Raw genomic sequence first — 56319 nt, 5'->3', positions numbered from 1 at the left:
GATGGCGCTGGAGGCGATCCGCGAGATCGTCGGCTTCGGCGAGGGGCTGGTGGGACGGCTCTTGATGCTGGACGCGCGCACGATGCGCTTCGAGACCCTGCGCTATGGGCGCGATCCCGCCAATCCGCTGAATGGTGATGGACCTGTCATTGCGGACTTGAGCGCGCATCGGAAGTGACGGCCGCTTGAGTCGAGAGGCGCGCCACAAATTCACTGTCGTCCCGGACAAGCCCGGCGACGCAACGCGTCGTCGGGCGCCGATCCGGGACCATACTCCGTGTATGCAATGAGGCGCACGGAACGGGTCATCTGCCTGTTCCAGACATCACGCGGTATGGGTCCCCGCGTTCGCGGGGACGACACCGAGTTTGTTGCGCGACCTGGACTCGCATGACGCTCAGCCCGGCTGACCGCGCTCGCTGTCCATATGCACCAACTGCGCCTCCGGATAGCGCTCTCCGGCGGCGACACCAATCGGGAAGGCCTTGTCCAGCGCGGCGAGTTGGACCTCGGTGAGCTTGACGCAGAGCGCGCCGAGCGCCTCGTCGAGACGGTCGCGGCGGCGGGCGCCGACCAGCGGGACGATGTCGTTGCCCTGCGCGGCCACCCAGGCGATCGCGACTTGCGCCGGCGTGGCGCCGACCTCGCCTGCCAGGCTGCGCAGCGTGTCGACCAGGCTGAGATTGCGATCGAGATTGTCGCCACTGAAGCGCGGCGAATGGCCACGGAAATCAGCGGCGTTGGCGCGGTCCTTCGACCAGTGCCCGCTGATCAGCCCGCGCGACAGCACGCCATAGGCGGTGATGCCGATGCCGAGTTCGCGGCAAGTTTGCAGAATGTCGCTCTCGATGCCGCGCGAGATCAGCGAATATTCGATTTGCAGATCCGAGATCGGGTGCACCTTGTGCGCCCGGCGAATCGTCTCTGAACCGACCTCCGACAACCCGATATGCCTGATGTAGCCGGCCTGTTTCAGCTCGGCCATCGCGCCGATCGTCTCCTCGATCGGCACCTTGGGATCGAGCCGCGCCGGGCGGTAGATGTCGATGGCGTCGACGCCGAGCCGCTGCAGCGAATAGGACAGGAAGGTTCTGACAGCTTCGGGCCGGCTGTCATAGCCGAGCCAGCTCTTGTCGGGGCCGCGCAGGGCGCCGAACTTCACGGAGATCTGCACGTTGCGCGGACCGGCGGACGCCAGCGCCTCGCGGATCAGCATCTCGTTGTGGCCCATCCCGTAGAAGTCGCCGGTATCGAGCAGCGTGATGCCGGCGTCGAGCGCGGCGTGGATGGTGGCGATGCTCTCGGACCGGTCGGTGGGGCCGTAGAAGTCCGACATGCCCATGCAGCCTAATCCGATGACCGAAACGTCGGGGCCGGTCGAGCCGAGTTGGCGGGTTTGCATGATCAATCTCCTCTTGCTGGCGCAGGCGGCCTGCTGGCCCGCCCGGACAACGCGGATATCGGCGCATTTCCTCGGTTCGATAAGCTGGACAATTTCGAATGGACTGTTCAACATATCGAACAATGAGCGAGCCGGACCTCCGTGATCTTCAAGCCTTCGCTGCCGTGGCTCGCAGCGGCAATTTCCGCCGGGCTGCGCGCGAGCAGGGCCTCGCGGCATCCAGCCTCAGCCAGCGGCTCAAGGAGCTGGAGCAGCGGCTCGGCGTCCGGCTGCTCAACCGGACCACGCGAAGCGTCGGCCTGACGCAGGCCGGCGAGGCGCTGCTGGCACGGCTCGAGCCGGCGCTGTCCGAGATCGAAGCGGCGATCCATCAGGTGCGCGGCCAGCAGCAGGTCGCGGCGGGGCGCCTGCGCATCAATGCGCCACCGCCCGCGGTCGATCTGGTGCTGGCGCCGATGGTCGCGCCGTTCCTTCAGGCCTATCCGTTGATCGAGCTCGAGATCGTCGCCGACAGCGGCTTCGTCGACATCGTGCAGGCCGGGTTCGATGCCGGCGTGCGCTATGGAGAGCACCTGGCGCAGGACATGATCGCCGTGCCGCTGGGCGAAACGCAGCGCTACGCCATCGTCGCCTCACCGCACTATGTGGCGCAGCATGGCCGTCCCGCGCATCCGCGCGACCTGCTGCAGCATGGCTGCATTCGCACGCGCTTCTCGTCCGGTGCGATGCTGGATTGGGAGTTCGAGAAGGACGGGCAGGTGATCAGGATCGCGCCGCCGGCTCGGCTGATCGCGGTCCAGCTCGGTCTGGCCTTCCGTGCCGCCTGCGACGGGGTCGGCTATTGGGCGACATTCGAGGGACATGTGCGCGATGCGTTGGCGGCTGGCCGCCTCGTCAGCGTGCTGGACGACTGGTGCCCGCCGTTCCCCGGACCATATCTGTATTATCCGAGCCGCCGGCAACCGCCGCCGGCGCTGGCGGCGTTCGTCGCGTTCGTCGGGGAGTGGCGGAAGCGCGCGGGCGCCCCGCACCAGCTGCCGTCCCGGCCTTGAGCCGAGACCCATAACCACCAGCGTGAACGAGACGATGACGACCAGCGATGTCCCACGCGGACATTACGCGGTACGGGTCCCTGCGTTCGCAGCGACGACGCTGATTATGGGGTCGAGTGACCGGCCTACAACATGCTCGGCAGCACGCGGTCCGGCGGGCGGTGGTTGTCGAGGAAGGTCTTGATGTTGATGATGACCTTCTCGCCCATCTCGACGCGGCCTTCGATGGTGGCCGAGCCCATGTGCGGCAGCAGCGTCACCTTGCCGGCCTTGGCGAGCCGGACCAGGCGCGGATTGACCGCGGGCTCGTGCTCGAACACGTCGAGACCGGCGCCGGCGATATCGCCGGCCTCGATCAGCCGCGTCAGCGTCTCCTCGTCGATCACCTCGCCGCGCGCGGTATTGACGATGTAGGCGTCCTTGCGGATCAGCTTCAGCCGCCGTGCCGACAGCAGATGGAACGTCGCCGGCGTGTGCGGGCAGTTGACCGAGATGATGTCCATCCGCGCCAGCATCTGGTCGAGGCTCTCCCAGTAGGTAGCGCCGAGCTCGTCGGCGATCACGGGAGCGACCGGGCGGCGGTTGTGATAGTGGATCTGCAGGCCGAAGGCGCGGGCGCGCCGCGCCACGGCCTGGCCGATGCGCCCCATGCCGATGATACCGAGACGCTTGCCGCCGATGCGGTGGCCGAGCATCCAGGTCGGCGACCAGCCCGCCCAGTTCTTGCCCTCGGTGAGGATCGAGGCGCCCTCGATCAGCCGCCGCGGCACGGCGAGGATCAGCGCCATGGTCATGTCGGCGGTGTCCTCGGTGAGGACCTTCGGCGTGTTGGTGACGGTGATGCCGCGCGCTACCGCCGCCGCGACGTCGATGTTGTCGACGCCGTTGCCGAAGTTGGCGATCATGCGCAGCTTGCAATCGGGCTGATTGAGAATGTCGGCGCTGATGTGGTCGGTGACGGTCGGAACCAGCACCTCGGCGGTGCGCACGGCGTCGGCGAGCTGTTCCTGGCTCAACGGCTCGTCGTCGAGATTGAGCCTGGCGTCGAACAGCTCGCGCATGCGCGTCTCGACCGAGTCCGGCAGCTTGCGTGTCACCACGACGAGGGGCTTTTTCCTACCTGACATGTGCTGCTCTCATGAGATCCTTCAGACCTCATTAACCGGGTTCGCCGAAACTACCGTCGTCGCCTGAGAGCGGCGCTTCCCTGGACTGGTCGTGTCGGATCTCGCAGGTGGGCCGATCCGTCCCTGACAGGGCTTCGCGAGCGATTCTCAGGCGCTTCCTGGCCGCTTGTGTTCGGTCCTGTCTAGCAGAAGGCCCGGCCAAGACAAGAAGCCAACGGCAGGTCGGGACTGGCGCTTTCGGCAAGCCCTCTCCGAGCACGAAGGGGGGCAGCCGGGCGGTTCGATGGGGATCGGGCGAAGGATCGCAACGCAATCCGCTTTGATCGGAGCGCGGGTCGATCCTTTCGAGGGAGAGTGAGTTGAGTAAATTGACGTTGTGGCGTTTCGGTGCTGTCGTGGTGCTGCTGGTCTGTCTGTTCGACGTTGCCGTCGGCAGGGGCGGCGTTGCGGCGAAGGACTCCGTTCTCACCACCAGCGGCCTGCCGGTGCCGCGCTATGTCAGCCTGAAGTCGGATCATGTGAACGTTCGCGCCGGTCCGACCAAGGACAACGACGTGGCCTGGGTCTATACGCGCTCCGGCCTGCCGGTCGAGATCACCGCGGAATATGAGAACTGGCGCCGCGTGCGCGATTCCGAAGGCTCGGAGGGGTGGGTCTATCACTCGTTGCTGTCGGGGCGCCGCACGGCGGTGGTCACGATGAAGAACAAGGACGATCTCGCCCCGATCTACGAGAGCGCCGACGCGACCAGCGCGGTCACAGCGCGGCTGCAGGCCGGCGTTGTCGCGCAGGTGAAGAAATGCGGCAATGGCTGGTGCCGCGTGCTCGGCAATGGTTTCGAAGGCTGGATCCAGCAGCAGCGGCTGTGGGGCGTCTACGCCGACGAGCAGGTCAATTGAAGGCCCAGGTCAGCGCAATGCGCTGACCTCCATCCTGACGCGCTCCCGACACAAAAATGCCCGCAGCGGGTGCGGGCATGGTGCTTCGATGAAGACCTTCCGGAGGCTCAGCGCTTCTTGCGCAGCCGGACGACCATGTCGATCCGGGCGATCTCGTAACCTTCGGGCGCCTCCGGCAGCTTCGACAGCGCCAGATGCTGGTCCGGGATGTCGACCAGCTCGTGGTTGTTCTCAAGATAGAAGTGATGATGGGCGGTGACGTTGGTGTCAAAATACGTCTTCGTGCCGTCAACGCTGACCTGGCGCAGCAGGCCGGCGTCGGTCAGCTGGTTCAGCGTATTATAGACCGTGGCGAGCGAGACCGGAACCTTGGCCAGCGTCGCTTCCTCATAGAGCATTTCGGCGGTCAGATGCCGCGCGCCCTTGCCGAACAGCAGCCAGCCAAGGGCCATGCGCTGGCGGGTCGGGCGCAGCCCGGCCGCCTGCAGCATCTCGTTGACGTCGTGCCATGGGCAGCCATTGAGTGCTGGCTGCCGGCCGTTCCCGAGATCCGGGTTGCCGCGGTCATGACCACTCATCGAGGCGTTGTTGCTGACATCCACTTCAAGCACCGCACAATCTCGCTCTCATCCACAACCGATATAGGAAGAAACCCATTCAGATGCAAGCTTATCGCAACTAACGTATCTAGAACGCTCCTAAACTGCATTTGCCGCCCGGTTCGGGCGCCGGCCCTGGTGCTGCGTCGATTTACCTGGATACGCGCATTGACGCCGCAATCCTCTATGTTAGAGAGCGCCCGGACCCGATTTGCCCTGCCATGGTGAGCGCCGGCGGCCGTGATGGCCATGTGCGCGAATCCAGGCGTCGTTAAGCCCGCCGCTGACAGCGGTCATGTTCGCCAAGTGCGATGGCCCAGCCTTCGTGCCGACGCGATGACCGGCCAGCGCGGCGCGGAAGGGGGCGGCGCGCGGGAAGGGTCCATGTCGCGCGGCACAAATTCCACCGGGGATCGTTGAGAAAGGCCACCAAGCATGCTGGATCGGCGCAGCGCATATGAGTACGAGGACCTGCTGGCCTGCGGCCGCGGGGAGCTGTTCGGCCCCGGCAATGCACAACTGCCGCTGCCGCCGATGCTGATGTTCGACCGGATCGTCGAGATCTCCGAGACCGGCGGCGAGTTCGGCAAGGGTGTCGTCCGCGCCGAGCTCGACGTGAAGCCGGATCTCTGGTTCTTCGGCTGCCATTTCAAGAATGATCCGGTGATGCCAGGCTGTCTCGGCCTCGATGCGATGTGGCAGATGGTCGGCTTCTACCTCGGCTGGACCGGCGGCGCAGGGCGCGGCCGTGCGCTGGGCCTCGGCGATCTCAAGTTTTCCGGCCAGGTGCTGCCGACCGCCCGCAAGGTTGTGTACAACGTCGACATCAAGCGCGTGATGCGCTCAAAGCTGGTGCTCGGTATTGCCGACGGGTGGCTTTCGATGGATGGCGAGATTATCTATCGCGCCAAGGACCTGAAGGTCGGCCTGTTCAAGCAGGGCGCCGCGCCGACTTGAACCGGCAGGCTGCGACCACAGACAGTGCAGCAGGCACGGCTGCAACACAACACACGAGCAAGGTGAGGCGGACATCATGAGGCGGGTTGTCATCACGGGCATGGGCATCGTCTCATCGATCGGCAACAACACCCAGGAGGTGCTCGCCAGCCTGTACGAGGCGAAGTCCGGTATCTCCCGCGCCGAGAAATATGCCGAGCTTGGTTTTCGTTCGCAGGTGCAAGGTGCGCCGACGCTGAATCCCGCCGACGTGGTCGACCGCCGCGCCATGCGCTTCCTCGGCGAGGGGGCGGCGTGGAATCATGTCGCCATGGAGCAGGCCATCCTCGATTCCGGGCTGGAGCCGACCGACGTCTCCAACGTCAGAACCGGCATCATCATGGGCTCTGGCGGGCCATCGACGCGCACGCTGGTGGAAGCGGCCGACATCACCCGCACCAAGGGCCCGAAGCGCGTCGGTCCGTTCGCCGTGCCGAAGGCAATGTCGTCGACGGCCTCGGCGACGTTGGCGACCTGGTTCAAGATCAAGGGCGTCAACTACTCGATCTCCTCGGCCTGTGCGACGTCCAATCATTGCATCGGCAATTCCTACGAGATGATCCAGTACGGCAAGCAGGACGTGATGTTCGCCGGCGGCTGCGAAGAGCTCGACTGGACGCTGTCGGTGCTGTTCGACGCGATGGGTGCGATGTCGTCGAAGCACAACGACACGCCTGCGACCGCGTCGCGGCCCTATGACGTCACGCGCGACGGCTTCGTGATCGCCGGCGGCGCCGGCGTCCTCGTGCTGGAAGAGCTCGAGCATGCCAAGGCGCGCGGCGCCAAGATCTACGGCGAGATCGTCGGCTACGGCGCGACGTCCGACGGCTACGACATGGTGGCGCCGTCGGGCGAGGGCGCTGAGCGCTGCATGCAGCTCGCGCTGTCGACCGTGAAGACCAAGATCGACTACATCAATCCGCATGCGACCTCGACGCCCGCCGGCGATCCGCCGGAGATCGAGGCGATCCGCAAGGTGTTCGGCCGCGGCGAGAAATGTCCGCCAATCTCGGCGACCAAGGCGCTGACCGGCCACTCGCTCGGCGCCACCGGCGTCCAGGAAGCGATCTATTCGCTGCTGATGATGAAGAACGGCTTCATCTGCGAGAGCGCCAACATCACCGAGCTCGATCCCGCCTTCGCCGACATGCCGATCGTGCGCAAGCGCATCGACAACGCCAAGCTCGGCACCGTGCTGTCGAACTCGTTCGGCTTCGGCGGCACCAACGCGACGCTGGTGTTCAAGCAGCTCGACGCCTAAGATTTCCAACAGCACTGGTTTCGTCGGCATCATGGCCGGGCAGCAGCGCGAAGCTCATTCTTCGCACCGATGTCCGGCCATTGGCGTCTCGAAGGCGGAACGATCATCCTGGCTGGGTCGATCCCGGCATGACGAAGGAGAGACATCATGCAGGGACTGATGGCAGGCAAGCGCGGCCTGGTCATGGGCATCGCCAACGACCATTCGATCGCCTGGGGCATCGCCAAGACGCTGGCTGCGCATGGCGCCGAGATGGCCTTCACCTATCAGGGCGACGCGCTCGGCAAGCGCGTCCGTCCGCTCGCCGACGAGCTCGGCGTCAAGCACGTGTTGCCTTGCGACGTCGAGGACATCGCCAGCGTCGACGGCGTGTTCACCACATTGCGCGAGGCCTGGGGCGGGCTCGACTTCGTCGTCCATGCGGTCGCCTTCTCCGACAAGAACGAGCTCAAGGGCCGCTACGCCGACACCTCGCGCGAGAATTTTGCGCGCACGATGCTGATCTCCTGCTTCTCCTTCACCGAGATCGCCAAGCGCGCCGCCGAGCTGATGCCGGAAAGCGGCGGCAGCATGATCACCTTGACCTTCGACGGCTCCAACCGCGTGATGCCGAACTACAACGTGATGGGTGTCGCCAAGGCCGCGTTGGAAGCCTCGGTGCGCTATCTCGCCGCCGACTACGGCCGCCGCAGCATCCGTGTCAACGCGATCTCGGCCGGCCCGGTGCGCACGCTGGCGGGCTCGGGCATCGGCGATGCCCGCTTCATGTTCGCCTTCCAGCAGAAGCACTCGCCGCTCGGTCGCGGCGTGACCCTGGAGGAGCTTGGCGGCTCGGCGCTCTATCTGCTGTCGGAGCTGTCCGGCGGCGTCACCGGCGAGATCCACTACGTCGATTCCGGCTACAACGTGATCTCGATGCCGCGCCCCGAGGATCTCAAGGCGGACTGACCTCCGCGCGCATCGGCGGTATCAGGGGAACGCGAGACTCCGTCCCCCGATCGACCCAAATTTTCCCAGTTGAAGACAATGTTCCTGAACGGCTAATCAGGAAGCATTGGCGCAACTCGTGTTGGTTGTTGCGACGACGCTGCGATGCATCATGACCGGTGCATCGGCCGCGGCCGTCAGCCAGCCGCTCGCGCCGGCAGCAAGACAAGTCGTGGGGGCGATTGATGCTGCGTTCGAAGGCCCGTGTCATCGCTCTCTGCGCGATGACCGGCATTGCGCTTGTGGCAGGGGGCGTCGGGCCGGCGCAGGCGCAATCGAGCGTCTGGGACTCCACGATCTCCAACACCAGCTGGTATGTGCCGACGGCGCAGCTGCTCGCCTACATGTCGCCGAAGACGGGCTTCTCCAATCCGGTCCCGATCGGTGACCAGACGTTGTGGACCTTGGGCACCGCGAGCAACGGCGCCTTCACCGGCACCAGCGTCGCGCAGCTCAGGATCGGGCTGGCGCTGCTGACGGACACCTCGACCATCCAGGGCTTCGTCACCACCAGCGGCCAGATCACCATGCTGTTCACGCCGACCGGCGGCGGCACTGCGACCGTCGGACTCGGCTATATGCGCAACGTCAACGGCGTGACCAGCATGGAAATGCAGATGATCACCGGCGACAGCCTGCTGGTGACGCATTGGGCCTACATGCTGCCCTATGATCCCGCGACCTTCACGCCGCCGCCGTCGGCACCGGTGCCGGCCAACTCCGTGCCGCAATGGGCGTGGACCGCCGGCACGCCTTGGCGGATCGTCAGTCCGACGTTGTTCGGCACGCAGGCGCCGGGCCGTTTCGTCATCACCAACTATCAGAACGGCTATTTCTGGGGTGCGGGCGTCGCACCGCCCGGCAGCGCCGCGGCAGGCTTCACGCTGCTCGGCTCGGTGACTCCCGAGGGCAGCGTGCTGTTCAACACCCTCTCGCGCGGCACCCTGACCAGCCTCTATGGCACGGCGAGCGGCAACGCCGCGGGCGCGCAGATGCTGGTGTCGACCTACGACCTTACCGGGAATTTGACTGGAGGACTGGCGACGATGTCGCTGATCCGGCCTTATGCGGATACGCTGCGGTCTGCGGGCGGCCGCGTCGGACTGGAGGCGGCTGACGTGCTGTACCGGCTGTCGATGACGTCGGCCGGCTGGACCGGATCGATGGTCTCAGGCTTTGCCGCACTCGACAATCTCGACGGCCCTTCTCTCGGCGCTGCCGTGAAGCAGACATTGCCGGTGTTGACCGGGGCGGCCTCGCAGGCGACCCATGTCAGCCAGCAGGCGTTCCGGCAGACGATGACCAACAGGCTCGACGATGTCGGCAGCATCGGCTGGGCCGCTGGTCGCAATGTCTGGATGCAGCCTCTCGGTAGCACCGCGCAGCAGACGGGACGCGATGGCGTTCCCGGCTATGACGCCTCCGGCGGCGGTCTGGCGTTCGGCGCCGACGTCGCAGTCTCGTCCCGCGCCATCATTGGCGGCGTTCTCGGTTATTCTCATCACACGATCACCGGAAGCGACGCGGCCGTGCCGAACCGCCTCGGTCTCGCCTCCTATCAGCTCGGGCTCTATGGAGCCTACGCCATCACCCGTGATGTCCTCTTCGACTATCAGCTCGATGGCGGATCGACCGATAACGGCGAAAACCGGTCGCTGAGCTTCATGGGCGCATCCGCCGGCGGCAGCTATCGCTCCTACAGCGGCCATGCCGGCGCAGGCATCAAGACGCGCATTCCGCTGCAGGACGGATTCGCGCTCGTTCCAGCACTGCGCCTGGACTACGGCACGGTTCGCAGCAATTCCTACGGCGAGAACGGTGCCGGCGGCTTCAGCCTCAACGTCGATCCTCAGATTTATCAGGAGCTCGTGACGACGGCGCAGCTGAAAGCGGTCTACGCGCCCACCAGGCAGATTCGTCTGACCAGCGATATAGGCGTCGGCTACAACACGCTGAATCAGCCATTGCAGATCCGCGCGACGTTCTCGGGCGGCGGCGAGAGCTTCGTCACCCACGGCCTCGGCCTGTCGCCATGGATCTATTCGGCGGGCCTTGGTCTTGTGGCCGCCGGCAACGACCGGCTCGACCTCAGCATCCGCTATGGCATCAACGCGACATCGTCCGGTCTCGTCCAGCAGTCGGGCCACGCGGTGCTGAAGATCAGGCTGTGACGCGCCGAGCTCGTCGTTCTATTCGCGCCCGAAATAGGCCGGCAAGCGCTGGTCGAGCCGGAATTTGAGCATCGAACGCGCCATGTCGCGCAGCACATTGTTGTTCGCAGCCTCCGGCGGCGAAGCGGGGAATGCGGAGTTGTCGACGTCCCCGGCGTGAGACGGCGGTCCGACGCCGGACGTCAGCCGTGAGAGCAGCGATCTGGAGCTCGTGGCAGGCTCGCGCGTCTCGAACGTCGCGCCGTCATAGAGCTGGATATCGATCATGGTGAAGACGTGGCTGATCCGGCCGAATCCCTCGCCCCGGTTGATGACACCGACGCCGGTAACCTCGTCGTTTGTCGAGGGTTCGCTGTCGGTCCGGCGGGTGATCACGAGGTAGCGAGCGCACCCTGCCGTGCCGGCCACCTTCCTGACGATGGGCGTGAGCTTTCCGTTCTCGGCCTTGACCGGTGGCGACTGATAGAATGGATCGAATGCGCCCTTGGGGACGCTGATGCGGCGGATCCCGCTATCACCCGCGGCTGCCTTCACGCGCGCGTAGACGATGTCGTCGAAACCCCAGGACACCGGCACTTCGGCGTACTCGTTGCCCAGGCGGGTCATGCCGTTCTTCTGCACCGTGAAGACATCGCCGAGCGCGGCGATCACCCCGACCTCGCACGGTCCGCCCTCGCGAAGGGCCGTCGTCGGCTTGGCTGCCTTGGCAGCGGTGCCCGCGGTCTTTGGCGCTGTTTTGGCATTCAGCGGCGCCGGCGCCGATTGCGCCAGGGCATTGGTGCATGACCAGATCACGGCCATGAACAGCGGCGCCAGTCGGCGAGAGATTGTCACTGGGAGAGCTCGTCGCATAAGGGAGAGGATTGGGCCAATGAAGCTCGTTCGAACCGTGTGAACGCGGGCGACGGCATCATTCGATCTTCAGATAGCTCGGCAGGTCGCGATCGAGCTTCGCCGCGACCAGAGTACGCAGCCGCTCGCGCAGGGCGGTGCTGGAGGCCGCAGCCGCGAGAGGCTCGGGGAAGTCGGCATTGTTGAGCTTATTGAGAGGATCCTCGGTGAGCCTCATGGTCTCGGCCAGCCTGGCGCCGGTATCCGCCGAGAACGAGCTGATCTTCTCGTAGGATTGGCCGTCGATGAGCGTGATGTTGACGTTCGCAAACAGATGCGAGTGCCTGAGGATCGATCCGACCCCCTGATTGTAGGCGCCGATGCCTCTGAGCCTCAGGGTGGTGTTGGGAATGGTCGTCTCGAACCTGGTGACGACGAGGTAGCGTGCGCAGTTGGCATTCGTGGTGACGTTGCGAACGATCGAGGCCAGGCTCTCCTTCGGATCGGGCAGGAAGCGCGACGTCGGATGGTAGTAGGGCTCGAACGCGCCTTTCGGATAGCCGATCCTGTGCACGGCCGGGTCGCCGCCGGTGGCCGCGCGCACGCGCGCCATGGCGAGGTCGTCCAGTCCCCATCCCGGCAACGTGACTTCGTCCTCTTCGATTTCAAACACGGTGAGGCCGAACTTGCTGACGGCGAGCTGGTCGCCGAGTGCGGAAATGACGCCAAGACGGCACGGACCGCTTTCGATGGCGCCTGGTTTCGCCATCGCCTTTGTCTTTCCGGAGGGTTTCTTGGCCGCGGGGGCGGCCTTGGGCGCCGTTGCTGACGGAGCCTGGGCCCAAGCCCCGGTTGCGAAGGCAGCGGCGAGGACGACGAGCGCAAGACGACGGATCGGCAGGAGCGGCACGGACATGGGGACGGTTCGAGAATGCGAGGTCGTCGGGAACTCGAACTTAGTTCGCCTGCGAAGGGGCACGCAACGGTTTCCGGTCGCCACGCGCAAGATTTGCGCTTGCACGCTCTGCGATCAGGAGGCCGCCGCCTGACCGTCACGCTTCCAGCGATAATATTTCATGATCCGGCCGTGCAGCGGGTCAGCTTCCTCCTTTTCCAGCACGAAGCCCTCGCGCTCGTACCAGCGCCACGCCTTGTCGTTGCCCTTCGCGCAGCGCAGCCACACTTCGTCGGGGAGCAGCTCGCGGGTGAAGGCGAGCAGCCGGCGGCCGAGCGAGCGGCCCTGATGGGACGGGGCGATCATCAGCTGGTCGAGATAGAGCGTGGGGACGTTGATCGCGAGCATCGCCGCGAGGCCGCCGCGGTCGTCGGCGACATACAGGCTCCAACCGCCGGCGACTTCACGCGGCACGCGCTCCCTGAGGACCGCGAGCAGCCTCTCGCTCTGCGCTTCCAGGCCCGTCGAACACCAGCTCTCCATCCAGAGCCTGGCGACGGCGTCGTATTCGTCCGGACGGGCAGGGCGGATGATAGGATGGTGCATGTGGGTGACCTTAAGCGGGGTGACGGCCTCTGCATCCGCAGCCGTGACCCGGGACGCGCGAGGGTGCGCGACCAATAGGACAACAAAAAAGGGCGGCCCGAAAGCCGCCCTTTGTATTTCATTCGAAGGGGACGCCGGCTTTACTCGCCAGCGGCTTCGCGCGCCTCGGCGGGCGCGTCCTTCTGCTTGGCCTCGAGATCCTCGCCGGTGGTCTGGTCGACCGCCTTCATCGACAGCCGGGTCTTGCCGCGGTCGTCGAAGCCGAGCAGCTTGACCTTGACCTTGTCGCCTTCCTTGACGACGTCGGTGGTCTTCTGCACGCGCTTGTCGGCGAGCTGCGAGATGTGCACGAGGCCGTCGCGGGTGCCGAAGAAGTTCACGAAAGCGCCGAACTCCATCACCTTGACGACGGTGCCGTCATAGATCTGGCCGACCTCCGGATCGGAGGCGATCGACTTGATCCACTTGATGGCGGCCTTCATCGCCTCGCCGTCGTTGGAGGCGACCTTCACGGTGCCGTCGTCCTCGATGTTGACCTTGGCGCCGGTCTTCTCGACGATCTCGCGGATCACCTTGCCGCCGGTGCCGATCACTTCGCGGATCTTGTCGGTCGGGATCTTGAAGGTCTCGATGCGCGGCGCGTATTCGCCGAGCTCGGCGCGCGCGGCGGTCAGCGCCTTGGACATCTCACCCAGGATGTGGATGCGGCCTTCGCGAGCCTGGCCCAGCGCAACCCGCATGATCTCCTCGGTGATGCCCTCGATCTTGATGTCCATCTGCAGCGAGGTGATGCCGCTCTCGGTGCCCGCAACCTTGAAGTCCATGTCGCCGAGATGGTCCTCGTCGCCGAGAATGTCGGACAGCACGGCGAAGCGGCTGCCTTCCAGGATCAGACCCATCGCGATGCCCGCGGTCGGCCGCTTCAGCGGCACGCCTGCATCCATCAGCGCCAGCGAGGAGCCGCAGACGGTGGCCATCGACGACGAACCGTTGGACTCGGTCACCTCCGACACCACGCGCGTGGTGTAGGGGAACTCGTGGTGCGGCGGCAGCACCGGGTGGATGGCGCGCCAGGCGAGCTTGCCGTGGCCGATCTCGCGGCGCTTGGTGCCGCCGAGACGGCCGGTTTCACCGACGGAGTAGGGCGGGAAGTTGTAGTGCAGCAGGAACGTCTCCTTGTACGTCCCCGACAGCGCGTCGATGTACTGCTCGTCCTCGCCGGTGCCGAGCGTGGTCACGACCAGCGCCTGGGTTTCGCCGCGGGTGAACAGCGCCGAACCGTGGGCGCGGGGCAGCACGCCGACCTCGCAGACGATGTTGCGCACCGTCTTGGCGTCACGGCCGTCGATGCGCTTGCCGGTGTCCAGGATGTTCCAGCGGACGATCTTGGCCTCGAGCTCCTTGAACACGGCGGCGATCCGGAGCTTGTCGTATTTCGGCTCCTGCCCCTCAGGGAAGAAGTGGGCCATCACCTTTTCCTTGACGGCGCCGACGGCAGCATAGCGCTGCTGCTTGATCGGAATCGCGTAGGCGTTGCGCAGGTCCTGCTCGGCGATCCCAAGCATCTCCTTCTCGATCGCGCCGTTGTCGATGATCGCGACGTCGCGCGGCTCCTTGGCGGCCTTCTCGGCGAGCTCGATGATCGCGTTGATCACCGGCTGGAAGTGGCGGTGACCGAACATCACCGCACCGAGCATGATGTCCTCGTTGAGCTCCTTGGCCTCCGATTCCACCATCAGCACGGCGTCCGAGGTGCCGGCGACGACCAGGTCGAGCTGGGTGTCGGCCATCTCGTCGAGGGTCGGATTGAGGATGTATTCGTCATTGGCGAAGCCGACGCGGGCCGCGCCGATCGGACCCTTGAACGGAACGCCCGACAAGGTCAGGGCGGCCGACGCGCCGACCAGCGCCACGATGTCCGGATCGTTCTCCATGTCGTGCGACAGCACGGTCACGATGACCTGGGTCTCGTTGCGCCAGGCATCGACGAACAGCGGGCGGATCGGCCGGTCGATCAGGCGGGAGACCAGCGTCTCCTTCTCGGTCGGACGGCCCTCACGCTTGAAATAGCCGCCGGGAATGCGGCCCGCGGCGTAGGTCTTTTCCTGATAGTCGACGGTCAGGGGCAGGAAGTCGACGCCTTCGCGCGGCGCCTTGGCGGCGACGACGGTCGCGAGCACGACGGTCTCGCCATAGGTGGCGACGACGGCGCCGTCAGCCTGACGGGCGATCTTGCCGGTTTCCAGCCTGAGCGGACGCCCACCCCAGTCGATCTCGACGGAATGCTTGGTAAACATGGGTATCTTCTTTCATGAGATGATCGAAGGCAGACCCCTCGGAAACAAAAAAACCATGCGCAAGATTGCAGGGCGCTGGAAAACGATCAGCGCCCTGCGATCCTGCCATGGTTTTCTTATTTCGGATGGCGTCCATCCTTCTCGTAAATAACGGGCACCTTGCCCGTTACGCCCAGCGGCCGGATTGCTGCTGAGGCGTACTGCATGGTCCGGGCAGGATCAGGCGAAGAGCGTATCTGCCTCTTTCCAGACCCAGCCGGACCGCACGATCCCGGACTCGCGAACGCCGCGATCGAAGCGGCGTCCTCGGCATCATGCCATCAACGCGCGCAATACCGCGCGCGCCCATTCCAACGCGAAGCTCAACGACGGATGTTGTGCTTCTCGAGCAGCGCCTTGTAGCGCGCCTCGTCGTTCTTCTTCAGATAGTCCAGCAGCGAACGGCGGGTCGACACCAGCTTCAGGAGGCCGCGGCGGGAGTGGTTGTCCTTGCCGTGGGTCTTGAAATGGCTGGTCAGGTTGTTGATGCGTTCCGACAGGATCGCAACCTGCACCTCGGGAGAACCGGTATCACCGGCCTTGGTGGCGTTCGCCTTGATGATTTCCGCCTTGCGCTCTGCGGTCACCGACATCGTCAGTCTCTTTCGTTGCGACCGGAGCTGGCAGTCAGTCCGGTCAGGTTGAACACGCGCTTGGGGATGAGTTCGCCATTGCCAATTTCGGCAAGCGCCAGAAGGCGGCCTGCGACCGTGACATAGACTGTGCCGCTACTATTGGGCGCATCCCGTCCGCGCAACAAAACGGCCTGGCCCCTGTGGAGCCTTGCCGCATCAGCCCGAGTGACGGCCAGTGCCGGGATGTCGTCCAGCGCGGTCTCAACGGGCAGGAGTGCGTCGGCGAGGCTTCCCTCACCGGACGCGGCTCTATTGCACAAAGCCTCCAACTGTTCCAGCGGAATCATGTCGTTCTCGGTAAACGGACCCACCAGGGTCCGTCGGAGCGCGCTGATATGGCCGTAACAGCCGAGGAGGCGGCCCATGTCGCGGGCCAGCGCCCGGACATAGGTTCCCTTGCCGCATTCCGCCTCGAATACCGAATGGTCGGGGTCGGGCTGGTCGACGAGGGTCAGTTCATGGATCTCGACCGGGCGCGGCTGGAGCTCGACGACCTCGCCGTCGCGGGCGAGATCATAGGCGCGCTCGCCCTGGATCTTGATCGCGGAATAGCGCGGCGGCGTCTGCTCGATCCGGCCGGTAAATTGCGGCAGCAGCGCCCGGATCGCCGCGGCATCCGGCCGGCCGTCGCTGGTCTCGACGACCCGTCCTTCGGTGTCGTCGGTATCGCGCTCCTCGCCCCAGGTCACGGTGAAGCGGTAGCGCTTGCGGCCGTCCATCACGAAGGGAACCGTCTTGGTGGCTTCGCCCAGCGCGATCGGCAGGCCGCCGGAGGCGAGCGGATCGAGCGTGCCGGCATGGCCGGCGCGCTTGGCCTGGAACAGGCGCTTCACCACCGCCACGGCCTGGGTCGAGGTCATGCCGATCGGCTTGTCGAGCACGACCCAGCCATGGACGTCGCGACGATCGCGGCGCGGCTGGTTGCCCTGACCGTTCCCTTGGCGCGGCTTGTTGCGCGGATCGTTGTTGTCGCGCGGCGGGCGTCCGTCGGCCGAATGGATCGTCTTGGCCGCGGTCGGTTCGGCGCTCGGCGCGTCGACAGTGCCGGTTTCGGGGGGAATGGTCATCAGCTCTCTTCCGAATCCGAATTGAGGTCTCTCTGCACCGCGGGTGTTCGCAGTAATTTCTCGATCCGTTCCGCTTCGTCGAATCGCTCGTCGACGCGGAAGCGGATGTCAGGTGCAAATTTCAGGTTAACGCGCCGCGCGATGTCGCCGCGCAGGAACTTCTTGTTGCGCTCCAGCGCCGTGAGCACGACGTCCGTATCCTGTCCGCCGAGCGGCATGATGTAGATCGTGGCGAGCTTCAGGTCGGGCGACATGCGGACTTCGGGCACCGTAATGATGTGTCCCTCCAGGTCCGGGTCGTGCACGTCACCGTGGCTGAGAATGTCGGCGACAGCGTGACGCACGGTCTCGGCCACGCGCAACTGACGCTGCGAGCCGCCGGAAGCGGCGCTTCCCCTCTGGTGATGGCGAGGCATTTTTCAAAAATCCAATGGATCGTCGCCCGGCGTGAGCACGGGCGAGAGGATCATTCTGATTGAGTTCAACGACGCTTCGTTAAGTTCAAGAGGCGCGGCGATTCCGCAGGTGCACGGAATCGCTGCTCGCTCGAATTGCAGCGCTCTGTAGGATTCGGACTTACAGCGAGCGCTGGATGGTCTCCACGCGATAACACTCGATGACGTCGCCGACACGCATGTCGCCGTAGCTCTCGAAGGCCATGCCGCATTCCTGGCCGGCCTGCACTTCCTTCACTTCGTCCTTGAAGCGCTTCAGGGTCGACAGCTTGCCCTCGTGAACGACGACGTTGTCGCGGATCAGGCGGACATTGGCGCCGCGTTCGACAGTGCCGTCGGTGACGCGGCAGCCGGCGACCTTGCCGACCTTGGAGATGTTGAACACCTCCAGGATCTGCGCATTGCCGAGCATGGTTTCCCGAAGCGTGGGGGCCAGGAGGCCGCTCATCGCCTTCTTCACGTCATCCACGAGGTCGTAGATGATGTTGTAGTAGCGGATCTCGATGCCGTTGCGCTTGGCGAGTGCGGCCGCTTCCTTGTTGGCTCGCACCGAGAAGCCGATGATCGCGGCGTTGAAGCCTTCGGCCAGCGTGACGTCGGACTCGCTGATGCCGCCGACGCCGGCATGCAGGATGCGGGCGGCGACCTCCTCGGTGCCGAGCTTCTCCAGCGAGCCGAGAATGGCTTCCAGCGAGCCCTGCACGTCGGCCTTGATGATCAGCGGGAATTCCTTGCGGCCCACAGTCTTCAATTGCGACATCATCTGTTCGAGCGAACCGCGCATGCCGGAGATCGAGGCTGCCGCGTTCTCGCGCTTCTGATGCGCGCGGTAGCTGGTGACCTGGCGGGCACGGGCTTCGTTCTCGACGACGGCGAGACGATCGCCAGCTTCCGGCGGACCGTTGAAGCCGAGCACCTCGACCGGCACCGACGGGCCTGCCTCCTGCAACGTCTCGCCCTGGTCCGAGATCAGCGCGCGGACGCGGCCCATCTCGGCGCCGGCGACGATGATATCGCCGACCCGCAAGGTGCCGCGCTGAACCAGCACGGTGGCGACCGGACCGCGGCCGCGATCGAGCTTGGCTTCGATCACGGTGCCTTCGGCCGGGCGATCCGAATTGGTCTTGAGGTCGAGGATGTCCGCCTGCAACGCGATCATCTCGAGCAGACGATCGAGATTGGTCTTGTTCTTGGCGGACACCTCGACGTCGACGACCTCGCCGCCCAGCGATTCGACCTGAACCTCGTGCTGGAGCAGCTCGGTGCGGACGCGCTCGGGACGGGCGTCGGGCTTGTCGATCTTGTTGATCGCCACGATCATCGGCACCTTCGCCGCCTTGGCGTGATTGATCGCCTCGATCGTCTGCGGCATGACGCCGTCATCGGCCGCGACCACCAGCACGACGATGTCGGTGACCTTGGCTCCGCGGGCGCGCATCGCGGTGAACGCGGCGTGGCCGGGCGTGTCGATGAAGGTGATCTTCTTGCCGGAATCCGGCGCGGTCACCTGATAGGCGCCGATGTGCTGGGTGATGCCGCCGGCTTCACCCGAGACCACATTGGCGTGGCGCAGCGCGTCGAGCAGCGAGGTCTTGCCGTGGTCGACGTGGCCCATGACGGTGACGACCGGCGAGCGCGGCTCGGTGTCGGTCGAATCGTCGACGACGTCGAACAGGCCCTCCTCCACGTCCGAGGCGGCGACGCGCTTGACGGTGTGGCCGAGTTCTTCCGCGATCAGCTGCGCGGTGTCGGCATCGATCACGTCGGTGATCTTGTGCATCGCGCCCTGGCGCATCAGCAGACGGATCACGTCGACCGCGCGCTCCGACATGCGGTTCGCCAGCTCCTGGATGGTGATGGCTTCCGGAATCGTCACCTCGCGGACGAGCTTCTCCTTCTGCTCGTTGGCGGCATGGCCCTTCAGGCGCTGGGTGCGGCGGCGGAACGACGCGATCGAGCGCTCGCGCACATCGTCGGCCGTGAGCGCCGTGACCACCGTCAGGCGGCCGCGCTGCTTCTGCGGGCCCGGCTTGTGCGTGGTCTTCGGCGGCGGCGCGGGACGTGCGGCTCCGCCGGGACCCCTGCGGATCTGGCGCGGACCCTCATCCTCGTCCGGACCGGCGGCAACCGCCGCCGGCGCGCGGCCGAGCGGACCGCCGGCGGCAGGACGGGCGCCGGCCGGGCGTGCGCCCGCCGGCTGAGCGCCACCGGGCCGCGAGCTCGGACCACCAATCTGCTGCGGCCGGCTGCCCGGTGCGCCGACGGGCCTGCCGGGGGCGGGCGTCGAGCGGGCCGGTGCGGCTGCGGCGGGCTGGGGCGCGGATGTCGCCGGACGGGGCGCCTCGCCTTCACCGAACCGCTTCTTGGCTTCGAGCTCGGCCTTGCGCTTGGCTTCCTCTTCGTGACGGTGCCGCTCTTCCTCGGCCTTGCGGCGCGCCTCGGCAGCCTCGCGCTCGGCGCGTTCGGCGGCTTCGCGCTCGGCGCGGCGGCGGGCTTCCTCTTCGGCCTGGCGGCGTTCCTCGATGTCGCGCACGCGGGCATCGGCCAGCGCGCTGGCGCGCGCCGAGCGCTCGTCCTCGGTCAGGGTGCGGAGCACGACGCCGGACCCGCCGCGCTGCGACGAGCCGGATGGGCGCGGTCCGGATGAGCGCGGCGATGGCGGGGGCGGCGGCGCCTTGGCGACGGTCGGCTCCGGTGCATGCGGAGCATCGGGCCCCCCATCGCCGACGCGGCGCTTGCCGCGCTTCTCGACCACCACCTGCTTGCTCCGGCCATGTGGGAAGCTCTGGCGTACCGTGCCGGTCTCGACGCGCGGCTTCAGCGTCAAGGTCTTGCTCGGGACACTCAGTTTCTTGTCGCCCGGAGTGTTGTTGTCGGCCATTCAGTCGTCCTAATCTCGTTACCAGCGTGCGGGCTACCGCACCGTCTCATTCGTGCAATCGTCGCGATGTCTTCGTAGCTATGGCTTCAAAGTGCTATGTCTTCGAAGTCGAAGCAGATTTCGTGGCCGCGGTTCCGGCAATCTTGTCAGCGTCGGCCGACCGGTATCGGACCAGTGTCTGGCTGCGCGACAGGAATGTCCTGCTCGCCGGGCCTGCGAGCACGGCAGCATGTATCACATTTGAGCGCCCAAGTGCCAAATCCAATTCTGCCGAAGTGAGACAGCAGATGATCGGAATTGTCGGGGCTTGGTCCTGACCCCCGTCGTTCGGCCGCAACAGCGCGTCGAGCTTGCGGATCCCGTCGGCTGCGCCGTCCGCGGCATGGACGAGGGCTGCCAATGTCGACCGTGATGGCCGCTGCGACAGCGCCGCTTCCACCTTGGAGAAACCGGAGACGACCTGACCGGCCTTGGCGGCAATCCCCAGCGCTTCGATCGCGCTGCGGGCCAGCAAGGCTTCCAGGTCTTCGGCAAGGGTTGGCGGGACGCGGACGTTGGTCTTGAAGCCCCGGCTGAAATGGTGACGCCGCACCGCCTCCGCAACCGCCTGGCGCGAGGCGGTGATCCACAAGCCCCGTCCGGGCAGCTTGCGCTTGATGTCGGGCACGACCTCGCCCGACGGGCCGACGACGAAGCGGATCAGCTCGCCGATCGGCCGCACTTCGCGGCTGACCGCGCACATGCGCATGGTCGCGGACTTCTCGGTCCGCGGTCCATTGTCGAGCTCGGGGTCGGCCAAAGCGAGCATGCGGTGATGCGGCTCCTCATCTCACGCGAGCTGGGTCAGGGTGGGGGTCATCGTGGTGTCCATGGGGCGAGCCAAGCGGGTCAGGCGGGCTGTCCTTCGGTCGTTTCGTCCTCATTCTCGGGTTCGGCTTCGGCCTTGGCGAGGTCAGCCTCACTGACCCAGCCGGCCTTGACGCGGGCCTGCATGACCATGGCCTCGGCATCGTCGCGGGAGATATCGAGACCGTCGAGAATGCCGGGGAATTTGGTGGCTTCGCCACCCTCCTTGCGCTCGGTCCAGCCAACCAGATCGTCGGTCGCGCAGCCCGCGAGGTCCTCGACCGTCTTGATGTCGTTCTCGCCGAACTTGACCAGCATCTTGGTAGTGACGCCGGGCACGTCCTTCACCGCGTCCTCGACGCCGAGCTCCTTGCGCCTGGCCTCGAGCTCGGCTTCCTGCTGCTCGAGGAATTCGCGGGCGCGGGTCTGCAGCTCGGTCGCGGTCTCCTCGTCGAAGCCCTCGATGCCGGCGAGATCCTTGAGGTCGACCAAAGCGAGCTCCTCGACCGAGGTGAAGCCTTCGGACGCCAGCAGCTGGCCGACGACCTCGTCGACGTTCAGCGATTCCATGAACACGCGGGTGGAATTCTCGAAGTCGGCCTGGCGGCGCTCGGATTCCTCCTGCTCGGTCAGGATGTCGATGTCCCAGCCGGTCAGCTGCGAGGCGAGGCGGACGTTCTGGCCGCGGCGGCCGATCGCCAGCGAGAGCTGGTTGTTGGTGTCGGGCACCACGACCTCGATGCGCTCGCGGTCCTCGTCGATGACGACCTTGGCGACTTCGGCCGGCGCCAGCGCGTTGACCACGAAGGTCGCGATGTCGGGCGACCACGGAATGATGTCGATCTTCTCGCCCTGCAGCTCGTTCACCACCGCCTGCACGCGCGAGCCGCGCATGCCGACGCAGGCGCCGACCGGGTCGACCGAGGAGTCGCGGGAGACGACGCCGATCTTGGCGCGCGAGCCGGGATCGCGGGCGACCGCCTTGATCTCGACGATGCCGTCATAGATTTCCGGCACCTCCTGCGCGAACAGCTTGGCCATGAACTGCGGATGGGTGCGCGACAGGAAGATCTGCGGGCCGCGGGTCTCGCGGCGGACGTCGAAGACGTAGGCGCGGACGCGGTCGCCGTTGCGGAACACCTCGCGCGGCAGCATCTCGTCGCGGCGGATGATCGCCTCGCCGCGGCCGAGGTCGAGGATCACGCTGCCATATTCGACGCGCTTGACGACGCCATTGACGATGTCGCCGATGCGGTCCTTGAACTCCTGGTACTGCCGGTCGCGCTCGGCCTCGCGCACCTTCTGCACGATGACCTGCTTGGCCGACTGCGCGGCGATGCGGCCATATTCCAGCGGTGGCAGGGTGTCGGCGATGGTGTCGCCGATCTGCGCGCCCGGGTTGGCGCGGCGCGCATCATCCAGCGAGATCTGGTTGGAGGGGTTCTCGACCTTCTCGACCACCAGCATGTGGCGCGACAGCCGCAGCTCACCCTTCTTCGGATCGATCTCGGCATGAACGTCGGTCTCGCTGCCGTAGCGGGCGCGGGCGGCCTTGGCGATCGCGTCTTCCATCGCGGCGATCACGATGCCGCGGTCGATCGACTTCTCGCGCGCGACGGCGTCGGCGATCTGCAGCAGTTCCAACCGGTTGGCGCTGACGGCCATGGCTCAAGTCTCCTCTAATCAGGATCGATCTCGCCTCTGCGCGCGCGATCGGCGGCGAGGCGATGTTTCTTGGTATTGGTCGGCAGCGGCTTCTTGGCCGGCTTGTCGTCTTTTGCTTTCGGCTTCGGCTTGGGCTTCGCCTGGGCCGCCGGCTTGGCGTGCGGCGCCAGCGGTGGGACGATTCCAAGCTCGCGCTTCTTCTCGCGCTCGGCCGCCTTGCCGCGGCGCATGGATTCGGCGATCAGCTCGTCGGTCAGCACCATCTTGGCGTCGCCGATGTCGGCCATCGGCAGCACGACATCCGGCTCCTGGTCCTTGGCCACGTCATCGCGGGTGATGCGCACGCCGTCGCCTTCGACGCCGGCGATGATGCCGCGGAAGCGTTTGCGGTTCTGATGTGCCACCGCCATCTCGATCTTGACGAGATGACCGATGTGACGTTCGAAATCGGAGCGGCGGACCAGCGGCCGGTCGATGCCCGGCGAGGAGATCTCGAGCCGATAGGCACGGTCGATCGGATCGGCGATGTCCAGCACCGGCGACAGCGCCCGCGACACCGCCTCGCAATCCTCGATCTGCATCGTGCCGTCGGGACGCTCGGCCATCACCTGGACCGTGCAACCACCTTCGCCCGAAATGCGGATCCGCACCAGGCGGTACCCCATTCCCTGCAGCACCGGGTCGGCCACCGCCGCCACGCGCGCCGCGACGCCCGGCTCGACGACGAGGCGGGGCTCGGTCAGGAGGTCGGTGTCAGCGGTTGCGAACGTAGGTTCCGTCATCGAGGCGTCGATCGCGTGTCTTGCTTGGTTGGGCCGTCGGGCCTGTTCGATCGCGCTCACCGGACCGATCCCGCCCGTGGCGGAGCGATCCAGGTAACAAAAAAGAGCGGGTCCGGAAGGGCCCACCCTCACTACGCGATCGTATATGAGATGATGTTTGATGGCGCTCATATAGCCGCTTTGCCGCCTGACGGCAAGGGTCGTGTCGCCTCAAACGGCGCCTGGAACTGGGAATTTGCTCCGCGCCCGGACTGCGGATCGGATCGTTTTCCCTGACCGGGAACGGCCGAATGCCGCAGGGTCTAACCCTTCATTCACCAAGATCGCTTAAAAATGAGCTGAGTTCGTGCTTTTCGCCCCCGTCGTCGTGCCGCACGGAGTGGAGCGCACGGAAACGTGTCGTGTTGCGTATCGAGTAGACGTCCATGACCCCGGCAACCGCGCTGATCCCCGGCCTCGGCGGGATCGTCAGGCAGGGCAATGCTGAACGCGGCCTCGAGGCCACGCGCCGCATCGCCGACCTGTTCTTCGAGGATGCGACGAAGCTGCGTCCCGAGCACATCAATCTGTTCGACGGTCTCCTGATCGATCTGGTCCCGTTCGCGGATCTGCCGACGCGGATCGATCTGGCGGAGCGGTTGTCGCGGCTCCTCAAGGCGCCCCGTGCCGTCGTCAGCCGGCTGGCGCGCGACGACGAGGTCGCGGTGGCGGGGCCGCTGTTGCGCCGTTCGCTCGTGCTCGACGATCCCGTGCTCATCGCTATTGCGCGCGACAAGAGCCAGGGTCATTTGCTCGCGATGGCAGAGCGGACGCGCCTATCGGCCGATACGACCGATGTGCTGGTGCGCCGAGGTGATCGCGACGTGGTGCGGCGGACCGCTGCCAATGACGGCGCAGCGTTTTCCCCGCGAGGCTATGCCGCGCTGATCCACCGCGCGAGTTCAGACGGCGTGCTGACGCTCACGGTCGGCCGGCGCGCAGATGTTTCCGACGATCATCTGAAACAACTGCTGGCCGGCTCGCTCGATGTCATCAGGCGGCGGCTGTTCGATGTCGTGCCGCCGGACAAGCAGGCGAGGATCAGGCAGGCTCTCGCCGAACTCGCCGATGCGGCGCGTACAGCGCATAGCACGCGCGATTTCGTGCCGGCGCAGCGGACCATCCTGTCGCTGTATGAAGCCGGTGCCTTGGACCAGTCGGCGTTGTTCGGCTTCGCATCCGAGCACAAATACGAGGAGGTCATCGCGGCGCTCGCCGCAATGACGGGATTGAAGATCGCGACGCTCGACCGGCTGGTGTCGGGCGATCGTCGCGATCCGCTGCTGATCCTGGGCCGCATGATCGGGCTCGATTGGCGCACCGTGCACGCACTGATCCTGCTGCGCCTCGGACCGAAACGCGTGCCGGCGCAGCGCGATATCGATGCGATCAGGGTCAACTACGCGCGCCTGCTGCCATCGACCGCCGAGCGCGTCGTCGCGTTCTGGAAGACACGACACTGAGTGACCTTCGCCGGCGCAGCGGTCAGCGCCGCCTGAAGATCAGATAGTTGGCGACGCGGCCTTCGCGCGCGGCCTTCCGCCCGTAGCGCGTCATGGTGTAGCCCGGCCAGGGCAGACGCCAGTCGTCGGCGCGCTCGGCCGTCCAGGCGAACTCCGGCGAACGCAGCAGATGCCACAGCGTCCAGGCGCAATAGTCGGCGATGTCGCTGACGAAGCGGAACTCGCCGCCGGGCTTCAGGACGCGCGCCATCGCTGCGATCGTCGCATCCTGCACGAAACGCCGCTTCCAGTGCCGCCGCTTCGGCCAGGGATCGGGATGGATCAGGTCGATCCGCTGCAGCGACTGCGGCGGCAGCCAGGCCAACGGCTCGGCGGCGTCGCCCGCCACCAGCCTGATATTGCCGATGTTGTCGGCCTCGATGGCCGACAGGATCTTGGCCATGCCGTTGACATAGGGCTCGCAGCCGATGAAGCCGGTGGTCGGAAACGCCTTCGCTTCGGCGGCAAGATGCTCGCCGCCGCCAAACCCGATCTCCAGCCGCAGCGCGTCGACCGGCGGATCGTACAGCGTGGGCAGCACGGCTTCCGCGGGCGCGGCGAGATCGAGCGCGAGGTGCGGCAGCAGGTTGTCGACCAGGCCGGCCTGATGCGCCCGCAGCTTGTGGCCCTTGCGCCGGCCGAAGAACGAGCCCTGGCCGTGCAGGGCCTCGGTGCCGGTGTGATCGTCGTCGACGGGCATGTTGATCGCGGGGCTCATCGCAGGGTTTGATAGAGACGGTAGAGCAGCCTTGTCCGCGGCTCGATCGAGGAGATGTACATCTGCTCGTAATGCGTATGCGCGCCCTTGCCATCGACGCCGAGCCCATCGAGCGTCGCCGTGAACGGTGCGGTGAAATTGCCGTCCGAACCGCCCCCGGTATAGGTGTCGACCAGCTCGAAGCCGATCTCGTCGGCCAGGGATTTCGCATGCTCGAACAGGGCGGCGCCGGCGTTGCCCTTGACGTAAGGCGGCCGGTTCACCTCGCCGCTCACTTCGACCGTGACGCCATCGCTGCGCGAGGTCAGCCCCAGGATCTTGGGCAGGATCTCCTCGGCATCGGCAGGCGTCGGCAGCCGTGCATCGACCTCGGCATAAGCTTCCTCAGCGATCACGTTGGGACGGGTGCCGCCGCGCACGACGCCGACATTCACGGTGATGCCGCGGGCGGGGTCGTTGAGCGCTTCGAGCGCATGGATGACGTTGGCGAGTTCGCGGATCGCACTGCGTCCATCCTGTGGACGCGCGCCGGCGTGCGCGGGCACGCCGCGGATTGCCACGTCGAACCGCGCCACGCCCTTGCGTCCGGTCACGATCTTGCCGCCGTCGCGCGCCGGCTCGGTGACGAGGACGTATTTGGCCTTGCGGCCTTCCTCCTCGATCAGCGCGCGCGAGGTCGGGCTGCCGATCTCTTCATCCGAGACGAACAAATGAGTAATGCCGAGGGGCGATTTTTGACCCTCTGCGCAGAGCTGACGAAAGGCGTGAAAGGCGAGATACGCGCCGCCCTTCATGTCGTAGATCCCCGGACCGTACGCAACGTCGCCGTCGACTGAGAACGGCAGCCGCGCGATGAACCCGATCGGATGCACCGTGTCGAGATGGCTCAGGACCAGGATGCCCGGCTCGTCCTGTCCCCACGCCGACCGTGCGACGAGGTGGTCGCCGCAGCCGTCGCGTCCGGCGATCCGTTCGATCGTGGCATCGAGCCCGCGATAGCCATCCGCGACAAGGGAAGCCAGCTTGTTGACCTGATCAGGCGCCTCGGTCGGGGTCTCGATCTCGACCCATTGGCGGATGCCTTCGAGAATTGTGCGACTATCGAACGGGCTGCTGTCGGCGGTCATGGGCTTTGTAAATCGTTCTCGATGGTTACGAAGTGGTAGCAGGCGGTGGACGCGCTGGCGCGCCGCTGGGCGGGTTGGCGGCTGGGACGCCGGAGTTCCAGGCCACATGTGCATAAAAAGATTTAGAGCGCGATAGCCTTTCCCGAAGGGGAGCCATCGCGCTCTATTGGTCGTGATCCAACCTGTCTATCGGCTCATTCGTCCGGCGGAACGCAGCGTGCCCAGCGCGTCGTCCGCAAACGTGCCCCGCTGATGGCCCCCCGAGGGCGCTGACATTCCTATGAGAGTGATCACGATAGGAATGTCAGCGCCGGCGCATCAGCTAGCCTTCTTCCGGAGCTTCGCGATCAGCGATCTGCTCGACCAGGTCGACGATGCTGCGACGAAGCTTCGAATCGTGGATCCGCGTGAATGCGCGGGTCAACGCCAGTCCTTCGGAGGTTGCCAGGAAATCAGACACATAGGCGGGCGAAGCGCCTTCGCCGAAAGCTTCACCGTTGGTCCCGCCACTCGGGACCCCTTCGAACAGGAAGGAGACCGGGACCTGCAGAACCTCCGAGATCTGCTGAATCCGGCTGGCGCCGACTCGATTGGTGCCTTTTTCGTACTTCTGTATCTGCTGGAACGTGAGTCCGAGAGCCTCACCGAGTTTTTCCTGGCTCATGCCCAACATGATACGGCGCATCCGCACCCGGCTGCCGACATGCTTGTCAACAGGGTTGGGCGCTTTCGTCGACATCTCTCAACTCCTTAGAATGGGCCTCGGAACGAGGCGGTCGCAGTATGCCTCAGGCGCTCACACCGTCAATTTATGTTCGCATGTCGTACTAACGAAGACGGCCGAGCAACGAACTGGACGGCTCATGCTGCCGCGCGAGAATGCGAATTGCAGCAGCTATCTGTCAACACTTGGGGTTTTGCTTGTCAAAAAAAATCTTACGGACCCGGAAAGAATCGAGATCTTGCGGGTGTCAGGGAAGCTTTTGAGCAACACGTCTGCGAACGACGGTGCTCAGGGCGATCACTAACAGGATCGCAACCGGAATGTCGCCGAGCCTTGCATAGGCTGTCGGCTGCAACGCAACAGGCAGCGCGGAATCCAGCACGCCCTCTGCGCCGAGAGGCAATTGCTTAACGATACGGCCGACGGGATCGATCACTGCGGAGATGCCGGTGTTCGCAGATCGAACTAATGGAAGTCCTTGCTCGATCGCGCGCCACTGCGCTTGCTGTAGATGCTGATGAGGCCCAGTCGAAATGCCGAACCAGCCATCGTTCGTCAAGTTGACGATCCAGCCCGGTCGTTCTTCGGTCGGCACGCTGTCACTCGGAAAGATCGCCTCGTAGCAGATCAAGGGAAGAACACGCGGAGCGTGTGGCACGTCCAGGTTGCGTCGCGCCGTGCCGGGGATGAAGCCGCCCTGCACCCGCGTGAGCTGCTCGAGCCCGATCCGCTCCAGCAGATTCTGGAACGGCAGGAACTCGCCGAACGGGACCAGATGCAGCTTGTCGTAGACCGACAGCACGGTGCCGTCGTGATCGATCACGTAGATCGAATTGTAGGCCCGGGTGATGGGGGTGTTGCGAGGCGCGTCGGGGGCGCGGACCGAACCGGTGATCAGCACCGTGCCCGGCGACAGCAGGTCGGCGATCTGGCCCATCGCGTCCGCCTCGCGGGTCAGGAAGAACGGGAACGCCGATTCCGGCCAGATCAGGACGTTGGTGTCCCGGACGCCGGTGGCGTTCGGGCCGGAGGCGCGGTCCGACAGCGCCAGATAGCGGCGCATGACATCGGCCTTGGCGCCATAGTTGAACTTGACGTCCTGCTGCAGGTTCGGCTGCATGATCCGCAGCTTGAGGTCGGCGACGAAGGCTGTCGGATGCAGGCCGAGCCGGATAGCGCCGAACACGCCCATCATCACGAGCAGGGCGGCGGCTGCGGCCGGCGCCCGCCAGCGCTCACGCCATGTCTTGCCGTCGATCAGCACCGCGGGGCTGGCAAAGATCGCGATCGCCAGGAACGTCATGCCCCAGATCCCGATCAGCGAGGCCGTCTGCGCCAGCGCGAGCGGCTGCGACAGGGCATAGCCGAACGTGTCCCAGGGAAAGCCAGTCAGCGCGTGGCCGCGCAGCCATTCGCTCGCGGTCAGGCAGACGGCGAGCGCCAGGATGCGGGTTGCATCACGCGTCCAGATCAACCGGGCCAGGGCGAAGCCTAGGGCCGGAAACAGCGCGAGATAGGCCGGCAGGCCCAGCACGGCGAACGGCATCAGCCAGGCGAAGGTGTCGGCATCGACCAGGAACGCGTTGCCGATCCAGTAAAGGCCGGGCACGAAATAGCCCATGCCGAAGCAGAAGCCGGTGAAGGCGGCAGCCGGGATGCCGCGCCGCCGTCCCGCCGCGGCGCCATCGATCAGCCAGACCAGAACCGGGAAGGTGATCGCAAGCACCGGCCAGGCGTTGAACGGGGCCATCGCGAGCGAGGAGAGCGCGCCGGCGGCGAGCGCGATCGCCGCACGCTTCCAGCCCCAGGCCAGGACAACGCCAATGGCGAGGCCGCGAATCGTCGATGGGCGGATCACTGTGAGCTGGCTCCATCGCCCCGTGGCGGGCTGCTATCGTCGTGGACCGGCGCAGGGCCGGCCTCTGTCGGCGGCGGCTCGGCCGGGACGTCCGTGTCCGCCGGGGTCACTTCCGGCGCAACGTCTCGACGCCGGCTTTCGCGCTGCGGGCGGGGCGTCGGGCGTTCCTTGCGCGGCGCGATGCGCAGGCGCTTGACCCGGCGCGGATCGGCATCGAGCACCTCGACCTCGAAATTGCCGGGGCCGGAGATCAGCTCGCCGCGCACCGGCAGCCGGCCGACATGGTTGACGAGATAGCCGCCGAGCGTCTCCACCCCTTCGCCCGCCTCTCCCGTCACGAACTCCTCGCCGATCACCCGGCGTACGTCGTCGAGGCTGGCGCGGGCGTCCGCGATGAAGGCGTTGTCGGCCTGCCGCACGATCGCCGGCGGCTCGTCGCTGTCGTGCTCGTCGTCGATCTCGCCGACGATCTGCTCGACGATGTCCTCGATGGAGACCAGCCCGTCGGTGCCGCCATATTCGTCGACGACCAGCGCCAGATGGATGCGCGAGGCCTGCATTTGCGCCAGCAGGTCGATCGCGCGCATCGACGGCGGCACGTAGAGCAGCTTGCGGATGATGTTGGCCTCGAACAGCGGCATCGACAGATCGACGGCCTTGAGATCGAGGCCGGCGGGCAGCGGCTTCTTGCGCCGCGCCTTCACCTCGTCGGAGACCCGGGCCTGCGCCGTGGTGAAGGCAAGCAGGTCGCGGATGTGCACCATGCCTTCGGGGTCGTCGAGCGTGTCGTTGTAGACGACGAGGCGCGAATGCGATGCGCTCTCGAACAGGCTCATCAGTTCGCCGAGCGTGATGTCGCGCCGGACGGCGACGATATCTGCACGATGCACCATCACGTCGGCGATGCGCCGCTCGTGCAAATCGAGGATGTTGCGCAGGAGCGTGCGCTCGACCGCGGAGAAGCCGATGTCATCGGGCGTCGAGGCATCGAGCACGACCTGCAGGTCGTCGCGAACCGAGCCGCCGCCTTTCCAGCCGAACAGGTTGCGCAGCGCGCGAATCAGCCAGTTCTCGCCCGGCGAGCGGCCGAGCTCGGCCGGCGGCACCACGGCCGGCAGATTGCGCGTCTGGCGCGGATTGTCATGGATGGGCTCGGAATCGGCCATGGTCAGTTCATCCGTTCCCGATCGGCATAGGGATCGGGGATGCCGAGATGGGCCAGGATCTCGGTCTCCAGCGCCTCCATCTCCTCGGCCTCGTCATCGGTCTCGTGATCGTAGCCGATCAGATGCAGGAAGCCGTGCACGGTGAGATGGCTGAGATGATGCTCGAACGGCTTCTGTTCGTCGTCGGCCTCGCGCCGCATCGTCTCATAGGCGATGGCGATGTCGCCGAGCATGCGCGGGGCATCATCCTCGCCGCGCGGTCCGGTCGGCTGCAGCGCCGGAAACGACAGCACGTTGGTGGGCTTGTCGATGCCGCGCCAATTGCTGTTCAGGGTGCGGATGCCCTGGTCGTCCGTCAGCATGACGGCGATCTCGGCGTCGCCGACATCGGCGTCGACCATCTCGGCCGCGGCGAGAATGGCGCGTTGTATGACGTCCTCGGCGTCAGGCTGGTCCTGCCAGCAATCGGCTGCGACGATCACCTCGGTCGTTGGAATGGGACTTTGTGGCATCCTGGTCGATATCTGTGCGGATGGCGCTGGAACGACGCGACCATCGGCGTGCTTGCTCTCGCGTCAGCGGGCTTTCGGCCCCTCGTAGGCGGCGACGATGCGCGCCACCAATTCGTGGCGGATGACATCTTCGCCGGTGAACCGGACCTGTGCGATCCCCTCGACACCGTCGAGCAGGCGCGCGGCTTCGGCGAGTCCGGAGGTCTGGCCGTTCGGAAGATCGACCTGCGAGGGATCGCCGGTGATGATCATGCGGCTGTTCTCGCCGAGACGCGTGAGGAACATCTTCATCTGCATCGATGTGGTGTTCTGCGCCTCGTCGAGGATGATCGCGGCGTTGGTCAAGGTGCGCCCGCGCATGAAGGCGAGCGGCGCGATCTCGATCTCGCCGGCCTGCAGCGCGCGCTCGACGATGCGCGCATCCATCAGATCGTACAGCGCGTCGTAGATTGGGCGCAGATAGGGATCGACCTTCTCGCGGAGGTCACCAGGCAGGAAGCCGAGCCGCTCGCCGGCTTCGACCGCCGGGCGTGAGAGGATGATGCGGTCGACTTCCTTCCGCTCGAACAGCTGCGCCGCATGCGCGACCGCAAGCCAGGTCTTGCCGGTGCCGGCCGGGCCGATGCCGAACACGAGCTCGTGCCGCTTCAGCGCGCGGATGTAGGAATCCTGCGCGGCGGTGCGGGCGCGCACCGGGCGCTTGCGCAGGTTGATGCTCTCGAACGCGTTCTTGGCGTTCTTGGCGTCGAACTCGAACAGCGAGCCCTGCGCCACCACGGCGCGGATCGCGCCCTCGACGTCGCCCTGCGCCAGATCGTGGCCCTTCACGGCCTGCGCATAGAGCGATTCGAGCACGCGCCGCGCGGCATCGCAGCCGTCGCGTGTTCCGCCGATGGTGATGTGGTTGCCGCGGGAATCGACGACGACGCCGAGCCGTCGTTCGACCAGGGCCAGATTCTGGCCGTAAGGCCCAACCAGGGCGGAGGCGGCACGGTTGTCGTCGAAATCGATGACGACCTGGGTCTCGGGGGGCATGGACATGTCGCGGTCGTACTTGCGGCTGGGAGCGAGGGAAGACGGATCCGATGCGCTCTTGGGCAAGTGCTCAGCCTCCGATGGACACGAGGGGCGTGGGGGAGATCACTGCCGGCGCCGCCGTGACGAGCTCGCCGAGCAGGCTGTAGCGTTCGAGACTGTCGATCCGCACCGGCAGAACCTGGCCGATGATGTCGTCGGACGCCATGACGTGGGCCGGCTGCAGATACGCGGTCCGTCCGACCAGTTGCCCGGGCTTGCGCGCTGGCCGCTCGAACAACACGTCGACGACCTGGCCGATCGCGGCCTTGTTGAAGGCTGCTTGCTGGCTGTCGATCAAGCTCTGGAGGCGCTCCAATCGCTCGTCCATCTCGGTCGCTGACACCATCTCCGGCATGTCCGCTGCCGGAGTTCCCGGGCGCGGCGAATACTTGAACGAATACGCCGCAGCGTAGCCGATTTGGTCGATCAGGGCGAGGGTGGCGCGAAAATCTTCCTCGGTCTCGCCCGGGAACCCGACGATGAAATCCGAAGAGAATGCAATGTCGTGACGGGCGGCGCGAAAACGGTCGACGACTTTGCGATAGTCAGTCGCCGTGTGTTTGCGGTTCATGGCGTTCAGGATGCGGTCAGATCCCGACTGAACCGGCAGATGCACGAACGGCATCACCGCTTCGAGATCGCGATGCGCCGCGATCAGGCTGTCGTCGACGTCGTTGGGATGGCTGGTCGAGTAGCGGATCCGCGCCACGCCCGGAATCTCGGCGATCCCATGGAGCAGCCGCCCCAGCGTCCAGGGCCGGCCGTCAGGGCCTTCGCCGTGATAGGCGTTGACGTTCTGGCCGATCAGGGTGATCTCGCGAACGCCATTGTCGACGAGCTGCGTCACGTCGTCGACGATGCGTGTCACCGCACGCGACATCTCGCTGCCGCGCGTATACGGCACCACGCAGAAGGTGCAGAACTTGTCGCAGCCTTCCTGCACGGTCACGAAGGCCGAGACGCCGCGGGCGCGGATCGCCTCGCGGCTGGGCTTCGCCAGGAAGCCGAACTTGTCCTGGGCCGGGAATTCGGTCTCGATCGCCCGCTCGCCGCGGCGGGCCTGGGCCAGCAGCTGCGGCAGATGGTGGTAGCTCTGCGGGCCGACCACGACGTCGACGGTGGGGGCGCGGGCGATGATCTCCTCGCCTTCCGCTTGCGCCACGCAGCCGGCCACCGCGATCTGCATCGTCCGGCCGGCCCGCGCGGCGTCCTCCTTCGCGACCCGCAGCCGCCCGAGCTCCGAATAGACCTTCTCGGAGGCCTTCTCGCGGATGTGGCAGGTGTTGAGGATCACGAGATCGGCGTCACCGGCCTCGGCGGTCTCGACGAAGCCCTCAGGCCCCAGCGTGTCCACCATGCGCTGGGCATCGTAGACGTTCATCTGGCAGCCATAGGACTTGATGTGCAGCTTGCGCGGCGGCGTCATGAACCCTTGCATGCAGTCGGAGGCGCCCAATTCGGCGCCGCGCTCAGATATAGGCTAGGGGGCCGAAAATCCAGCGATCGCGGGCTTTTTCTCGGCCAGCCGGCTCAGAATCGCCGGCAACTGCCGCATGTCGTCGAAAACCACGGTGGCGCCGGCCGCGCGCAGGTCGTCGGCGTGCCCGGGCCGGCAGTGGCTGCCGCCGTGAAACCCGAGCACTGTCATGCCGGCGGCGACACCGCCCCGGATACCGGCCGTGCTGTCCTCGACCACCACGCAGGCCGTGGGACGCGCCTTCATCTGCGCTGCGGCGAACAGAAACAGATCGGGCGCGGGCTTGCCGTTCTCGACCTGGGAGGATGAGAAGATGTGCGGGGCGAGGCGATCGTAGAGCCGGGTGGCGCCAAGGCTGACGCGCATGCGCTGGTGCGAGCCGGAGGAGGCGACGCACACCGGCACGTCGATGGTGTCGAGCGTCTCCGCGATCCCGTCGATGGCCGCGAGGTCCTGCTCGAAGGCGCGGAACAGGCGATCCTGCAGTTTCGGGTTGAAATCGTCGGGCAGGGAACGGCCGAGCTCGGCCTCGACCTCGAGCTTCGCCTGTTTCAGGGAGCGGCCCAGGAACCGCGCGAACACCTGCTCGGTCGTGATCGGATAGCCGCACAGGCTGAGCACGTCGGCGTGCGTCTGACAGGAGATCACCTCGCTGTCGACCAGCACGCCATCGCAATCGAAAATGACGAGATCGAGGTTCGAAGCCGTCGCCGCGTCAGCCATTCGTCTCTTCGTCGAGCGGCACGCAATACAGCTCCAGCCGGTGATCGACCAGCTTGTAGCCGAGCTTGCGGGCGATCTCGGCCTGCAGCTTCTCGATCTCCTCGGAGGTGAACTCGATCACCTTGCCGTCGCGCAGATTGATCAGATGATCATGATGGCTGTCGCGCATCTGCTCGTAGCGGGCGCGACCCTCGCGGAAATCATGGCGTTCGATGATGCCGGCATCCTCGAACAGCTTCACGGTGCGATAGACCGTGGAGATCGAGATCTTGTCGTCGACGGCGACGCAGCGCCGGTACAACTCCTCGACGTCGGGATGGTCGCAGGCTTCCGCGAGCACGCGGGCAATGACCCGGCGCTGCTCGGTCATGCGCATGCCGGTGGCGGCACAGCGGGCCTCGATTCCGGTGGAATTGAGCGCTGGCGTGGTTTTCAAGGAGGTCATCGTGTCTCGCCTCAAGGATGCGCTTTCTGCCACCAAGCGCAGGTTACGACAAGTCCCGGCGCATCAGAAGCGCATTCAACTGTTCCCCGCCGGGCTGAAGGTAATAGCGTTCCCGACGGCCCACGGTCGCAAATCCGGCGCGTTCATAGAGTCGGCGGGCCGGCTGGTTGTTTTCCTCCACTTCGAGAAAGACCGTCCGGACCCCGCGCCCCGCGAGGTGCCCGAGATGCTGCAGCAACAGATCACGAGAAAATCCGCGGCCGCGCTGATTTGGGTCAAGTGCAACTGACAATATTTCCGCTTCGTCCGCGCCGATTCGCGAGACGATGAAGCCGATGAGCTTCCGCCCGAGCCGCAGCCGATGGATCATGGTGTTGCGCTCGGCCAGCATCGCCTCGAACTCGCCTTCGCCCCAGCCGCGGTGAAACGAGGCGGCGTGGATCTGGGCGAGCCTGGCGGCGTCGCGCGGCGCGGCCGCTTCGATCAACGGTTTGGGGCTGCCGAGCCAGCGGAAGAACATGTTCATGACGAGACGGCCGTCTGCGCCGGTTGACGCGCCGCCCCGGCGGGCGGCTTGACGTCGGGCGCGCGCAGATAGAACGGTCGCGCCGGCGCGTGCGCCGGGTCGGCGGCCGCGCCAAGCCAGGCGACCCAGCCGATGTCGGGTCCGTCTTGCGAGTCGACCGCAACTGGCGCGGCGGCTTCCTTGGGCCACCGCTCGGCCAGCAGCGCCGCGGCGTTGCCGACGAGGTGCGGGGCGCCGAGCCGCGCGGCCGGCAGGACGTCGTCTGTCGCAGCGACCTGGGGCGCGACCAGTTCCTCGCCGCTGCCGCTCACGACTTGGTAGTAGACATGGTCGTGCCGGGCATCGATCGCCGAGATCACCGGGTTGGCGCGGTCCTCGCTGACGATCGGCGCCGCGTAGGCGGACAGCGTGGTCACGCCGACGACCGGCTTGTGCGCCGCCAAGGCAATGCCGCGCGCGGCGGAGAGGCCGACGCGCAGCCCGGTGAAACTACCAGGACCCGTCGTCACCGCGATGCGGTCGAGCTCGTGGAAGCCGACGCCCGACTGGCGCATCACGCGCGCGATCAGCGGCATCAGCGCCTCGGCGTGGCCGCGCTTCATCGGCAGCGTTTCCTCGGCGCGCATCGCGGCCGAATCAGTGTCCAGAACGGCAGCCGCGCAATGGTCGAGGGCAGTATCGATGGCGAGGATCAACATCCGGTCAGATTCACATTGAAAGGAGCGCCGAATACCTTTTTGGGGGCTTTGATAAAGTCGGTTGCCGCTTTCTTACATCCTGATCGGGAAAAACGCATCACGGCGCACGACCGCAAACTACTGAATTGGCGCTCATTCAAGCAAATCTTTCCGGGCTGTTGGATTGATCGTCCGGTTCGACGCTCAGGCCGCCGCGCCATCCCGGTGGCAAAGGCGATGCCCGGCGCGATGAGGCCGGGTCGAGGCGATCAATCGCTCGCAAGCCGGTGCTCGGGTTCGGCACCGACGGCATGGGGATCACCGCCTCATCCGGGCCAGCCTCAAACGCTCAATTCCGCTCGGTCAGTTCGAGCGCCAGAGGGGGCGACGAGCAGGTCCGGCGAAAGTGCCGATTGGCGCGAGTCTGGGCGGCGTCGGCGAAGCCGGTCGGCGCGCCGAGCGCGGTGACCAGCGAGATACCGTCGAGCATGCGGCGGGGGCGGCCGTGGCCGCCACCCTCGGCGGCGCAGCGTGAGCAGAGGCAAATGCTGATTGGCGCGCAGATCTGTTCGCCAACCCCATTCGCCATTGCCTTCCTACATCGGCCGGACTTCAACCACCTCGGGCACGAAGTGCTTCAGCAGGTTCTGGATGCCGTGCTGCAGGGTCGCGGTCGATGACGGGCAGCCCGAGCAGGCGCCCTTCATGTTGAGATAGACGATGCCGTCCTTGAAGCCGCGGAAGGTGATGTCGCCGCCGTCATTGGCTACGGCCGGACGGACGCGGCTCTCGATCAGGTCCTTGATCATGCCGACCGTCTCGGTGTCGGCCTCGTCGTAGAACTCGTCGTCCTCGTCGGCGGATTCGTCATTGGCGGCGCTGCCGTCGGCGAGCAGCGGCGCGCCCGACATGTAGTGCTCCATGATCGCGCCGAGGATCGCCGGCTTGAGGTGCTGCCACTCACCGTCGCTCTTGGTGACGGTGATGAAATCGGCGCCGTAGAACACGCCGCTGACGCCGTCGACGGCGAACAGGCGCTCGGCCAGCGGGGAGCGCGCGGCGGCGTCGCGGCTGCCGAACTCCATCGTGCCCGCGGGCAACACGACGCGGCCCGGGATGAACTTCAAGGTGGCGGGATTGGGGGTGGCTTCGGTCTGGATGAACATGGTTTTCTCCGGCAGCGCCGGTTCAAGGCCGGCCTGTGGTGTCCTCATAGCAGATGGCGCGAACGCGCGCACGATCAAGGGGGCATGGCCGGCGTTTCCGATCTAAGCCTATGAAAGAGCGTCGAGATCGGCGTCACCGAGATCGCCCGGCACGATCACCAGCGGGATCGGGAAGGCACCGCTCGTCTTGGTGACATGGGTGACCAGCGGGCCGGGGCCCTCGGGGCCGGAATGGGCGGCGAGCACCAGCAGCGCGATGTCGCTGTCGTGCTCGATCGTCTCCAGGATCTGCGCCGTCGGCTCACCTTCGCGGATCACCCGTTCCGGCGCGGTCACATCGATCGCCGACAGTAGCGCCGCGGCCTGGTCGAGCTCGGCATGGGCCTGCTCCTGCGCCTCGGCCCGCATCAGATCGGCGACCCCCAGCCATTGCTGGTTCTGGTCCTCCGTCTCGATGACGTGCAGCATGACGATACGGCCGCCGGAACGGACCGCCCAGCGGCCGGCATAGCGGACCGCGCGGTCCCACTCCTCGCTGTCGTCGACCACGACCAGGCATTTCGGCGCATGGCCGGTCTGGTAGCTCTGCCGCTGCGCCGCCATCGCGTTCCCGCCTGCTGCTGCGAGTCGATCCGGCCGCGATGCTGCCACAGCCCATCTCCGTTGGGGAGAGGGCTGCGGGTTCCATCGCGCCCGCAATGACAGCGGTGGTGCGGCTTCTAGTAGCGAGGATGTCGCTTCGCTCATCCGGGCTACGGCCGCAAGGCCGACTTCGGAGCTCGCGCCGTGCTGCTCTGGTCAGGGCTTGCGGATGAAGCCGACGATGTCCTTGGCCGTCTTCATGGTCTCCGCGGCGATGGCCTGGGCGCGGTCGGCGCCGTCGACCAGCACGGACTCGACGTAGCCGGGATCGGCGGTCAGGCGCTTCATTTCCGCGGCGATCGGCCCGAGCTTGGTGACGCACAGCTCGACCAGCGCGTTCTTGAAGCTGGAGAACTGGCCGCCGCCGAAATCCCTGAGCACATCGGCCTTGCTGCGGTCCGACAGCGCGGCGTAGATGCCGACGAGGTTGTCGGCCTCGGGACGTGCGTCCAGCCCCTTTTCCTCGGTCGGCAGCGGCTCCGGATCGGTCTTGGCCTTGCGGACCTTCTGCGCGATCGTATCGGCATCGTCAGTCAGGTTGATGCGCGAATAGTCCGAGGCATCGGACTTCGACATCTTCTTGGTACCGTCGCGCAGCGACATCACGCGCGTCGCGGGACCGGTGATGAGGGGTTCCGGAAGCGGGAAGAACAGGCCGTCGCCGAAGCCGTGGCTGCGGATCGAGTCGCCGTAGTCATTGTTGAACTTCTGCGCGATGTCGCGGGAGAGCTCGAGATGCTGCTTCTGGTCCTCGCCGACCGGAACATGGGTGGCGCGGTACAGCAGGATGTCGGCGGCCATCAGCACCGGATAGTCGTACAGACCGACCGATGCGTTCTCACGGTCCTTGCCGGCCTTCTCCTTGAACTGCGTCATGCGGTTCAGCCAGCCGATGCGCGCAACGCAGTTGAAGATCCAGGCGAGCTCGGCGTGCCCTGAGACCTGACTCTGGTTGAACACGATGTGCTTCTTCGGATCGATGCCGGCGGCGATGAAGGCGGCGGTGACCTCGCGGGTGTTGCGCGCGAGTTCGGCGGGGCCGCCCCAGACATCGATCGGCATCGTGATCGCGTGCATGTCGACGACGCAATAGATGCAGTTGTGCGTCTCCTGCATCTTCACGAAGTTGACGATCGCGCCGAGATAGTTGCCGAGATGCAGGTTGCCGGTCGGCTGGACGCCCGAGAAAACCCGTTCCACGAAGGCCATGGTCACTGTTCCGGATGAATGGATTTGGGGTCGTTTGGCACGTGCGCCTCAAAGGTGCAAGTCGCCGGCGGGCTTTTGCCGGATCGCCCTGACGGTTTCGCGCCAGCTTACGGCGCCCAGGGACAACAGAAGCACGCCGTAGAGGATGATGGCGCCGCTGATCAGGGCGGCGAGCAGGGCGGCCGCGCCGAGATGGCTGCTGCTCCACGTGCCGGCGAAGCGTCCGGCGACGGTCCAGAGGACCGCGCCCATGACCATCGCAGCCAACGTGATGCGCGGCAGCCGGCGCCGCGAGGCAGGGGGAAGCGCGAAACCGAAGCGCGTGGCGCCACGCCGGATCAGGACCGCCGCATTGGCCCAGGCACCGAGCGCGAGCCCTGCCGCGATGCCACTTGCCGCAAACAATTGTGCGAGCAGGAACGCCAGCGCGATCGCGACACCGCATCCGATCAACGTCGCGCGCAGCGGCGTCCGCGTGTCCTCGCGCGCGAAGAAGGCGGGCTGCAGCGCCTTGGTCAGCACCTGCGCCGGCAACGCTGCCGCGAGCCAGGTCAGCACCTGCGCCGTCGCGGCGGCATCGTCCGAACTGAATGCGCCATGTTCGAACAGCAAACGAATGATCGGCTCGTTCAGGATCATGAGTCCGAGCGTCGCAGGCAGCGCGAGCCCGATCGTCAGCTCGAGGCCGCGCGATTGCACCTCCGCCAGAGCCTCCTCGTTGCCCTCGTGCAGCGCGCGCGTCAACTCCGGTACCAGCACCGTGCCCATGGCAACGCCGACGAGCCCGAGCGGCAGCTCGATCAGGCGGTTGGCGAAATACAGCCACGACACCGCGGAAGGCGAGGTGGAGGCGATGACCGCGCCGCCGACCGCGAGCAATTGCGGGCCGGCGCTGGCGACCATGCCGGGCAGCGCCTTGGCGAAGAAGCCGCGCATTTCGCCATGGAAGGTGACGCGCACCGGCGAGGCGAGGGGGCCGTCGCGGCCTCGCCGCGCGAGCATCGCGAGCTGCAGCAGCCCGGCGACACCGATCGTGGCGGCGAGCAGCAGCGCGGCGCTTCCAGGGTCCGGATGTTGCATCAGCAGCACGATGGTCACGCTGATCAATGCCACGTTGAACAGCAGCGGGGCGAAGGCCGCGAGCGCAAAGCGTCGTTGCGCGCTGGACAGTGCGAGCAGCACCGTCGAGGGGCCGGCAAAGGCGAGATAGGGCAGCATCAGCCTGGCATCGTTGACGGCCAGGGTGAGCGTCTCTTCACCGGCGAAGCCCGGCGCGAGCACGGTCATCACGAACGGCATCAGCAGCGCCAGCACCAAGGTGGCGGCGAGCAGGCCGGCGCTGACGGTGCCGAGCACGCGGCCGGCAAAAGCTGCCGCATGTGTCCTACCAGACTGCTGGTATATTCGCAGCCAGGCCGGCACCAGGGCTGCATTGAGCGCGCCCTCCGTCAGCAATCGCCTGACGACGTTGACGAGCTGAAACGCCGCGAGAAATGCGTCCGCGACCGGACCGGCGCCGAGCAGCGCGGCCATCAGCGCATCCCGGACGAAGCCGAGCAGGCGCGAGGCCAGTGTTCCTGACAACACAGTCACGAATGAGCGGATCATCAGGCTTCTATAGCAGCGCCGCTTGTGATAGGCCGCAGCGTTTGCAAAACGCCGTAAACGGGGCCAGTGGATGACTGACGCGAAATACGATGTTCTCGGGATCGGCAACGCGATCTTCGACGTGCTGGTGCATGCCGATGAAGCCTTTCTCACCCGGCACGGCATGACCAAGGGCAGCATGGCGCTGATCGACGAGGCCCGCGCGGCCGCGATCTATGCCGATATGGGTCCGGCCACCGAGATGTCCGGCGGTTCGGGGGCCAACACCATCGCTGGCCTCGCCAGCCTGGGCGCGCGTGCCGCTTACGTGGGCAAGGTCAAGGACGACCAGATCGGCCGGATGTACCGGCATGATATCCGCGCCGCCGGCGTCACCTTCGATACCGTGCCCGCTGCCGACGGCCCGGCGACCGGCTGCTGTTACATCCTGGTGACGCCGGACGGCGAGCGCACCATGAACACCTATCTCGGCGCCGCGCAAAATCTCACCGCCGCGGACATCGATCCCGCGCAGATTGCGGCGGCGCGCATCATCTATCTCGAAGGTTATCTGTGGGACCCGAAGGACGCCAAGGATGCGTTCGTGAAGGCGGCGGCGATCGCGCATGACGCCGGACGCGAGGTCGCGCTGACCTTGTCGGATTCGTTCTGCGTCGATCGCTATCGCGAGGAGTTTCTCGACCTGATGCGCGGCGGCACCGTCGATCTCGTCTTCGCCAACGAGGCCGAGCTGCATTCGCTGTACCAGACCTCGGATTTCGACGGCGCGCTGAAGCAGCTGCGTGAGGACGCCACGCTCGGCATCGTCACCCGCAGCGAACAAGGCTGCGTCGTGGTGTCGAATGACGGCGTGATCTCGGTGCCGGCGCATCCGATCGAGAGCCTGGTCGATACTACCGGCGCGGGCGATCTGTTCGCCGCCGGCTTCCTGTTCGGGCTGGTGCGCAAGACCGGCTATGAGATGGCCGGCCGCCTCGGCGGCCTCGCCGCCGCCGAAGTGATCCAGCACATTGGTGCAAGGCCGCAGGTGTCGCTGAAGGAATTGGCGGCTCAGAACGGACTGAAGGTGTAGGTCGAAGCTGAGGTCACGCGTTCTTTTTCACCGGAGACACACAACTCTCTCCACCGTCATGGCCGGGCTTGACCCGGCCATCCACGTTTTATCGAGCTGCGGGACCGAAGACGTGGATGCCCGGGCCAAGCCCGGGCATGATGCCAACTAACTCATTCCGAGCTCACTCCGGTCAGTTGGCAATCTGATCACGCCGCCTTCTGTCCGCCCGCGGCATCGAGCCCGGCATAGACCCCGCGCTCGAAGCCTGCAAAGGTCTCCAGGCACAGCCGGTCGGCGAACGGCAGGAGCTGCATCAGGATCACGCCGGTGACGTCGCGCGCAGGATCGATCCAGTAGTAGGTGTTGGCGAGGCCGGCCCAGGCGAGGCTGCCGGCACTGCGGCCCTCCGGGGTCTGCGCCGTCGTGATCATGAAGCTCAAGCCCCATTTCTTGACGATGTCGGGATAGAGATCGACGTCGTTGGTCACGCCGGGCACCGCCGCGGCCATCTTCGTCATCTCGAGCTCGCCGATATGGTTGTCGCGCATCGCCGCGACCGTCTCGGGCTTGAGCACCTGGTTGCCGTTGCCGCGGCCATTGTTGAGGATCATCCGGGTGAAGCGGATGTAGTCGCCGGCCGTGCCGTAGAGCCCGCCGCCGCCCATGTGGAATTCCGGCTCCTGCTCGAGCTCGAACGGGATCGGCGCCAGGCTGCCGTCCTCGCCGCGGGCATGCATGCCGACCAGACGCGCGCGCTGCGACGGGCCGAGCTTGAAGCCGGTATCGTCCATGCCGAGCGGTGCGAACAGATGGTCGCGCAAGTACGCGTCGAGCTTCTGGCCGCTGGCGGCCTCGACCGCCTTGCCGACGAAATCGATGTTGATGCCGTATTCCCAGCGCGTGCCGGGATCGGAGGCGAGCGGCAATTTGAGAGCGTCGTTCTTGCAGGTGATGATGCCGGGCGTTCCGGCCTTCTGCACATAGGTGGCCATATCGCCGTTCCACATGTCGTAGCAGAAGCCGGCGGTGTGGGTCATCAGATGGCGCAGCGTGATCGCGGTCTTCGCCGGCCGCAGGATCGGCTCGCCATTGGCGTCGAAACCGTCGAGCACCTTGGGCGCGGCGAGGTCCGGCAGCACCGTGCCGATCGGCGCATCCAGCGACAACCGGCCCTGCTCGACCAGCTGCATCCCGGCCGCGCAGGTGATGGCCTTGGTCATCGAGGCGATCCAGAACACGCTGTCGGTGGTCATCGGGTCGTCGCGGCCGAGGTCGCGCTTGCCGAAGGCGCCTTCGTAGATGATGCCGTTGCTGTCAGCGGCAAAGGCGACGACGCCGGGAATCTCTCCCGCCTCCGCCTTCTGCCGCAGCACGCCGTCGATGTCGGTCTTGTTCTGCATGGTCTCCTCCGTTCCGTTCTTGATGACGGTAGGCGATTGTTTCTCGGGCCGGCCTGGGCAGCAAGGACCGCCGGTCTCACGGCCGGTCGCGATCTCGTGATGATGCGGCGCGAACGAAGCAGGCGGGGACAACAGCGCCGCGGAGGCCACAGCGCTTCAATTTCTCGCCAGAATCATGATTAGTTCCACTCAGTCGCGAGTCCGACACATGGGGGCCATGTTCCCACCACGGGCTTGCGACTGTTGTGAGTTGCAACCATTTTTGCATTAAAGGGTTGAAGAACCGGCTTTTTCGAGCCGATGGCATGGCTTTGGCGGCAATGTCCGCCGTTGGGGGCGATATGATTTCAACGTGGAGCGAGTGGAAGCGGTATCCCCGCCCGGGGCGCGGCGACAATATCGAGGCGCCGATCACGCCCGGCATCTACGAAGTGCGCATTGCGGCGACCGGAGCGCTGTATGCGTTCGGCGCGGTCGACAATGTGGCGCAGGCCCTGGCGCTGCTGCCCGTGGGGCAGAGATCATGGTTTGGCCGCCGTGATCCCGCCGCCTTGCCGGACCTGGAATACCGCACCTGCGCGACCTCGACCAAGGCCGACGCCAAGGCGGCGGCGGAGCGCATGATCGGCCGGCGCGAGACCTATATGAGCGGCGCGGCCTGATCCCGGGTCGGCTCGTCAGCATTCAGCATTTGGTGCCGTACAGGCACGGATCGCCGGATCGAATGTGCCGTTCAGGAGGCGCACGCGCCGTGCGCCGCCGCCGGGGCGTGGCTATATTCGGAGACGATCGCTCGCTTTCGAGGAGTAGCCCGATGACACCGCCCGCCGCCGCCCGTGCCTCCACTGCCGCCCCGAGCCTGCGTGACCGCCTGAAGGATCCGTCGCTGCTGCGTGAGCAGTGCTACATCGATGGTGCGTGGGTCGGTACGCCGGTGCTTCCGGTCAACAATCCGGCCACCGGCGCCGAGCTCGCCAAGGTCGCGCAGCTCGGTGCGGCGGAGACCACGCAAGCCGTCGAGGCCGCCGCGCGCGCGTTCCCGTCCTGGGCCCGGCTGACCGCCAAGCAGCGCTCCAATACCTTGCGCAAATGGTTCGAGCTGATCACGGCCAACCGCGAGGACCTCGCGCTGATCCTCACCTCCGAGCAGGGCAAGCCGCTGGCGGAGGCGCTCGGCGAGGTCGATATCGGCGCCGCCTATATCGAGTTCTTCGCCGAGGAGGCGCGTCGCGTCTATGGCGAGACCATCCCGACCCAGAAGCCGGATGCGCGCCTGCTGGCGCTGAAGCAGCCGATCGGCGTCTGCGGCGCCATCACGCCATGGAATTTCCCGAACTCGATGATCACCCGCAAGGTGTCGCCTGCGCTCGCCGCCGGCTGCACCGTGGTGCTGAAGCCGGCCAACGAGACGCCGCTGTCGGCGCTGGCGCTCGCCGTGCTGGCCGAACGCGCCGGGATTCCGGCGGGCGCGCTCAACATCGTCACCGGCGACGCGCCGCCGATCGGCAAAGTGCTGTGCGAGCATCCGTCGGTGCGCTTCATAGGCTTCACCGGCTCGACCGAGGTCGGCAAGATTCTCTATCGCCAGTCGGCCGGCACGGTGAAGAAGCTCGGGCTCGAGCTCGGCGGCAACGCGCCGTTCGTGGTGTTCGACGATGCCGATGTCGATGCGGCTGTCGAAGGCGCCATGGTCTCGAAATATCGCAACATGGGCCAGACCTGCGTCTGCGCCAATCGCCTCTATGCGCAGGACGGCATCTACGACGCCTTCGTCGCGAAGCTCGCCGCCAAGGTCGCGGCGATGAAGATCGGCGAGGGCACCGAGGCCGGCGTGACCCAGGGGCCGCTGATCAACGAAGAGGCGGTTGAGAAGGTCGAACGCCACATCGCCGACGCGGTCAAAGGCGGGGCGAAGGTCGTCACCGGCGGCAAGCGCCATGCGCTCGGCCGCACCTTCTTCGAGCCGACCGTACTTCGGGACGTCAAGGCCGACGCGCTGGTCGCGCATGAGGAGACGTTCGGCCCGCTCGCGCCCGTCATTCGCTTCAAGGACGAGGCCGATGTCATCGCGATGTGCAACGCCTCGCCGTTCGGCCTCGCGTCCTACTTCTATGCCCGCGATCTCGGCCGGGTCTGGCGCGTCGCGGAGGCGCTGGAATCAGGCATGGTCGGCGTCAACACCGGTCTGATCACCACCGAGGTCGCGCCGTTCGGCGGCGTCAAGGAGAGCGGCCTCGGGCGCGAAGGCTCGCATCACGGCATCGAGGAATACCTCGAGATCAAGTACGTGATGATGGCGGGCGTCTGAGCTCTGGACGCCTGGGCTCAGGCCGTCTTCGGCAGCTTGTCCACCGGCACCAGGTAGGACTTGTTGCCGACCTGGAAGATGACCTTGCCGCTCTTGCCGTCGGTCGTCGAGATCTGCGACTGACCGAACATGATGACGTTGTTGTAGACGATCCCCGTGCCCTGGCGCGTGACGCCGTTGGTCGTCACGCTGACCTGGGCCTCCTTGCCGCTGACGGACAGCACGCGAAAGCTCGCGCTCTGGCCGTTTTCGCCGGAGTAGCCGGCCCAGCTGCCGACCAGATTGCTCTCGTCGGCGGGAGGCGCCTGTTTCTCCAGCATCGCGGTGGCCTTGCCGCCGCCGGCCGAAAACAGCAGCACGGCGTTCTTGCCGTTCTTGGTGCCGAGCGTGACCGAGCCGAAGTCGATGGTCGAGCCGTTGACCTGGCCGATGCCGCGTTCGGTGCGGCCGTTATGGGTGTATTCCACCGTCGCGGCGGCGCCTCTGATGTTGACGACCTTGAAGCTCACGGCCTGGCCGTTGGCCGTCCAACTGCCCTTCCACTCGCCCAGCAGGTTGCTCTGGCGATAGACCCGCTCGTTGGCGGGCGAGATCTGGTTGGTGCTTTGGATGGCGACCATGTGTGCTTCCAAGGAGCTCGACTGCTCGTTTACCCCGTATGTCGGATCGTTGCAGAGTGTTGCTAACGAGGCGTAGGTCGAGAGGGTTAACGAACGGTGAACTGCGGCTACGAGCCGCCCGTTCCGCAGTGCGGCCCATCGTCTCAGCGTCTTCTGCGGCGATGGACATCACCACCGGATGAATGCGACGGCGCGAATCGCCACCGGGCTGCACGGGCGTAAGCGAGCCGCTTGCCCAGACGCGCCGGATCGTCGACCATGACGCGGCGAACCACGACCTCTCAATGTGCGAGCTCACCATGACCGCAGCCTTCACGCGCGTCGGTGTCGGCCAGCTTCCGGACGCGGATGCGCGCCGCCTCGATGCGGACGGTTATCTGCTGCTGCGCGGCGCGATTCCGGCGGACTGGCTCCCGCCGCTGCGCGATGCGTTCGAGGCGGGCACGCTGCCATCCGAGCAATGGCCGGTGCCGCGCGGCCGCGACTGGCGCCACGCGATGGTCGATCTCGATGCCACGGTGCAGCGCGCCTGCCGGCTGCCGGTGATGCTCGCGGCCGTGTCTCACATTCTCAAGGCGCCGTTCTTCCTCGGCCAAGTCGAGGGCCGCGAGCCGCTCGCCGATGGCGGCCAGCAGCCGTTGCATCGCGACGGCGTCGACCGGTTCCGTACCGACGCCGTCTCGGCGCTCGCCTTTCTCGATCCGTTCGGCCCCGACAACGGCGCGACGCGGGTGGCGCCGGGCACGCATCGCCGCGACACGGATGATGCGCAGGCTGCCCCGTTGGTCACGACAGGCGAAGCCGGCGACATCCTGCTGTTCGACGTCAACCTGCTGCACGGCGCGACCCGCAACCGCAGCGGCGCCCGCCGCCGCTCGCTGCTGATCACCTACGCCACCTCGGTGCAGCTCGACGCGTGGCGACGGACCCGCGCCTTGCGTGCGGTGCGCATGGACCAGGACGAAATCTTCGGCGCGGAGTAGCCGCGCCATCCGCGCAGCTTTCAACCTTCCAGCCCAAATCCTGCAGAGGAGGACGCTCATGAGGCTGTACGATTCCGCGACGGCACCAAGCCCGCGCCGCGTACGTATCTTCCTTGCGGAGAAGGGCCTCACGATTCCCACCGTTCAGCTCGACCTGCGCGCCGGCGAGCAGTTCCGGCCGGAATTTCGCGCGCTGAACCCGCAATGCACGGTGCCGGTCCTGCAGCTCGACAGCGGCGCTGCGATCACCGACATCATCGCGATCTGCCGCTACCTCGAGGAGCTGCATCCTGAGCCGGCCCTGATGGGGCGCAGTGCGGAGGAACGCGCGCTGATCGAATGCTGGATGCGGCGGATCGAATGGGATGGCAATCTACGCCATCCAGGAAGCGTTCCGGAACAGTGCGCCAGGGTTGGAGAGCCGCGCTCTGCCCGGCCCGTTGCCGCTCGAGCAGATTCCGGCGCTTGCCGAGCGGGGGCGTCTCCGCGCCGCGCACTACTTCGCGTGGCTCGATGCGCGGCTGGCCGATCATGCCTTCGTCGGCGGACCCGACTTCACCATTGCCGACATCAGCGCCATGGTGACGGTGGATTTCGCGGTCCGCGCCAAGCTCGATCCACCGGATCACCTCCACCATCTCGCGCGGTGGTATGGTGTAGTTTCGAGCCGTCCCAGTGCGAAGGCTTGATATGATGAGCCTCGGTCGTCACTCCGTCCTGCTCGACCTCGACGGCACTCTCATCGACTCCCAGCCCGGCATCGCCGCGAGCGCCCTAGTGGCGTTGCGCGCGCTCGGGCATGCACCGGACGACACGCTCGATATCCGCAGTGTCATCGGGCCGCCGCTGCAGGACATGTTGCGGGCGCTGCTGCAGGCGTATGACGACGATCGGGTCGACGAAGCGGTGACCGCCTATCGCCAGCATTACGGCGAGAGCGGACTGTTCGGCAGTGAACTCTATGCCGGCATCCGGGACGCGCTGCACGAGATGCATGGCGCGGGGGTGCGGCTCTATCTCGCGACATCCAAACGGGAGGTGTTTGCGCGCCGCATCCTCGAGCATCTCGATCTCGCGTCGCTGTTCGACGCCATCCACGGCTCGGTGCCGTCAGGTCTGCTGGACCACAAGCCGGAGCTGCTCGCGCATATTCTCACCGAGCGGAATATCGCACCCTCCGACGCGATCATGGTTGGTGACCGCCGCCACGACATTGCCGGCGCCCATGCCGTCAGGATGCGCAGCCTCGGCGTGCTCTGGGGCTATGGCAGCCGCGACGAGCTCGAGTTGGCCGGCGCCGACCGCCTCGTGGAATGTCCGGCCGATCTCGCGCGCACCGTGCTGTCGATGCTGAGGGTCTAGCTCGATCACAACCTCCTGTGTTCGCGACACCCCGATCGGTTCGCGCGTCAACCTTGCACCGGAACCGGAAAGCCGCGAATATTCGCGGCAGGTCAGTTGTCATCACGGGACTATCACACACATGCAGTTCGACGACGTCATCCTCGGCCGCCGCAGCATCCGCGGCTACAAGCCCGATCCGGTGCCGCGGGCGCTGATCGAGGAGATCATCGGGCTTGCGATGCGCGCGCCGTCGTCGATGAACAGCCAGCCCTGGAATTTCTACGTCATCACCGGCGAGCCGCTGAACCGCATCCGCGCCGGCAATACCGAGCGGATGGTCGCCGGCGTCCCGCAGTCGCGTGAATTCCGTATCGGCCAGCCCTTCGCGGGCGCGCATCGCGAGCGCCAGGTGCAGGTCGCCAAGCAGTTGTTCTCCGCCATGGGCATCGCGCGCGACGACAAGGACAAGCGACAGGACTGGGTGCTGCGCGGCTTCCGCCAGTTCGACGCACCGGTCTGCATCATCGTGACCTATGATCGTGCGCTCGATGGCAGCGACGACACGCCGTTCGACTGCGGCGCCGTCACCAATGCGCTGGTCAACGCCGCCTGGTCGCGCGGCCTCGGCGCCGTCATCAACAGCCAGGGCATCATGCAATCGCCCGTGGTGCGCGAGCACGCCGGCATCGCCGACGACCAGGTCATCATGAAGAGCATCGCGCTGGGCTGGCCCGATCACGATTTCCCCGCCAATGCCGTGGTGTCGGAGCGGAAGCCGGTGAAGGAAGCGACGGTGTTCGTGGGGTTCGAGGACTAGACGGGCATCTCGGGGACCGCAGGGAACGACAGACGTCGTGGCTTCGATAGCTCGAAAAATCACAGATGCCTTATTGGATCAGACGGATACTTCTCAAGTCTGGAGAGCTCGTTACCGAGAAGGAGCTCCGTCGCGATGAAAATTATTGCGAAGGTATCTCGCCGGTCGTCGGAGAGGTTCTGACCGCGCACTGTCGCGGGCGGACATTCCGCGCGGAAGTCGTCTGGGGAAACTGGCCCGGACGAGGTCATTCGGCCGATATGGTCGTGCCGCTCCGCGTCAAAGAGATCTAGCAGAAGAAACTCCGGCCAAAAAACGAGCCTGGTCAGGGCGTCATTCGGCGCTGCCGATCGGGGCGAGGAGCACACGTTTTGCGTCAGCTATCGAAAAATTTGACGTCGAATTCCTCTTGCATGATTTTGTTGTTGCTATTTTTCCGAAGTCGTGTTCTTATCCGCGCATCCCGTCCTCATGCAGAGGGGCGTACGCGTCGTCACGATACGTAGAGGCGGGGAGCGGTGGCCGCGTGCCTGTCAGGCGCTCTTGCGCTGACGAACGGCAGCGCGCGGACGGTCAAGCCGTGTGGTCCTGGCGCCCCGATGCTGGCGCCAATCTCGCGATGACGTTCGTGCGTCGTGGCGGGCGACGGGGGCAAACAAGCCGGTCCCCGGGGAGAGTACGGAGCAGCCGTTAAACCCATCGCGCAGGGAGGGCCGGGATGTCTCGGCTGAACCTGTGGTGACCGCCGCGTGCATTTTCTTTCGCACGCGGGCCATGGGGGCGGCCAGCTCCCGGCCTTCCCTGCGCCCTCGCATTTTCAGAGGGCGAGATCGATCAGCATAGCTCGGGCAAGCATGGCCGCGAGATCGACGCAGCGCGTCTCGTTAGCAACTCTCCGATGATCAACGATGCCTTGGCTGATGTGAGCACGCGCCTCGCAGAACGATCAGTTCTCACCTCGTCCCGCTTGCGGGGAGAGGTCGGATTGCATCGAAGATGCAATCCGGGTGACGGGGGCTCTCCGCGAGTCTGGTGTGCATGGAGAGCCCCCCTCACCCCAGCCCTCTCCCCGCAAGCGGGGCGGTGGAGCGCACCGCCGATACGGTACCAGTTCGACTCCCACTCCGAAGAAAATACTGCCTTCGGCTCCGTCATCGCGGCGAGAGACGTGCAGTGCTCAGATCTTCAGCTCGCTGCCCGTCACCCGCCGGAACGCCTCCAGATAGCGCTGGCTGGTCGCATCCACCACGCTCTGCGGCAAGGGCGGCGGGGGGGCGTCGCCGTTCCAGCGGCCGGCACGGCGCTCGGCATCGAGATAGTCGCGCAGCGGCTGCTTATCGAAGCTCGGCTGCGGCTGGCCCGGCTGATAGGCATCGACGGCCCAGAAGCGCGACGAGTCGGGCGTCATCACCTCGTCGATCAGGATGATGTGACCGTCCTTGTCGCGGCCGAACTCGAACTTGGTGTCGGCGATGATGATGCCCTGCTCGCGCGCCAGCTTTTCACCCAGCGTGTAGACCGCGCGCGTCATGCTCTCCAGCGTATACGCGGTGTCGTCGCCGACCACCTCGCGCATTCGCGCAATGGTGATGTTCTCGTCATGGCCGGTCTCGGCCTTGGTCGCGGGGCTGAAGATCGCGGGGTCGAGCTTCTGGCTCTCGACGAGGCCGGCGGGAAGCTGCTCGCCGGCCAGCGTGCCATGGGCCGCATATTCCTTCCAGGCCGAGCCGGAGAGATAGCCGCGGATCACGCATTCGATCGGGAACACGGTGGTGCGCTTGCACAGCATCGCGCGCCCGAGAATCTCGTCGCGATGCGGCGCCAGCGCTGGCACCTCCGCGATGATCGTGTCGGTGTCGGCCGAGATCATGTGGTGATGCACCACGCCTTCGAGCGCGTTGAACCAGTAGGCCGAGATCTGCGTCAGCACCGCGCCCTTCATCGGGATGGTTTCGTTCATCACGACGTCGAAGGCCGAGATCCGGTCGGTGGTCAGCAGCAGCACGCGGTCGTCGCCGACGGCATAGATGTCGCGGACCTTGCCGCGGCCGATCTTCGGGAGCGGCAGATTGCTGGCGAGAAGCGTGGTCATCGTGCAGAGCCTTCGAAACGGGAGCGTTGCGACCGCAATAGCCTATTCCGGCAGCGGAATGAACTCGTGCTCCTGCGGAACGGCGGCGAAGCGGCCGGTTTTCCAGTCCTGCTTGGCCTGCTCGATGCGCTCCTTGCTGGAGGAGACGAAATTCCACCACACGTGCCGCGGCCCTTCCAGGGCGTCGCCGCCAAGGAACATCATCCGGGTCGGCTTCACCGTGCGCACGCTGATGGCGTCGCCCGGGCGGAAGATCAGGAGCCGCGGGCCCTCGTGGCGCTCGCGCGCGATCTCGACCTCGCCATCGACGATGTAGATGGCGCGCTCCTCGTGATCGGGATCGAGCGGCACCACCGTGCCGGCCTGCGCCGTGACCTCGACATAGAACCAGGGCGAGACCATCGTCACCGGCGAGGCCGCGCCGAACGCCTTGCCGGCAATGACGCGCGCGGAGAAGCCGGTGTCGCTGACCGTCGGCAGCGCGTCCGCCGCGTAGTGCTGGAAGCTCGGCGCGATCTCTTCCGATTCGACCGGCAGCGCGATCCAGCTCTGCAGGCCCAGCATCTTCTGCCCGTTCTGCCGCTGCAGGTCGGGCGTGCGCTCGGAATGGGCGATGCCGCGGCCCGCCGTCATCAGGTTCATCGCGCCGGGCTGGATCTCCCGCACGTTGCCCTCGCTGTCGCGATGCATGATGGCGCCGTCGAACAGATAGGTGACGGTGGCAAGCCCGATATGCGGATGCGGCCGCACGTCCATGCCCTTGCCGGACATGAACTGCACCGGGCCGAAATGATCGAAGAAGATGAACGGGCCGACCATCTGGCGTCGGCCGTGCGGCAGCGCGCGGCGCACCGCAAAACCGTCGCCGAGATCGCGGGTGCGCGGCACGATGACGTGCTCCAGCGCATCGCACGAGGTGGGATCGCCGAACTCGGGATCGATCGATGGCTGCCAGCTCATGGGGCGCTCCTGCAATGTGGTCGCGCGAGCTTAGCAGCTTCACGAAGGCGAGGGCAGGGCACGAGGTCGCGGCATCCGCGCGATTTGAACGAAGCGAAGCTCCGGCCTAGAGTTCCGGCGCTGACAACGGACCCGTGACGATGACGCTCGAAAGCCTCGATCTCGCGCTTCGCGCCGCCGCCATCGCGCTGCTGGCCGTGCTCGCCGTCGCGCTGGGACGCGATCTCGGCAGGCAATGGCGCGGCCGGCTCGCGATCGCGCTGGCGCTGGGCTCGGCCGCGCATGCCGCGACCTTCAACATCGGCGGCACGGCCGCGCCATCGCTCGCTTCCGCGCCGCTGATTGCGGTGGCGACCGCCGATATCGTCGTGCTCTGGCTGTTCTGCCGCGCGCTGTTCGATGACGGCTTTGCGTTGCGTTGGCTGCACGGCCTGATCTGGCTCGCGGTGTTCGGCTTCAGCCTGCTGAGCTGTCTCGTGCTGGGGCCTGCCGGACATGGACGGCTCGTGATCGTCGCCAATAATGTGCTGGCTCTCGGCTTCCTCGGCCTGACCTTGGCGCAGACCATCCGTTCCTGGGCGACGGATCTCGTCGAGGGACGGCGGCGCATCCGCGCCTTCGTCGTGATCGCGGCGCTGTCCTACGGTGGCGTCAATGCGCTGCTGCAGATGGCGTCCGCCGGCCGGGGCCCGTCGGAGCTCGCCAATGTGGTCAACGCGGCGATGTTCTTGGCCGTGGTCGGCACCGTTGCGCTGATGCTGCTCAAGGTCGGTGCCGGCGATGTGCTCGCGCCGGAGGCGCCACCGGCCGCGGCGCTCGAAGCGGTGGCTCCGAAAGCCGCCGACCGCAGGTTGGTGGACGCGCTGATGCGGCTGATGGCGGACGAGCGGGTTTATCGTCAGGAGAACGTCACGATCGGCATGCTGGCGACGAAGCTCTCCATTCCTGAATACCGGCTGCGGCGGCTGATCAATGGCGAGCTCGGCTACCGCAACTTCAACACCTTCCTCAACGCCCACCGCATCGAGGAGGCCAAGGCCGCGCTCGCCGATCCCGCCCAGGCCGAGGTGCCCGTGATCACCATCGCGATGGACGCTGGGTTCCAGTCGCTTGGGCCCTTCAACCGCGCCTTCAAGGCGGTGACCGGGGTGACGCCGACCGAATACCGGCGCATGAGGCTGTCGGCGGCGTGATCTGTTCAGCCTTGAAACTGCAGAGGAATTCCAGAATCGGCGAGATCCCGGCGATTCTCGGCTGGGATGATTTCCGAAATCGGCGAGCGTCCGGGCCGCAGCCGCAGTCTGGTCCGGCAGATCCAACTGCCGGAGCTCCTCATGACCAGACGTCGCCTGCTGCTTGCCCTCGTTGCCACCACCGCGCTGACCGCCCTGGCGGTCGGCGGCGCCCGCGCCCGCGATGTGCCGAAGGTGGCAACCGGCTTCATCGCCAGCCTCCTGTGCTCGGAGACCTTCGTCTCCGGTCTCGACCCGGACCGCACGCTCTCCGAGACCCGGGCCGCGATGCCCGGCGCCGGCCTGCTGAGCTGGGCGATGGACGTCCGCGTCGATCGCGCCGCCAAGGACGTCACCGTGACGCTGCTCGGGATCGGGCAGAGCCGGGCCGTGTATCGCGACGGGCTCGGCTGCCACATGGACCATGGCGAAGCGGCGGATTGGCCGGCCATCCGGCCCGCTGCGCCAACCCCCGCTTTGCTGCCCGACATCGCTCCGCCACGCGTCGTCGCGCCGGTCACTCCGGCCCTCGCGGCAGCGCTGGATCGCGCCTTTGCCGAGCCGGACTCGCCGCCGTTCCGGCATACCCATGCTGTCCTGGTGATGAAGGACGGCAAGGTGATCGCCGAGCGCTACGCCCAGGGCTTCACGCTCGACACGCCGCTGCTCGGCTTCTCTGCGACCAAGTCGATGACCGCGACCTTGATCGGCATTCTGGTCCGCCAGGGCAAGCTCGCGCTGCATACGCCCGCGCCCATCGCGGCGTGGCGGGACGACAAAGATCCGCGCCACGCCATCACCGTCGATCACCTCTTGCGCCACACCGCAGGCCTCGCGCTCGGCAGCTCGCTGCAGGCCTCGCTGTTCTCTGTGCTCGAGCCTGTCAACCGCATGAAATTCGTCGAAACGGACCGCGCCGCCTTCGCCGAAACCATGCCGCTCGAAACCACGCCGGGCGCGGTCAGCAATTATCACGACGGCAACACCGTCATCCTCTCTCATCTCATCCGCGACGCCGTCGGCGGCAGCGCTGCGGATGTGCTGCGCTTTGCGCATCGCGAGCTGTTCGATCCGCTCGGCATGACCAGCGTCACCCTCGAATTCGATGCCGCCGGCACACCGGAGGGATCGAGCCAGATGCTGGCCTCGGCGCGCGACTGGGCGCGACTGGGCCAGCTGTATCTCGACGACGGCGTCGTGGCTGGCCGCCGCATCCTGCCCGCCGGCTGGGTCGCGTATGCCAGCGCGCCGACGCCCGGCGCGTTCGTCGGCCTCGGCGCCGGCTTCTGGACCAACAGTGGCGACAGCTTTGGCGCCAACTACCGCACCTCCCATGGCTGGCCGCGCGACGCGTTCTTCGCCAAGGGCACGCTCGGCCAATATGTCATCGTCGTCCCGTCGGAGCGTCTCGTCATCACGCGTTTCGGCCGCACCGTGAACTGGCCGCCGGAGGCCGATGGCGTGGCGCAGCTCGTGAGCGACGTGATCGCGGCGACGCAGGGAGAATGACGCATGCGCTACGCTCTTCCCAAAGCGGTGGCCTGCTCGACACGTTCGAATCGCTCCAGCGACAGGATCGCGTCGGCGAAGCTCTGTGCCCGGCTGCTCAGCACTGGCCGCGCCAGCGTCAGAAACTTGTCGCTCATCGCCTGTGCTGTCGGGAACGAGGTCGGCTCGCCGGAGGGATCGTCGTGCAGCCGCTCGTGCACGCCATCCGCGGTGGTGATGGTGACGCGCGCGCCGAACGGATGGCTGCGGCCGATCTCCAATTTGTCGTCCTGCACGACGTCGAACTTGTCGGCCAGCGCATTGATCGCGGCGTCGCCAAGGCGCGTGTAGTCGTCCCAGCCGAAGCGGCCCTGGTCGAGCGCGAGCGCGCCGGTGAAGAACATCGAGAACTGTCCGCCGACGATCGAGGTCGGATGGCGCTTGGTGGCGGCATCGCCGGTCAGGGTGATGCCGTTGCGATGCAGGCCGACCTCGACGCGCTTGACCTGGTCCGGCGTCAGATTGTGCTCGCGGCGCAGGGCGATGATGGCGTCGATCGCAGCATGGGTATAGCGGCAGCTCGGATACGGCTTCACGCCGATCTTCATCGTCTCATAGGTGGAGCCGAGCCCCGCGACCGCCTTGTCGTGATGCGGCGTGTCGGTGTAGCCGACGAGGAGGCCGTGCTTGCCCTCGACGGATTCGATCGCGCCGACGAAGTCGTTCTTGGCGAGCGTCGCCGCGATCACGCCGTTCATCGCCGACGCCCCGACCTGATAGCGCTTGTTCCAGGCGCCGTTGACGAGAAACTGCAGCGAGCCCGCGGCCTGGCTGCCGGACACGCCGAAAGCGTAGATCAACTGCTGCTCCGACAGGCCGAACAGCTTGCCGGCGGCGGCCGCCGCGCCATAGGTGCCGGCGGTCGCGGTCGGGTGGAAGCCGCGGGCATAATGCGAGGTCGGATCGAGCGCGTTGCCGAGCCGGCAGCACACCTCGTAACCGGCGACGATCGCGGTCAGCACCTCGCGGCCCGAGGCGCCGACCATCTCGCCGACGGCGAAGGCGGCCGGCACCACCGGCGCGCTCGGGTGCAGCGAGGAATCGGCGTGGGTATCGTCGAAATCGAGCGAATGGCCCATCGTTCCGTTGAGCAGCGCCGCCACCGCCGGCGTCCAGGTTCTGTCGTCGCCGAATACGGTCGCCTCGCCCGCTGCATCGAGCTTCAGCGCCGCCAGCATCTTCACCACCGACGGCGTCGATTCCGCCTCGCGCCGGGCCCGGATGGCGCTGCCGAGGAAGTCGAGCGTCAGCACCTTGGCGCGGTCGAGCACC

Annotated in this window: 53 protein-coding genes and 1 pseudogene (2 of these 54 only partly in view); 18 read left to right on the top strand and 36 right to left on the bottom strand. The window is 66.3% G+C overall.

All coding sequences use genetic code 11. The annotated features are described in order from the left end of the window. Positions 1 to 178, top strand: the end of a protein-coding gene (locus QX041_RS20175) for a molybdopterin-synthase adenylyltransferase MoeB (protein ID WP_315716910.1). 626 nt of this gene lie to the left of the window's left edge; only the last 178 of its 804 coding nucleotides appear in the window; its start codon lies beyond the left edge, outside the window; its stop codon occupies positions 176 to 178. A gap of 219 nt (positions 179 to 397) precedes the next feature. On the opposite strand, the gene QX041_RS20170 is transcribed toward QX041_RS20175, so the two are convergent. After that, on the bottom strand, positions 398 to 1402 hold the full coding sequence (locus QX041_RS20170) for an aldo/keto reductase (RefSeq protein WP_316166360.1): 1005 nt from the start codon (positions 1400 to 1402) through the stop codon (positions 398 to 400). 122 nt (positions 1403 to 1524) lie between these two features. On the opposite strand from QX041_RS20170, the gene QX041_RS20165 reads away from it, so the two are divergent. Then, positions 1525 to 2454, top strand: coding sequence for a LysR family transcriptional regulator (locus QX041_RS20165; protein WP_316166359.1), 930 nt, complete (start codon positions 1525 to 1527; stop codon positions 2452 to 2454). A gap of 125 nt (positions 2455 to 2579) precedes the next feature. Here the strand turns inward: QX041_RS20165 and QX041_RS20160 are convergent, their stop codons facing one another. Beyond that, positions 2580 to 3581 (bottom strand): D-glycerate dehydrogenase, encoded by a 1002-nt coding sequence (locus tag QX041_RS20160; RefSeq protein WP_315716913.1) that lies wholly within the window; start codon positions 3579 to 3581, stop codon positions 2580 to 2582. A 413-nt stretch (positions 3582 to 3994) separates the two neighbouring features. Here QX041_RS20160 and QX041_RS20155 point away from each other — a divergent pair, with 413 nt between their 5' ends. After that, positions 3995 to 4480, top strand: a complete 486-nt coding sequence (locus QX041_RS20155; protein ID WP_409977910.1) for an SH3 domain-containing protein — start codon at positions 3995 to 3997, stop codon at positions 4478 to 4480. Between the two features lie 107 nt (positions 4481 to 4587). On the opposite strand, the gene irrA is transcribed toward QX041_RS20155, so the two are convergent. Continuing rightward, positions 4588 to 5058, bottom strand: coding sequence for an iron response transcriptional regulator IrrA (gene irrA / locus QX041_RS20150; protein WP_315716966.1), 471 nt, complete (start codon positions 5056 to 5058; stop codon positions 4588 to 4590). 456 nt (positions 5059 to 5514) lie between these two features. Here irrA and fabA point away from each other — a divergent pair, with 456 nt between their 5' ends. The 4 genes from fabA (at position 5515) to QX041_RS20130 (ending at position 10494) form a co-directional block, all read left to right on the top strand. After that, positions 5515 to 6036 (top strand): 3-hydroxyacyl-[acyl-carrier-protein] dehydratase FabA, encoded by a 522-nt coding sequence (gene fabA, locus QX041_RS20145; RefSeq protein ID WP_315716914.1) that lies wholly within the window; start codon positions 5515 to 5517, stop codon positions 6034 to 6036. Between the two features lie 76 nt (positions 6037 to 6112). Further along, entirely contained in the window at positions 6113 to 7336 is a 1224-nt protein-coding gene (gene fabB, locus QX041_RS20140; protein WP_315716915.1) for a beta-ketoacyl-ACP synthase I, read from the top strand. Between the two features lie 147 nt (positions 7337 to 7483). Next, a complete protein-coding gene (gene fabI / locus QX041_RS20135) occupies positions 7484 to 8284 on the top strand; it encodes an enoyl-ACP reductase FabI (RefSeq protein WP_315751773.1) in 801 nt (266 codons plus the stop codon). A gap of 224 nt (positions 8285 to 8508) precedes the next feature. Next, on the top strand, positions 8509 to 10494 hold the full coding sequence (locus QX041_RS20130) for an autotransporter outer membrane beta-barrel domain-containing protein (RefSeq protein ID WP_316166358.1): 1986 nt from the start codon (positions 8509 to 8511) through the stop codon (positions 10492 to 10494). Positions 10495 to 10512: 18 nt separating this feature from the next. Here the strand turns inward: QX041_RS20130 and QX041_RS20125 are convergent, their stop codons facing one another. From QX041_RS20125 to rimP, 11 genes are all read right to left on the bottom strand, one after another. Beyond that, positions 10513 to 11145 carry a hypothetical protein gene (locus tag QX041_RS20125; protein ID WP_315825654.1) on the bottom strand — a complete coding sequence of 211 codons (633 nt, stop codon included), beginning with the start codon at positions 11143 to 11145 and terminating at the stop codon, positions 10513 to 10515. 259 nt (positions 11146 to 11404) lie between these two features. Continuing rightward, on the bottom strand, positions 11405 to 12094 hold the full coding sequence (locus QX041_RS20120; protein ID WP_315825653.1) for a hypothetical protein: 690 nt from the start codon (positions 12092 to 12094) through the stop codon (positions 11405 to 11407). Between the two features lie 261 nt (positions 12095 to 12355). Beyond that, on the bottom strand, positions 12356 to 12826 hold the full coding sequence (locus tag QX041_RS20115) for a GNAT family N-acetyltransferase (RefSeq protein WP_315716920.1): 471 nt from the start codon (positions 12824 to 12826) through the stop codon (positions 12356 to 12358). Positions 12827 to 12966: 140 nt separating this feature from the next. Then, positions 12967 to 15123: a polyribonucleotide nucleotidyltransferase gene (gene pnp / locus QX041_RS20110; RefSeq protein WP_316166357.1), complete on the bottom strand. Its 2157-nt coding sequence runs from the start codon at positions 15121 to 15123 to the stop codon at positions 12967 to 12969. A gap of 362 nt (positions 15124 to 15485) precedes the next feature. After that, positions 15486 to 15755 carry a 30S ribosomal protein S15 gene (rpsO, locus tag QX041_RS20105; RefSeq protein ID WP_009025947.1) on the bottom strand — a complete coding sequence of 90 codons (270 nt, stop codon included), beginning with the start codon at positions 15753 to 15755 and terminating at the stop codon, positions 15486 to 15488. Between the two features lie 2 nt (positions 15756 to 15757). Next, complete coding sequence (truB, locus tag QX041_RS20100) at positions 15758 to 16864, bottom strand: tRNA pseudouridine(55) synthase TruB (protein ID WP_315751779.1); 1107 nt, start codon at positions 16862 to 16864, stop codon at positions 15758 to 15760. Then, a complete protein-coding gene (gene rbfA / locus QX041_RS20095; protein WP_315716923.1) occupies positions 16864 to 17280 on the bottom strand; it encodes a 30S ribosome-binding factor RbfA in 417 nt (138 codons plus the stop codon). The genes truB and rbfA overlap by 1 nt, the downstream gene beginning before the upstream one ends. 160 nt (positions 17281 to 17440) lie before the next feature. Then, a complete protein-coding gene (gene infB, locus QX041_RS20090) occupies positions 17441 to 20200 on the bottom strand; it encodes a translation initiation factor IF-2 (protein ID WP_315716924.1) in 2760 nt (919 codons plus the stop codon). A gap of 94 nt (positions 20201 to 20294) precedes the next feature. Then, positions 20295 to 21008 (bottom strand): RNA-binding protein, encoded by a 714-nt coding sequence (locus QX041_RS20085; RefSeq protein WP_316166356.1) that lies wholly within the window; start codon positions 21006 to 21008, stop codon positions 20295 to 20297. Positions 21009 to 21088: 80 nt separating this feature from the next. Further along, positions 21089 to 22711: a transcription termination factor NusA gene (nusA, locus tag QX041_RS20080; protein ID WP_315716926.1), complete on the bottom strand. Its 1623-nt coding sequence runs from the start codon at positions 22709 to 22711 to the stop codon at positions 21089 to 21091. A gap of 14 nt (positions 22712 to 22725) precedes the next feature. After that, positions 22726 to 23493 (bottom strand): ribosome maturation factor RimP, encoded by a 768-nt coding sequence (rimP, locus tag QX041_RS20075; protein ID WP_315716927.1) that lies wholly within the window; start codon positions 23491 to 23493, stop codon positions 22726 to 22728. 425 nt (positions 23494 to 23918) lie between these two features. On the opposite strand from rimP, the gene QX041_RS20070 reads away from it, so the two are divergent. Beyond that, entirely contained in the window at positions 23919 to 24995 is a 1077-nt protein-coding gene (locus QX041_RS20070) for a DUF2336 domain-containing protein (RefSeq protein ID WP_316166355.1), read from the top strand. 22 nt (positions 24996 to 25017) lie between these two features. Here QX041_RS20070 and QX041_RS20065 read toward each other — a convergent pair whose 3' ends face one another. From QX041_RS20065 to murJ, 17 genes are all read right to left on the bottom strand, one after another. Then, positions 25018 to 25752, bottom strand: coding sequence for a tRNA (guanine(46)-N(7))-methyltransferase TrmB (locus tag QX041_RS20065; protein ID WP_316166354.1), 735 nt, complete (start codon positions 25750 to 25752; stop codon positions 25018 to 25020). After that, positions 25749 to 26879: a M20 family metallopeptidase gene (locus QX041_RS20060; RefSeq protein WP_316166353.1), complete on the bottom strand. Its 1131-nt coding sequence runs from the start codon at positions 26877 to 26879 to the stop codon at positions 25749 to 25751. Before QX041_RS20060 ends, QX041_RS20065 begins: the two co-directional genes overlap by 4 nt. A 322-nt stretch (positions 26880 to 27201) precedes the next feature. Further along, on the bottom strand, positions 27202 to 27618 hold the full coding sequence (locus tag QX041_RS20055; RefSeq protein WP_006615449.1) for a helix-turn-helix domain-containing protein: 417 nt from the start codon (positions 27616 to 27618) through the stop codon (positions 27202 to 27204). 232 nt (positions 27619 to 27850) lie between these two features. Beyond that, a complete protein-coding gene (lnt, locus tag QX041_RS20050) occupies positions 27851 to 29461 on the bottom strand; it encodes an apolipoprotein N-acyltransferase (RefSeq protein WP_315751784.1) in 1611 nt (536 codons plus the stop codon). Beyond that, positions 29458 to 30627 carry a hemolysin family protein gene (locus QX041_RS20045; RefSeq protein WP_315751785.1) on the bottom strand — a complete coding sequence of 390 codons (1170 nt, stop codon included), beginning with the start codon at positions 30625 to 30627 and terminating at the stop codon, positions 29458 to 29460. Before QX041_RS20045 ends, lnt begins: the two co-directional genes overlap by 4 nt. Before the next feature lie 2 nt (positions 30628 to 30629). Further along, positions 30630 to 31139 carry an rRNA maturation RNase YbeY gene (gene ybeY / locus QX041_RS20040; protein WP_315716933.1) on the bottom strand — a complete coding sequence of 170 codons (510 nt, stop codon included), beginning with the start codon at positions 31137 to 31139 and terminating at the stop codon, positions 30630 to 30632. 63 nt (positions 31140 to 31202) lie between these two features. Beyond that, positions 31203 to 32180: a PhoH family protein gene (locus QX041_RS20035; RefSeq protein ID WP_315716934.1), complete on the bottom strand. Its 978-nt coding sequence runs from the start codon at positions 32178 to 32180 to the stop codon at positions 31203 to 31205. 64 nt (positions 32181 to 32244) lie between these two features. Further along, positions 32245 to 33642, bottom strand: a complete 1398-nt coding sequence (miaB, locus tag QX041_RS20030) for a tRNA (N6-isopentenyl adenosine(37)-C2)-methylthiotransferase MiaB (protein ID WP_315751787.1) — start codon at positions 33640 to 33642, stop codon at positions 32245 to 32247. Between the two features lie 54 nt (positions 33643 to 33696). Beyond that, positions 33697 to 34416 carry an HAD family hydrolase gene (locus QX041_RS20025; RefSeq protein WP_316166351.1) on the bottom strand — a complete coding sequence of 240 codons (720 nt, stop codon included), beginning with the start codon at positions 34414 to 34416 and terminating at the stop codon, positions 33697 to 33699. Next, on the bottom strand, positions 34409 to 34861 hold the full coding sequence (locus QX041_RS20020) for a Fur family transcriptional regulator (RefSeq protein WP_315716937.1): 453 nt from the start codon (positions 34859 to 34861) through the stop codon (positions 34409 to 34411). The genes QX041_RS20025 and QX041_RS20020 overlap by 8 nt, the downstream gene beginning before the upstream one ends. A gap of 43 nt (positions 34862 to 34904) precedes the next feature. Further along, the gene (gene rimI / locus QX041_RS20015) at positions 34905 to 35387 is read right to left on the bottom strand and encodes a ribosomal protein S18-alanine N-acetyltransferase (protein ID WP_316166350.1); all 483 of its coding nucleotides are present in this window, start codon (positions 35385 to 35387) and stop codon (positions 34905 to 34907) included. Next, positions 35384 to 36085: a tRNA (adenosine(37)-N6)-threonylcarbamoyltransferase complex dimerization subunit type 1 TsaB gene (gene tsaB, locus QX041_RS20010; RefSeq protein ID WP_316166349.1), complete on the bottom strand. Its 702-nt coding sequence runs from the start codon at positions 36083 to 36085 to the stop codon at positions 35384 to 35386. Before tsaB ends, rimI begins: the two co-directional genes overlap by 4 nt. Positions 36086 to 36413: 328 nt before the next feature. Then, a complete protein-coding gene (locus tag QX041_RS20005) occupies positions 36414 to 36554 on the bottom strand; it encodes a hypothetical protein (protein WP_316166348.1) in 141 nt (46 codons plus the stop codon). A gap of 106 nt (positions 36555 to 36660) precedes the next feature. Then, the gene (locus tag QX041_RS20000; protein WP_315716940.1) at positions 36661 to 37230 is read right to left on the bottom strand and encodes a NifU family protein; all 570 of its coding nucleotides are present in this window, start codon (positions 37228 to 37230) and stop codon (positions 36661 to 36663) included. Positions 37231 to 37338: 108 nt separating this feature from the next. Next, complete coding sequence (locus tag QX041_RS19995) at positions 37339 to 37833, bottom strand: universal stress protein (RefSeq protein ID WP_316166347.1); 495 nt, start codon at positions 37831 to 37833, stop codon at positions 37339 to 37341. A 195-nt stretch (positions 37834 to 38028) separates the two neighbouring features. Further along, entirely contained in the window at positions 38029 to 39081 is a 1053-nt protein-coding gene (gene trpS, locus QX041_RS19990; RefSeq protein WP_316166346.1) for a tryptophan--tRNA ligase, read from the bottom strand. Positions 39082 to 39129: 48 nt separating this feature from the next. Beyond that, positions 39130 to 40689: a murein biosynthesis integral membrane protein MurJ gene (gene murJ / locus QX041_RS19985; RefSeq protein ID WP_315716943.1), complete on the bottom strand. Its 1560-nt coding sequence runs from the start codon at positions 40687 to 40689 to the stop codon at positions 39130 to 39132. A gap of 70 nt (positions 40690 to 40759) precedes the next feature. Between murJ and QX041_RS19980 the strand changes: the two genes are divergently transcribed. Next, entirely contained in the window at positions 40760 to 41761 is a 1002-nt protein-coding gene (locus tag QX041_RS19980) for an adenosine kinase (RefSeq protein WP_315751792.1), read from the top strand. Between the two features lie 188 nt (positions 41762 to 41949). Here QX041_RS19980 and QX041_RS19975 read toward each other — a convergent pair whose 3' ends face one another. After that, on the bottom strand, positions 41950 to 43143 hold the full coding sequence (locus QX041_RS19975; protein ID WP_315751793.1) for a serine hydrolase domain-containing protein: 1194 nt from the start codon (positions 43141 to 43143) through the stop codon (positions 41950 to 41952). Positions 43144 to 43484: 341 nt separating this feature from the next. On the opposite strand from QX041_RS19975, the gene QX041_RS19970 reads away from it, so the two are divergent. Then, positions 43485 to 43805: a hypothetical protein gene (locus tag QX041_RS19970; protein ID WP_316166463.1), complete on the top strand. Its 321-nt coding sequence runs from the start codon at positions 43485 to 43487 to the stop codon at positions 43803 to 43805. A 152-nt stretch (positions 43806 to 43957) separates the two neighbouring features. Next, positions 43958 to 45451: an NAD-dependent succinate-semialdehyde dehydrogenase gene (locus QX041_RS19965; RefSeq protein WP_315825644.1), complete on the top strand. Its 1494-nt coding sequence runs from the start codon at positions 43958 to 43960 to the stop codon at positions 45449 to 45451. A gap of 17 nt (positions 45452 to 45468) precedes the next feature. Here the strand turns inward: QX041_RS19965 and QX041_RS19960 are convergent, their stop codons facing one another. Beyond that, positions 45469 to 46071: a hypothetical protein gene (locus tag QX041_RS19960; RefSeq protein WP_315825643.1), complete on the bottom strand. Its 603-nt coding sequence runs from the start codon at positions 46069 to 46071 to the stop codon at positions 45469 to 45471. Between the two features lie 299 nt (positions 46072 to 46370). On the opposite strand from QX041_RS19960, the gene QX041_RS19955 reads away from it, so the two are divergent. From QX041_RS19955 to QX041_RS19935, 5 genes and pseudogenes are all read left to right on the top strand, one after another. Continuing rightward, on the top strand, positions 46371 to 47054 hold the full coding sequence (locus tag QX041_RS19955; protein WP_315825642.1) for a phytanoyl-CoA dioxygenase family protein: 684 nt from the start codon (positions 46371 to 46373) through the stop codon (positions 47052 to 47054). Between the two features lie 58 nt (positions 47055 to 47112). Beyond that, positions 47113 to 47292 (top strand): annotated as a pseudogene (locus QX041_RS19950) (glutathione S-transferase N-terminal domain-containing protein); the annotation flags it as partial. A 127-nt stretch (positions 47293 to 47419) separates the two neighbouring features. After that, positions 47420 to 47743 (top strand): glutathione S-transferase C-terminal domain-containing protein, encoded by a 324-nt coding sequence (locus QX041_RS19945; protein ID WP_316166345.1) that lies wholly within the window; start codon positions 47420 to 47422, stop codon positions 47741 to 47743. A gap of 4 nt (positions 47744 to 47747) precedes the next feature. Beyond that, the gene (locus tag QX041_RS19940) at positions 47748 to 48416 is read left to right on the top strand and encodes an HAD hydrolase-like protein (protein ID WP_316166344.1); all 669 of its coding nucleotides are present in this window, start codon (positions 47748 to 47750) and stop codon (positions 48414 to 48416) included. Positions 48417 to 48537: 121 nt separating this feature from the next. Beyond that, complete coding sequence (locus tag QX041_RS19935; protein WP_315751798.1) at positions 48538 to 49215, top strand: nitroreductase; 678 nt, start codon at positions 48538 to 48540, stop codon at positions 49213 to 49215. Positions 49216 to 50392: 1177 nt separating this feature from the next. Here the strand turns inward: QX041_RS19935 and QX041_RS19930 are convergent. Together QX041_RS19930 and QX041_RS19925 are read right to left on the bottom strand one after the other, a co-directional pair. After that, positions 50393 to 51307 carry a phosphoribosylaminoimidazolesuccinocarboxamide synthase gene (locus QX041_RS19930; RefSeq protein ID WP_315715007.1) on the bottom strand — a complete coding sequence of 305 codons (915 nt, stop codon included), beginning with the start codon at positions 51305 to 51307 and terminating at the stop codon, positions 50393 to 50395. A gap of 42 nt (positions 51308 to 51349) precedes the next feature. Continuing rightward, the gene (locus QX041_RS19925) at positions 51350 to 52267 is read right to left on the bottom strand and encodes a pirin family protein (RefSeq protein ID WP_315715008.1); all 918 of its coding nucleotides are present in this window, start codon (positions 52265 to 52267) and stop codon (positions 51350 to 51352) included. A 140-nt stretch (positions 52268 to 52407) separates the two neighbouring features. Between QX041_RS19925 and QX041_RS19920 the strand changes: the two genes are divergently transcribed. Continuing rightward, positions 52408 to 53460, top strand: a complete 1053-nt coding sequence (locus tag QX041_RS19920) for a helix-turn-helix domain-containing protein (protein ID WP_316166343.1) — start codon at positions 52408 to 52410, stop codon at positions 53458 to 53460. Between the two features lie 141 nt (positions 53461 to 53601). Continuing rightward, entirely contained in the window at positions 53602 to 55008 is a 1407-nt protein-coding gene (locus QX041_RS19915) for a serine hydrolase (RefSeq protein WP_316166342.1), read from the top strand. A gap of 8 nt (positions 55009 to 55016) precedes the next feature. Here QX041_RS19915 and QX041_RS19910 read toward each other — a convergent pair whose 3' ends face one another. Beyond that, a protein-coding gene (locus tag QX041_RS19910; protein ID WP_316166341.1) for an MmgE/PrpD family protein crosses the window boundary here: on the bottom strand, positions 55017 to 56319 show its 3' portion. The gene runs 68 nt beyond the window's last position; the window shows 1303 of its 1371 coding nt (coding positions 69-1371); its start codon lies beyond the right edge, outside the window — the gene reads right to left on this strand; it ends in the stop codon at positions 55017 to 55019.

The sequence above is a fragment of the Bradyrhizobium sp. SZCCHNRI2009 genome, from assembly GCF_032485115.1.
Classification (GTDB): Bacteria; Pseudomonadota; Alphaproteobacteria; order Rhizobiales; family Xanthobacteraceae; genus Bradyrhizobium.
Note: the sequence above shows the minus strand (reverse complement) of the source record. Positions and strands in the feature narration are given on the sequence as shown.

Excerpts from the sequence above, each read along its gene's own strand:
- murJ (WP_315716943.1), bottom strand. The coding sequence starts at position 40,689 with ATGATCCGCTCATTCGTGACTGTGTTGTCAGGAACACTGGCCTCGCGC.
- QX041_RS19960 (WP_315825643.1), bottom strand. The coding sequence starts at position 46,071 with ATGGTCGCCATCCAAAGCACCAACCAGATCTCGCCCGCCAACGAGCGG.
- QX041_RS19945 (WP_316166345.1), top strand. The coding sequence starts at position 47,420 with ATGGCAATCTACGCCATCCAGGAAGCGTTCCGGAACAGTGCGCCAGGG.
- QX041_RS19915 (WP_316166342.1), top strand. The coding sequence starts at position 53,602 with ATGACCAGACGTCGCCTGCTGCTTGCCCTCGTTGCCACCACCGCGCTG.
- QX041_RS20165 (WP_316166359.1), top strand. The coding sequence starts at position 1,525 with ATGAGCGAGCCGGACCTCCGTGATCTTCAAGCCTTCGCTGCCGTGGCT.
- QX041_RS20085 (WP_316166356.1), bottom strand. The coding sequence starts at position 21,008 with ATGCTCGCTTTGGCCGACCCCGAGCTCGACAATGGACCGCGGACCGAG.
- trpS (WP_316166346.1), bottom strand. The coding sequence starts at position 39,081 with ATGGCCTTCGTGGAACGGGTTTTCTCGGGCGTCCAGCCGACCGGCAAC.
- QX041_RS20065 (WP_316166354.1), bottom strand. The coding sequence starts at position 25,752 with ATGAGCCCCGCGATCAACATGCCCGTCGACGACGATCACACCGGCACC.
- tsaB (WP_316166349.1), bottom strand. The coding sequence starts at position 36,085 with ATGTTGATCCTCGCCATCGATACTGCCCTCGACCATTGCGCGGCTGCC.
- rimI (WP_316166350.1), bottom strand. The coding sequence starts at position 35,387 with ATGAACATGTTCTTCCGCTGGCTCGGCAGCCCCAAACCGTTGATCGAA.
- QX041_RS19930 (WP_315715007.1), bottom strand. The coding sequence starts at position 51,307 with ATGACCACGCTTCTCGCCAGCAATCTGCCGCTCCCGAAGATCGGCCGC.
- QX041_RS20035 (WP_315716934.1), bottom strand. The coding sequence starts at position 32,180 with ATGTCCATGCCCCCCGAGACCCAGGTCGTCATCGATTTCGACGACAAC.
- QX041_RS19940 (WP_316166344.1), top strand. The coding sequence starts at position 47,748 with ATGAGCCTCGGTCGTCACTCCGTCCTGCTCGACCTCGACGGCACTCTC.
- miaB (WP_315751787.1), bottom strand. The coding sequence starts at position 33,642 with ATGACGCCGCCGCGCAAGCTGCACATCAAGTCCTATGGCTGCCAGATG.
- nusA (WP_315716926.1), bottom strand. The coding sequence starts at position 22,711 with ATGGCCGTCAGCGCCAACCGGTTGGAACTGCTGCAGATCGCCGACGCC.
- QX041_RS20025 (WP_316166351.1), bottom strand. The coding sequence starts at position 34,416 with ATGGCTGACGCGGCGACGGCTTCGAACCTCGATCTCGTCATTTTCGAT.
- QX041_RS19935 (WP_315751798.1), top strand. The coding sequence starts at position 48,538 with ATGCAGTTCGACGACGTCATCCTCGGCCGCCGCAGCATCCGCGGCTAC.
- QX041_RS19970 (WP_316166463.1), top strand. The coding sequence starts at position 43,485 with ATGATTTCAACGTGGAGCGAGTGGAAGCGGTATCCCCGCCCGGGGCGC.
- pnp (WP_316166357.1), bottom strand. The coding sequence starts at position 15,123 with ATGTTTACCAAGCATTCCGTCGAGATCGACTGGGGTGGGCGTCCGCTC.
- fabA (WP_315716914.1), top strand. The coding sequence starts at position 5,515 with ATGCTGGATCGGCGCAGCGCATATGAGTACGAGGACCTGCTGGCCTGC.
- QX041_RS20055 (WP_006615449.1), bottom strand. The coding sequence starts at position 27,618 with ATGTCGACGAAAGCGCCCAACCCTGTTGACAAGCATGTCGGCAGCCGG.
- QX041_RS19975 (WP_315751793.1), bottom strand. The coding sequence starts at position 43,143 with ATGCAGAACAAGACCGACATCGACGGCGTGCTGCGGCAGAAGGCGGAG.
- QX041_RS20060 (WP_316166353.1), bottom strand. The coding sequence starts at position 26,879 with ATGACCGCCGACAGCAGCCCGTTCGATAGTCGCACAATTCTCGAAGGC.
- QX041_RS20120 (WP_315825653.1), bottom strand. The coding sequence starts at position 12,094 with ATGGCGAAACCAGGCGCCATCGAAAGCGGTCCGTGCCGTCTTGGCGTC.
- fabB (WP_315716915.1), top strand. The coding sequence starts at position 6,113 with ATGAGGCGGGTTGTCATCACGGGCATGGGCATCGTCTCATCGATCGGC.
- QX041_RS20045 (WP_315751785.1), bottom strand. The coding sequence starts at position 30,627 with ATGGCCGATTCCGAGCCCATCCATGACAATCCGCGCCAGACGCGCAAT.
- infB (WP_315716924.1), bottom strand. The coding sequence starts at position 20,200 with ATGGCCGACAACAACACTCCGGGCGACAAGAAACTGAGTGTCCCGAGC.
- QX041_RS20020 (WP_315716937.1), bottom strand. The coding sequence starts at position 34,861 with ATGACCTCCTTGAAAACCACGCCAGCGCTCAATTCCACCGGAATCGAG.
- QX041_RS19965 (WP_315825644.1), top strand. The coding sequence starts at position 43,958 with ATGACACCGCCCGCCGCCGCCCGTGCCTCCACTGCCGCCCCGAGCCTG.
- QX041_RS19925 (WP_315715008.1), bottom strand. The coding sequence starts at position 52,267 with ATGAGCTGGCAGCCATCGATCGATCCCGAGTTCGGCGATCCCACCTCG.
- ybeY (WP_315716933.1), bottom strand. The coding sequence starts at position 31,139 with ATGCCACAAAGTCCCATTCCAACGACCGAGGTGATCGTCGCAGCCGAT.
- QX041_RS20000 (WP_315716940.1), bottom strand. The coding sequence starts at position 37,230 with ATGTTCATCCAGACCGAAGCCACCCCCAATCCCGCCACCTTGAAGTTC.
- QX041_RS20130 (WP_316166358.1), top strand. The coding sequence starts at position 8,509 with ATGCTGCGTTCGAAGGCCCGTGTCATCGCTCTCTGCGCGATGACCGGC.
- QX041_RS20115 (WP_315716920.1), bottom strand. The coding sequence starts at position 12,826 with ATGCACCATCCTATCATCCGCCCTGCCCGTCCGGACGAATACGACGCC.
- QX041_RS20070 (WP_316166355.1), top strand. The coding sequence starts at position 23,919 with ATGACCCCGGCAACCGCGCTGATCCCCGGCCTCGGCGGGATCGTCAGG.
- QX041_RS20005 (WP_316166348.1), bottom strand. The coding sequence starts at position 36,554 with ATGCTCGACGGTATCTCGCTGGTCACCGCGCTCGGCGCGCCGACCGGC.
- QX041_RS19920 (WP_316166343.1), top strand. The coding sequence starts at position 52,408 with ATGACGCTCGAAAGCCTCGATCTCGCGCTTCGCGCCGCCGCCATCGCG.
- rimP (WP_315716927.1), bottom strand. The coding sequence starts at position 23,493 with ATGACGGAACCTACGTTCGCAACCGCTGACACCGACCTCCTGACCGAG.
- QX041_RS20160 (WP_315716913.1), bottom strand. The coding sequence starts at position 3,581 with ATGTCAGGTAGGAAAAAGCCCCTCGTCGTGGTGACACGCAAGCTGCCG.
- truB (WP_315751779.1), bottom strand. The coding sequence starts at position 16,864 with ATGACCATTCCCCCCGAAACCGGCACTGTCGACGCGCCGAGCGCCGAA.
- rpsO (WP_009025947.1), bottom strand. The coding sequence starts at position 15,755 with ATGTCGGTGACCGCAGAGCGCAAGGCGGAAATCATCAAGGCGAACGCC.
- QX041_RS19980 (WP_315751792.1), top strand. The coding sequence starts at position 40,760 with ATGACTGACGCGAAATACGATGTTCTCGGGATCGGCAACGCGATCTTC.
- QX041_RS20170 (WP_316166360.1), bottom strand. The coding sequence starts at position 1,402 with ATGCAAACCCGCCAACTCGGCTCGACCGGCCCCGACGTTTCGGTCATC.
- fabI (WP_315751773.1), top strand. The coding sequence starts at position 7,484 with ATGCAGGGACTGATGGCAGGCAAGCGCGGCCTGGTCATGGGCATCGCC.
- irrA (WP_315716966.1), bottom strand. The coding sequence starts at position 5,058 with ATGAGTGGTCATGACCGCGGCAACCCGGATCTCGGGAACGGCCGGCAG.
- QX041_RS19955 (WP_315825642.1), top strand. The coding sequence starts at position 46,371 with ATGACCGCAGCCTTCACGCGCGTCGGTGTCGGCCAGCTTCCGGACGCG.
- QX041_RS19995 (WP_316166347.1), bottom strand. The coding sequence starts at position 37,833 with ATGGCGGCGCAGCGGCAGAGCTACCAGACCGGCCATGCGCCGAAATGC.
- rbfA (WP_315716923.1), bottom strand. The coding sequence starts at position 17,280 with ATGCCTCGCCATCACCAGAGGGGAAGCGCCGCTTCCGGCGGCTCGCAG.